Consider the following 57671-nt stretch of genomic DNA (forward strand, 5'->3'; position numbering starts at 1 on the left):
GACGGTGTCTACAACGCCGCCAGCAGTGTCGTCACCCCCCAGGACGAACAAGACCTGCCCCAACAGTGGCGCGCTTTCGTCAGCGATAACCAGCTCGATGGCGTGGTCTGCATCGCGGCGGCGTTGCGCCGTGGTGTGTTGAACGAAGAGGAAGCCCAGCGCTATCAGCGTTCGGCAGTCAGTGTCGAAGCGCCCTGGACCTTGTCCGGCCTGGGTCAGTTGCACGATGCGATCCAGGACGCCGACCGTCTGATCTGTTTTGGAGGCGCGTGAATGGCCAAGTCGTTATTGCTCATCAGCCGCCAGGCTCCGTGGTCTGGGCCCGGGGCCCGGGAAGCGCTGGACATCGTGCTGGCCGGGGGCGCGTTCGACCTGCCCATCGGCCTGCTGTTTCTCGATGACGGGGTGTTCCAGCTCATCGCCGGCCAGAACGCCAAGGCCGTCCAGCAAAAGGACCTGAGCGCAAACCTGCAGGCGCTGCCGATGTTCGGCGTCGAGGCGCTGTTCCTCTGCGCCGACAGCGCCGCCGAACGCGGCGTCGCCACGGATGCCCTGGCGCTGGGCGAGGTAAAAGTATTGACTGCGCCGGACATCGCCGCGCTCATAGACCGTTACGACCAGGTGATCACCCTCTGATGTCGACTTTGCATGTGTTGTCTCACTCCCCTTTTGGCGATAACCGCCTCGCCAGTTGCCTGCGGCTACTGGGCAATCAGGATGCGTTGTTGCTATGTGGCGACGCGACGTATGCGTTGCAGCCGGGCAGCCCACCGTTTGAAGCACTGCAGGGCGCTGGCGTGAACCTGTTCGTGCTCGCCGAAGACCTCCAGGCCCGCGCCCTGGACACGCCAGACTGGGCCGAAGCCATCAACTACTCAGGTTTCGTCGAGTTATCGATCGAACACGACAAGGTCAATACCTGGCTATGAAGGTGCTGAATGTGGGCGAGCGCGCCATCGCACTGGACAAGGACGGCTACCTGGCCGACCTTGACGACTGGTCGAGCGAAGTGGCCATTGCCCTGGCGGCCGCCGAAGACATCGAACTCGGCCCCGAACACTGGGAAATCCTCGAGCTGCTGCGCGGCTTCTACAACGAATTCCAACTCTCGCCCGCGACTCGGCCACTGATCAAGTACACCGCGCTGAAACTGGGCGCGGACAAAGGCAACAGCCTGCACCTGAACCGATTGTTCAAAGGCACTCCCGCCAAACTCGCCGCCAAGCTGGCGGGCCTGCCCAAACCGACGAACTGCTTATGACCGACTTCCCATCGCTGACCCTTGAGACCCCGGCCGAACACCCGTTCGCCCAGTTCGTGCGCATCCTTGGCAAAGGCAAGCGCGGCGCCCGCAACCTGACCCGCGAAGAAGCCCGTGAGGCCATGGGTCTGGTGCTCGACGAAAAGGTCGAAGACACCCAGCTCGGCGCCTTCCTGATGCTGTTGCGGCACAAGGAAGAAAGCGCCGAGGAAATGGCCGGCTTCACCGAAGCCCTGCGTGAACGCCTGGTGGTCCCGGCCTTGGCGGTGGACCTCGACTGGCCGACCTACGCCGGGAAGAAGCGTCATTTGCCGTGGTACTTGCTGGCGGCCAAGTGCCTTGGGCAGAACGGCGTGCGGATTTTCATGCACGGCGGCGGTGCTCACACAGCAGGCCGGCTCTACAGCGAACAATTGCTCGGCTTGCTGCAAATCCCACTGTGCCGCGACTGGCAGCAGGTCGCCAGCGCACTGGACAACGGCGGCCTGGCCTTCATGCCCCTGGTGGACTGGGCGCCGCAAATGCAGCGGATGATCGACCTGCGCAACACCTTGGGCCTACGCTCGCCGATCCACTCCCTGGCACGGATTCTCAACCCGCTGGCCGCCCGTTGCGGATTGCAAAGTATCTTCCATCCGGGCTATCAGGCGGTGCATCGCGATGCCAGCGGCTTGCTGGGCGACACCGCTATTGTGATCAAGGGCGACGGCGGCGAGATCGAGATCAACCCGGACGCGGACAGTCACCTGTATGGCACCCGCGGTGGCATCAGCTGGGACGAAGAATGGCCGCGACTGGCCGAACAGCGCCACGTCAAGCCGGAAAACCTCGACCCCGAGCACCTGAAGGCCATCTGGCGCGGCGACGTGGAGGACAGCTACCCGCAACTGGCCTTGATCGCCACCATGGCCCTGGCCTTGCGCGGCCTGGGCCTGGCGCGCGAAGAGGCTTTCGAACGCGCCCGGCAGTATTGGGATGCTCGGGATCGATCGATTTAGTCGATCATCAACGCCCAACCTTTACGCTTTTAGTTCGAACCCATCGGCATAGACTGCCCTCCAACGTTTATTGGCAGAGGAGATCGAGATGGGTTTGTTAGTCGAGGGCCGCTGGCAGGATCAGTGGTATGAAAGCAAGGACGGCACGTTCCAACGCGAACAGGCGCAACGCCGTCATTGGCTCACCGCCGACGGCAGCGCCGGCCGCAGCGGCGAGAGCGGGTTTTCCGCCGAGGCCGGGCGTTACCATTTATACGTGTCCCTGGCCTGCCCCTGGGCCCACCGCACACTGATCTTTCGCAAGCTCAAAGGCCTGGAAGACCTGATCGATGTCTCGGTGGTCAGCTACTTGATGCTGGAAAACGGCTGGACTTTCGACAAGGCCCACGGCTCCACCGGCGACAAACTGGACGATCTGAGCTTCCTGCACCAGCGCTACACCGCTGACACCACCGACTACACCGGCCGCGTCACCGTGCCGGTGCTGTGGGATAAACGGCAACAGCGCATCGTCAATAATGAATCAGCGGAAATCATCCGCATGTTCAACAGCGCCTTCGATGGGCTGACCGGCAACAACTTGGACCTTTACCCAGAACCACTACGCCGTGACATCGATGCGCTGAACGAACGCATCTACCCAGCGGTGAACAACGGCGTGTATCGCGCCGGGTTCGCGACTACCCAAGCGGCCTACGAAGAGGCGTTCGACGGTTTATTCGCCGAACTGGACCGGTTGGAAGCCTTGTTGGGAACCCAGCGCTACCTGGCCGGCGAATACCTGACAGAGGCCGATATCCGCCTGTTCACCACGATAATCCGCTTCGATGCCGTGTATTTCGGTCACTTCAAGTGCAACCTGCGGCGCATTGCCGATTATCCGAACCTGTCCAATTGGCTGCGGGAGTTGTACCAGTGGCCGGGTATTGCCGAGACCGTGGATTTCACCCACATCCAGGGCCATTACTATGGCAGCCACAAGACCATCAACCCCAATGGGATCGTGCCCAAGGGGCCCAAGCAGGACTTCATGGTTGGCCATGATCGGGAAAGGTTGAGTGGGAAAGGGATTTGGCGTGGGGCTGGGGACTGATCCGGGATTTTCGCTGTATTTGAGGGCCTCATCGCGAGCAAGCTCGCTCCCACAGTGGACTGTGTGCAACCGCAGATTCATGGTTGAACACGATCAATTGTGGGAGCGAGCTTGCTCGCGATTGGAGCGACGCGGTCTTCCTAGACCTGCCCCTGAGCCCCTTCAAACCACGCCAGTTTCTCGCGCAGTTGCACCACTTCCCCGACAATCACCAACGTCGGCGCATGGACTTCATGCTCGGCCACCAGCCGCGGCAAGTCCGCCAGGGTGCCGGTGAAGACCCGCTGATTGGACGTCGTGCCTTGCTGGATCAACGCCGCAGGCGTATCCGCCGCGCGACCGTGCTTGATCAGCTCGTCGCAGATCATCGGCAGCCCCACCAACCCCATGTAGAACACCAGGGTCTGGGCTGGCGAGACCAGGTCCGCCCACGGCAAGTCACTGGTGCCGTCCTTGAGATGGCCGGTGATGAACCGCACCGACTGGGCGTAGTCACGATGGGTCAGCGGAATCCCGGCATAGGCCGCGCAACCACTGGCTGCGGTGATGCCCGGGACGACCTGGAACGGGATGCCGTGGGCTGCCAGTTCTTCGATCTCTTCACCGCCGCGCCCGAAGATGAACGGGTCACCGCCCTTCAACCGCACCACACGCTTGCCTTGTCGGGCCAGGTTCACCAATTGCTGGTTGATCTGTTCCTGAGGCACGGCGTGTTCGGAGCGGCGCTTGCCAACGTAGATGCGCTCGGCGTCGCGCCGGCACAGCTCCAGGATCGCCGGAGCTACCAAACGGTCGTACAGCACCACATCCGCCTGCTGCATCAGGCGCAGCGCGCGGAACGTCAACAAGTCCGGATCACCCGGCCCTGCGCCCACCAGATAAACTTCGCCCGGCGCGTTCGGCGCTTGGCCGGCAATCTTATCCCGCAGCAGGCGCTCGGCCTCGGCGCCCTGCCCGGCCAATTGACGGTCGGCGATAGGGCCTTGGAACACGTCTTCCCAGAACGCCCGGCGTTGCTGCACATCCGGGAACAAACCTTTGACCTGGCTGCGAAAACGCGCCGCCAGCCCGGCCAGTTGCCCGTAGGTCGAAGGAATCCAGGTTTCCAGCTTGGCCCGGATCAGCCGCGCCAGCACCGGCGCGTCGCCGCCGCTGGACACCGCGATCACCAGCGGTGAGCGGTCGACGATCGCCGGGAAGATCACGCTGCACAGAGCTGGCGCGTCCACCACGTTGACCGGTACGCAACGCTTGTGGGCATCGGCCGAGACCTGGGCGTTGAGCGATTCGTCGTCGGTGGCAGCGATGACCAGACCGCAGCCGTCCAGGTCCGCTTCAAGGTAACCGCGCAGGACGCATTCGCCACCGCTGCCACTGACCAGCTCCCGCAACTGTGACTCGATTTCGGGTGCGACCACCCGCAGCAGCGCGCCGGCATCGGCCAGCAGGCGGGACTTGCGCAAGGCAATCTCGCCGCCGCCGACCACCAGCACACGGCTGCCGCGCAGGTTGTGGAACAGTGGCAAATAGTCCATTTAACCGATGACCTCGATGCCGCCCATGTAGGGTTTCAACACCTCGGGTACACGGATCGAGCCGTCGGCCTGCTGATAGTTTTCCAGCACCGCCACCAGAGTCCGGCCCACCGCCAGGCCGGAGCCATTGAGGGTGTGGACCAGTTCCGGCTTGCCGGTTTCCGGGTTGCGGAAACGCGCCTGCATGCGGCGGGCCTGGAAGTCGCCACAGTTGGAGCACGAGGAAATCTCGCGGTACTTGTCCTGGCTCGGGATCCAGACTTCCAGATCGTAAGTCTTGACCGCGCTGAAACCCATGTCGCCGGTGCACAACGCCAGGGTGCGATACGGCAGCTCCAGCAGTTGCAGGACTTTCTCGGCATTGGCCGTCAGGCTTTCCAGCGCTTCCATGGACTTCGAAGGCTCGACGACCTGGACCATCTCGACTTTGTCGAACTGGTGCTGGCGGATCATGCCACGGGTGTCACGACCCGACGCCCCGGCTTCACTGCGGAAGCACGGCGTGTGGGCGACGAACTTGATCGGCAGTTGCTTGGCGTCGACGATCTCGCCGGCAACGATGTTGGTCAGCGACACTTCGGCGGTCGGGATCAGATACAGGTCGGCCTCGCCTTCGCGGCTGATCTTGAACAGGTCTTCCTCGAACTTCGGCAACTGCCCGGTGCCCTGCAAGGCCGGCGCCTGCACCAGGTACGGCGTGTAGGCTTCTTCGTAGCCGTGTTCGGTGACGTGCAGGTTGATCATGAACTGCGCCAGGGCGCGATGCAGGCGGGCAATCGGCCCGCGCAACAGGGCAAAACGCGCACCGGAAAGCTTGGCGGCGGTTTCGAAGTCCAGCCAGCCGAACTTCTCGCCCAGGGCCACATGGTCCTGCACCGGGAAATCGAAGGCCTTTGGCGTGCCCCAGCGGCGCACTTCGACGTTGCCCTCTTCATCTTCGCCGACCGGCACCGATTCATGAGGCAGGTTCGGGATACCCAGCAGGATCGAGTCCAGCTCGGTCTGGATCGCGTCCAGTTCGACCTTGCCGGCACTCAACTCGCCCGCCATGCGCTCGACATCGGCCATCAGCGGCGCGATGTCTTCGCCACGCTGCTTGGCCTGGCCAATGGATTTGGAGCGCGCGTTACGTTCAGCCTGCAGGGCTTCGGTGCGAGTCTGGACGGTCTTGCGCTGTTCTTCCAGCGCTTCGATGCGCGCGACGTCCAGGGCAAAGCCACGGGAAGCCAGGCGGTCCGCTACGTCCTGAAGGTTGCTACGTAACAGTTTGGAATCGAGCATGTCGGTCTCTCGTTATCAAAGTTTGGTCAAGGACAGGCCGGCCCAGGTGGCGAGCAGCCCGCCGAATACGCTGATGGCCGCATAGCCCAGGGCCAGCGGCACTTGCCCGCTTTCCAGCAAGCGCACCGTATCCAGTGAAAAGGATGAAAAGGTCGTCAGGCCGCCAAGAAAGCCGACGATCAGGCCCGCACGCACCTCGATCGGCACTTCCGGGCGCATCAAAAACAGACCGTATAGAACACCGATCAGCAGACAGCCCACGATATTAACGGCCAGCGTCGCGGTATAGAAGTGCCGCGGCCAATTTGCGTTGATCCAGTTGCCAGTCGCGAAGCGCACCAATGTACCGGCAATGCCACCGGCGGAAACTGCAAGAATCAGGGGGATCAAGGTTTTCTCCGCTGCCGTGGACTCAAGCGGTCCAATTGCGCCAAGTGGTTGAGCTTCTCGCCGATCTTCAGCTCCAGGCCACGGGGCACCGGCTGATAGAAGCGCTGGGGTTCAAGTTCTTCGGGAAAATAGTCTTCGCCGGCGGCATAGGCGTCCGGTTCATCGTGAGCGTAACGGTACTCATCGCCATAGCCCAGTTGCTTCATGAGCTTGGTCGGCGCGTTGCGCAGGTGCAACGGCACTTCGAGGGAACCATGCTCGGTGGCGCTGCGCATCGCGGCCTTGAAGCCCATGTACACCGCATTGCTTTTCGGCGCGCAGGCCAGGTAGGTGATGGCCTGGGCCACAGCGAGCTCGCCTTCCGGGCTACCCAGGCGCTCCTGCACATCCCAGGCCGCCAGGCACAGGCTCAGGGCCCGTGGGTCGGCGTTGCCGATGTCTTCACTGGCCATGCGCACCACCCGCCGCGCCAGATACAACGGATCGCAACCACCGTCGATCATTCGCGCGAACCAATACAAGGCCGCGTCGGGGTTGGAACCGCGGATGGATTTGTGCAGCGCCGAAATCTGGTCGTAGAACGCCTCGCCGCCCTTATCGAAGCGCCGACGGGTGTCGCCCAACAGGCTTTGCAGCAGCTCGACGTCGATCTCGCTATTGTCTTCGGCCAGGTCCGAGGCGTTTTCCAGCAGGTTGAGCAAGCGCCGGCCATCGCCATCGGCGGCCGAAAACAGGATCTGGAAGCCTTCATCGCTGAGGCTCAGCTGGCGCTTGCCCAGGCCACGTTCTTCAGTCAGCGCCCGATGCACCAGCTTGCGCATCGCCGCTTCGTCGAGGCTCTTGAGCACATAGACCCGCGCCCGGGACAACAACGCGTTATTGAGTTCGAACGAGGGGTTTTCGGTGGTCGCGCCGATAAAGATCAGCGTGCCATCTTCAACGTAAGGCAGGAACGCATCCTGTTGCGATTTGTTGAAACGGTGCACTTCGTCGACGAACAGGATGGTGCGCTTGCCGTACTGGCCGGCCTGCTGCTTGGCCACTTCCACCGCCTGGCGGATTTCCTTGACCCCGGCCAGCACCGCCGAAACCGTTTCGAAATGGGCATCCGAGACTTCCGCCAACAACCGCGCCAGGGTCGTCTTGCCCACACCCGGCGGGCCCCAGAAAATCATCGAATGCAGCGCGCCCTGCTCCAGCGCTTCGCGCAGAGGCTTGCCGCGAGCGAGCACATGCTCCTGGCCGACGTACTCATCCAGGTTGGTCGCGCGCAGGCGGGCGGCCAATGGCTGGGCAATCGGGGCGCTTCGAAACAGGTCCATGATTACTTACAAAACCTCCGCTGGGTCCTGTTGCCGATCAGTTAAACAACGAACAACGCAGCCCCCTGTGGGAGCGAGCTTGCTCGCGATAGCGGCGTGTCAGTCAACATTAATACTGACTGATCCAACGCCATCGCGAGCAAGCTCGCTCCCACAAGGACTTTGGGTTTATTCCTGGATCACATCGGCACCCTTGGGGATGTCGAACTTGAACTTGGACGCGGCGATCGGCTCGTTGGCCTTGACCCCGGTGAACAGGATATTGGTGCGCTGGCCGACGCTGTCGATCAGTTGCATGTCGTTGACCAGGCCGTTGCGGAACGACAAGCGCAGGTTGTCGAACAGGCTGTCCTTGGTCTTGGGCTTGAGGGTGAAGTCAATCACGCCACCGGCTTCCTTGGCGCTGATGTCGAAGCTCTGGCTGATCTTGGAAATATCGCCGGAGAGCAGCAATGCCGGGGTCTGGGTCAGGCGCTGGTCGAGGGTCTTGATGGTGACCTGCTCCAGGTCCGGGTCCCACAGGGAGACTTTCTTGCCATCGGAGACCATCAATTGCTCGGCCGGTGCATCGGTGTGCCAGTAGAACAGGCCCGGACGCTGCAGGGCCATGTCGCCGGCGGTCTCCTGCAACTGGGTGCCGCTGCCGTCGAGGGTCAGTTGGGAGAAGCGTGCGGTCAGGGTCTGGGAACGCTCCAGTAACTGGGTCAGGCGGGCCACATCCTTTTCATCGGCGTGGGCCGACAAGGTGGTCAGGGCCAGTACGGGCAACAGCAACATGCGAATCAGGCGCATGGGAGTCCTCATGAAGTCGTGGGGGTCGAGCGGCCTGTACCAGGCCGCTCGGGTCGTTAGTCGCGCATCGGGCCCGGCGCCAGCACTTCGCGCGAACCGTTGGTGTTCATCGCCGTCACCACACCGGCCATCTCCATGGCTTCGATCATGCGTGCGGCGCGGTTGTAACCGATCTTGAGCTTGCGCTGAACGGCAGAAATCGAGGCCCGACGGCTTTCCAGGACGAACTGCACCGCTTCGTCATAGAGCGCATCGGTTTCAGCATCGTCGTCACCGCCGCCGCTGCTGCCTTCGAAGCCACTGCCGGCTTCTTCGACACCGTTGAGGATGTCGTCGTTGTACTCAGGGGCGCCACGCAGCTTCCAGGCCTCCACCACGCGGTGTACTTCGTCATCGGAGACAAAGGCGCCGTGGACACGGATCGGCAGGCTGGTACCCGGCGGCATGTAGAGCATGTCACCGTGACCGAGCAATTGCTCGGCGCCGCCCTGGTCGATGATGGTCCGCGAATCGATCTTGCTCGACACTTGGAACGCCATGCGGGTCGGGATGTTGGCCTTGATCAGGCCGGTGATCACGTCCACCGACGGCCGCTGGGTCGCAAGAATCAAGTGGATACCGGCGGCACGGGCCTTCTGGGCAATACGGGCGATCAGCTCTTCGACCTTCTTGCCGACGATCATCATCATGTCGGCGAATTCGTCCACCACTACCACGATGGTCGGCAGCTTGTGCAGGAACGGCGCTTCATCGTGGATGTTTTCGCGGTGATACAGCGGGTCGGTCAGTGGCGTACCGGCCTCTTCGGCTTCCCTGACCTTGGCGTTGAAGCCCGACAGGTTACGCACGCCCATCTTCGCCATCAGCTTGTAGCGGCGTTCCATCTCCGCGACGCTCCAGCGCAGGGCGTTGGCGGCGTCCTTCATGTCGGTGACCACCGGACACAGCAGGTGCGGAATACCTTCGTAGATCGACAGCTCGAGCATTTTCGGGTCGATCATGATCAGCTTGGCGTCTTCCGGGCCGGACTTGAACAGAATCGACAGGATCATCGCGTTCACACCCACCGACTTACCGGAACCGGTGGTACCGGCCACCAGCAAGTGGGGCATTTTCGCCAGGTCGGTGATCACCGGCTTACCGCCGATGTCGTGGCCCAGGGCCAAGGTGACCGGCGATTTGTGGTTGTCGTACTCGGGGGTCGACAGCACTTCGGAGAAGCGCACGATCTGCCGGTCTTCGTTGGGAATCTCGATGCCCACGGTGGTCTTGCCGGGAATCACTTCCACCACCCGTACGCTGGTCACGGCCAGGGAACGCGCCAGGTCCTTGGCCAGGTTGGCGATGCGACTGACCTTCACGCCGGCGGCCGGCTGGATTTCATAACGGGTGATGACCGGGCCCGGGTGGATCGAATCCACCGAAACCTCGACGCCGAACTCCTTGAGCTTGATCTCCAGCAAGTGGCCGACAGCCGCCAGGGATTCGGGGGAATAGTTGAGCTGTTTCTTTTCAGCCGGGTCCAGGATCGAGATCGGCGGCAAGGTGCCTTCCACCGCGCTGTCGACGAACAGCGGCGCCTGTTTCTCTTTCTGCACCCGCTTGCTCTGCTCCGGCGGCTTGGCCGGGGCCATGGTAATGACCGGCGGTACCTGCTTCTCACGCTCGGACATGTGCTTGCTCAACGCCTGCTCGCGCTCGATCAGGCGCTCCTTGACCTTGGCCTGCTCGCGTTTGTCCGGCGTCGTCGGGGCCACTACGTCGTGGACCCGGTCGTCGACTTCACGCAATTGCGCCACCAGTTGCTTGCGCTCGGTGCGTGCTGCCCACCAGCGGTTCATGGCGCCCTGGATCAGTTCGATCAGGTCGAGGGTGATCTTGCCGGTGACGTCCATGACCTTGAACCATGACAGGTCGGTGAACACCGTCAGACCGAACAGGAACAGGGCGATGAACAGCAACGTGCTGCCCTGGATGTTCAGGGCGTTCTTGGCCAGGTCGCCGAGGCTTTCCCCCAGCGCGCCACCCGCCCCGGCCGGCAGGCCGGTGGGCGCGTGGAAGTGGATATGGGCCAGCGCGGCCCCAGACAGCACCAGGAACACCAGGCCGATCAGGCGCCAGGAGAACAGCCAGCCGCTCCACTGCCATGGCTCGTGGCGCTGGCGGAAGATCTGATAAGCCTTGATCGCCAGCAGCAGCGGGAAAATATAGGCGAAATAGCCCAGCACCATGAACAGGATGTCGGCGCTGTAAGAGCCGGCCGGACCGCCGAAATTCTGCACATCGTCGATCTTGCTGTTATGGCTCCAGCCCGGATCGTCCTTGCCATAGGTCAGCAAGGCCATCATGAGGAACAGGCACAAGGCACCGATGGCGATCAATGCACCTTCCTTGAGCCGGTAGTGCAATTGCTGGCGCCAGAGCGGAACGACTGTTTTAGGTGCTGCGGTGGATTTCTTCAAAACGCTTCTTTTCCTGCGCCAACGGCGCGTCCATCTGTTGAATGACTATAAAAAACTGCCCATCACGAGCAGGTAAAAAAGTGAATGTGCACAACCGGTACTACTTTTACCACTGTGACATGCATCCAGAAAACCGCAGGTGTTGCCGAAGATTCCGATCTTTAGCCCATCCTGCGTGCAAAACTCAAGCATTGTACGGGTTTGTCAGCCCCAAGGCATTGCCCGTACGCCGAGTGACAGCATAGCCAGAAACATGCTGCACAAGGGCCAATTGGAGCATGCATTCTCTTTTGTGACAAAGGCTTATGAGGTGTTTTTTATGAGCGAAGTGAAGCATTCACGCCTGATCATTCTCGGTTCCGGTCCTGCTGGGTATAGCGCCGCTGTCTATGCCGCCCGCGCCAACCTCAAACCCGTTGTCATTACCGGCTTGCAGGCCGGTGGCCAGCTCACCACCACGGTGGAAGTCGATAATTGGCCCGGCGATGTCGAAGGCCTCACCGGCCCGGCACTGATGGAGCGCATGCAGCGGCACGCCGAGCGCTTCGACACTCAGATCGTCTACGACCATATCCACACCGCCAAGTTGCAACAACGCCCATTCGTGCTCATCGGCGACAGCGGCACCTACACCTGTGACGCGCTGATCATCGCCACCGGCGCTTCGGCCCAGTACCTGGGCCTGCCCTCGGAGGAAACCTTCGCCGGCAAAGGCGTTTCAGCCTGTGCAACCTGCGATGGTTTTTTCTATCGAAACCAGGTGGTGGCCGTGGTCGGCGGCGGTAACACCGCGGTCGAAGAAGCTTTGTACCTGTCGAACATCGCCAGGGAGGTGCACCTGATCCACCGCCGCGACAAGCTGCGCTGCGAGAAAATATTGCAGGATAAACTCTTCGAAAAAGCCACCAACGGCAACATCCAGCTGCACTGGAAGCAGAATCTGGATGAAGTCCTGGGCGACGCCAGCGGCGTGACCGGCGCACGCCTGCGGCACAGCGAGACTGGCGAAACCAGCACCTTGTCCCTGGCCGGGGTGTTCATCGCCATTGGTCACAAACCCAACACCGAGCTGTTCCAGGGCCAGTTGAACATGCGCGACGGCTACCTGCTCGTGCGCGGCGGCAGCGAGGGCAACGCCACCGCGACCGATATTGAAGGTGTATTCGCGGCTGGCGATGTAGCCGATCATGTCTACCGCCAAGCCATTACCTCTGCCGGCGCCGGCTGCATGGCTGCACTCGACGCGGAGAAGTATCTCGATGACATCCCTGCCGCTTGACGGTTAACCTTCAGGTGGGCTCCCGTCTATCGGGCAGGCCCACCGCCCTCCCCTTCTGCAAGCCGAATAACGATGCTGACCTGGTTACAACGCAATACTTTTGATTTCCCGCCATTGGCAAAAGCCATGCGCGAACCCAACGGGCTATTGGCCGCCGGTGGCGACCTGTCTGCCGACCGACTGATCCAGGCCTATCGCCATGGCTGCTTCCCCTGGTTTTCCGAGGGCCAACCGATTTTGTGGTGGTCCCCAGACCCACGCACCGTGCTGTTTCCCGACGAACTGCATGTGTCCCGCAGCCTGGGCAAGCTTTTACGCAAGCGGCGCTATGAAGTGACCTTCGACACCGACTTTGCGGCGGTCATCAAGGCCTGCGCCGAGCCGCGGGACTATGCCGATGGCACCTGGATCACCGAAGCCATGCAGACCGCTTATCTGGAGCTGCACCGGCGCGGCTTCGCCCATTCGGTAGAGGTCTGGGACCAGGGCCAACTGGTGGGCGGCCTGTACGGCCTGGCCATGGGGCAGCTGTTTTTTGGCGAGTCCATGTTCAGTCGAGCCGACAATGCGTCGAAATTCGGCTTCGCGACGCTGGTCCAACACCTCAAGGCGGCTGGTTTTGTGCTGATCGACTGCCAGATGCCCACCGAGCATCTGCACAGCCTGGGCGCCCGCTCGATTCCACGGACCGAGTTTGCTGGCTATCTCAAGGCCCATCTGGATCAACCCAACCACGCAACCTGGGTTTGCTGAGCGACATTCGCGCGCGTGGCTTACACTTAAATTTAAAAGCTTATCCGAGGGTTGATCATGACCGAGTTGGCGCGTTTGAAGTTCTATGCCACTCAGCCTCACTCTTGCAGTTACCTGCCCGAGGAGCAGGCCACCACGCTGTTCCTCGACCCCAGCCAGCCCATGGATGTGCATGTCTATGCAGACCTGTCGGAGATGGGCTTTCGTCGCAGCGGCGATCACCTCTACCGGCCCCATTGCCAACATTGCAATGCGTGCGTTCCGGCGCGCATTCCCGTGGCTCAATTTACCCCCAATCGCCAGCAGAAGCGCATCTTCAAGCGCAACGCCGACCTGCAGGTCCGGCCGGCCAAGCCGCAGTTCAGCGAAGAATATTTCGACCTGTACCAACGCTATATCGAGCAACGCCACGCCGATGGCGATATGTACCCGCCCAGTCGCGATCAGTTTTCGACCTTTCTGGTGCGTGACCTGCCGTTTTCCCGATTCTATGAGTTCCGCCTCGAAGGACGCTTGGTGGCCATCGCCGTCACGGACCTGCTGCCCAATGGCCTTTCAGCGGTGTATACCTTCTATGAACCAGACGAAGAACGGCGCAGCCTGGGGCGTTTTGCCATTCTCTGGCAAATCAACGAAGCCCGGCGCCTGGGGCTGGAAGCGGTATACCTGGGCTACTGGATCAAGAACTGCAAAAAAATGAATTACAAGACCCAATATCGCCCCATTGAACTGCTGATTAATCAGCGATGGGTTGTCCTCAGCTAGAACCCTTCGGCTTAAACGTTAGAACCCCTTGGCTTGCCCCCCCTTTTTCGGGCACAATGCACGCCGCTTTTGCCTGGCGCAGTTGCACCGGGCCATTCACTGGATACCGAGGGCTTTACTGCATGTCGAAAGAAGACAGCTTCGAAATGGAAGGCACTGTCGTCGACACCCTGCCCAACACCATGTTTCGTGTGGAGTTGGAAAATGGGCACGTCGTAACCGCGCATATCTCCGGCAAGATGCGCAAGAACTACATTCGTATTCTTACCGGTGACAAAGTGCGCGTCGAGCTGACGCCCTATGACTTGAGCAAAGGGCGCATCACTTACCGCGCTCGCTAACAAGTCAATACAAAACGCCCGGCTGATGCCGGGCGTTTTTGTTTGCCCGCGATTTGCCCCTCTCTCCATGAACACACAAAACCCTGTGGGAGCGAGCTTGCACGCGATAGCGGTGGATCAGCCCGCACCGATGCCGAATGTACCGTCACCATCGCGAGCAAGCTCGCTCCCACAGGGGATTGGCGGTGAAACACAATTTTGTGCCATGCACCCATAGGGTTTGGTGCGGGCTCGGAATAGCAAAAAGGCGCCTTTCGGCGCCTTTTGCTTTGTTGCTGGTATCGATCAGGCCATTTCGGCCGTGGTTTCGAAGTCGAAGGTCAGTTCGCCGTCCTTGATGTCGATGTGGACCACACCGCCATGTTCGGCCAATTCGCCAAAGAGGATTTCCTCGGCCAGCGGACGCTTGATCTTGTCCTGGATCAGGCGAGCCATTGGTCGTGCCCCCATCGTCACATCGTAACCACCTTCGGCCAGCCAGCTGCGAGCCGCGTCGGTGACCTCCAGCAGCACACGCTTGTCTTCGAGCTGCGCCTGAAGCTCGGTAAGGAACTTGTCCACCACGCTTTTGATGACCTCATGGCTGAGGCGACCAAACTGGATAATGGTGTCCAGGCGATTGCGGAACTCAGGCGTGAAGCTCTTCTTGATCACTTCCATCGCATCGGACGAATGGTCCTGATGGGTGAAACCGATCGAAGCGCGCGCGGCGGTTTCGGCACCGGCGTTTGTGGTCATGATGATGATCACGTTGCGGAAGTCCGCCTTGCGCCCGTTGTTATCGGTCAGCGTACCGTGGTCCATGACCTGCAGCAGCAGGTTGAAGACTTCCGGATGCGCCTTCTCGATCTCATCGAGCAACAGCACGCAGTGTGGCTGCTTGGTGATAGCTTCGGTCAGCAGGCCGCCCTGGTCGAAGCCGACATAGCCCGGAGGCGCACCGATCAGACGCGACACGGTGTGGCGCTCCATGTACTCGGACATGTCGAAGCGAACCAGCTCGATCCCCATCGCCTTGGCCAGTTGCCGCGCCGCCTCGGTCTTGCCGACCCCAGTAGGCCCAGCGAACAGGAAGGAACCCACCGGCTTGTCTGGCGATTTGAGACCGGCGCGAGACAGCTTGATAGCAGTCGACAGTGAATCGATGGCTGCATCCTGACCGAACACGGTCAGCTTCAGGTCACGCTCCAGGTTACGCAGCAGCTCCTTGTCGGAACTGGTGACGTGCTTAGGCGGAATCCGCGCGATTTTCGCCACGATGTCCTCGACTTGAGGCACTTCGATGCGTTTGACGCGTTTCTCCACCGGCTGCAGGCGCTGGTAGGCACCCGCCTCGTCGATGACGTCGATGGCCTTGTCCGGCATGTGCCGGTCATTGATGTAGCGCGAGGCCAGTTCCGCCGCTGCACGCAGGGCTTCATCACTGTATTCGATGTTGTGGTGCAGCTCGAACCGCCCTTTCAGGCCGCGCAGGATGCCAATGGTGTCTTCCACCGAAGGCTCCGACACATCGACCTTCTGGAAGCGTCGGGCCAGGGCACGGTCTTTCTCGAAGATCCCGCGAAATTCCTGGAACGTCGTCGAACCGATGCAACGGATATCACCCGATGACAGCAACGGCTTGAGCAGGTTGGAGGCATCCATGACACCACCGGAGGCAGCCCCGGCACCGATGATGGTGTGGATTTCATCGATGAACAGGATCGCTTGCGGACGTTTTTTCAGCTCGCCGAGCAACGCTTTGAAGCGCTTCTCGAAGTCGCCGCGGTACTTGGTGCCAGCCAGCAAGGCACCCAGGTCGAGGGAATAGACCACGCTGTTGGCCAGCAGGTCCGGCACCTGGTTGTCGACGATGCGTTTGGCCAGGCCTTCGGCAATCGCCGTCTTGCCCACGCCCGCCTCGCCCACCAGCAGGGGATTGTTCTTGCGACGCCGAGCCAGGATCTGCGCAACGCGCTCGACCTCGGCCTCGCGTCCTACCAGTGGATCGATGCGTCCCTGGCGTGCCAGCTCGTTCAGATTGCTGGCATAGGCGTCCAGTGGATTGCCCGAAGAAGAAGACTCACCGCCCTCGTCGTCCTGCATATCCTGCTCACCCTCGGAGTGATCGCCATGCCCGGGCACCTTGGAGATGCCATGGGCGATGTAGTTGACGACATCGATGCGCGCAACGCTCTGCTGCTTGAGCAGGAAAACCGCCTGGCTTTCCTGTTCGCTGAAGATAGCGACCAGCACATTGGCGCCGGTGACTTCACGCTTGCCCGAGCTCTGTACATGAAAGACAGCACGCTGCAGGACACGCTGGAAGCCCAGGGTTGGCTGGGTTTCCCGATCCTCGTCATGCACGGGGATCAGCGGCGTGGTGGAGTCAATGAACTCCTGCAGATCATGCTTGAGTTTATCGAGGTTCGCGCCGCAGGCACGCAAAACGGTGGCGGCAGCCTCGTTATCCAATAGGGCCAGCAAAAGGTGCTCGACGGTCATGAATTCATGACGCTTCGAACGAGCCTCCTTGAAGGCAAGATTGAGGGTGACTTCGAGCTCGCGGTTTAACATAGCTTCACCTCATACCCAAGTGGTCGGCGTTAACCGTCCTTCTCGATTTCACAGAGTAGCGGATGCTGGCTTTCCCGGGCGTACTGGTTGACCTGCATGGCCTTTGTCTCGGCGATGTCGCGGGTAAACACTCCACATACTGCCCGTCCCTCTGTATGGACGGCCAGCATGACCTTGGTCGCCAGCTCGCGATTCAGGTTAAAAAACACCTCGAGCACTTCGACGACGAAATCCATCGGTGTGTAGTCATCGTTGAACAAAACCACCTTGTACATCGGTGGCGCCTGTAATGCAGGCTTTGCCTCCTGAACAGCGATGCCTGCGGAATCGTCGTCGTGTAGATCCGGGCGATCCTGATTGAATGTTAGTCGAATCTGGCTGACTGCATGCATGGAAAGAAAGGTTCGTTTAGTTGGCGAATACAGTGATGGGGGCGCTTGCGGGCTATTTCAACCACGACAACCCGGTCACCTTGACTATCGGCAAAACGGTGTTACAACCAATAGAGCCCATCGTGGGTCAAAAAGGTCCGTGGAATCTATCCTGTCAACAGATTAGCCTGCGGATGAACTGGATGATACTCCAGTGATGGAGTGTGTTGCAGAGGGATATGGTTTATGTCGGTCGTCAAGATGAATGGCAAGGTGAAATGGTTCAACAATGCCAAGGGCTTCGGTTTCATTATCGCCGCCGGCATGGATGAAGACCTGTTCACCCATTACTCGGCAATCAACATGGATGGTTATAAAACCCTGAAGGCCGGACAGCCTGTGAAATTCGACGTCATCCAGGGACCCAAGGGCCTGCACGCGGTCAATATCGAGGCGCTCACCGCTGAAGAGGCACCCGTACCTGTCAAGACCAGAGTCACTGAGAACCATTGACCGGCTGTCGCCTCCCGGACAAAAAATGCCCGACTCGATCACTCGAGCCGGGCATTGTTGCTGAGCGTCGATACGCTTACATGTGCGAGATCAGCGCATCGCCGAAGCCCGAGGACGAAACCAGCTTGGCGCCCTCCATCAGACGTTCGAAGTCATAGGTCACGGTCTTGGCCGAAATCGCGCCGTTGGTGCCCTTGATGATCAGGTCGGCCGCTTCGATCCATCCCATGTGGCGCAGCATCATTTCAGCCGACAGGATCAGCGACCCCGGGTTGACCTGATCCTTGCCCGCGTACTTGGGCGCAGTGCCATGGGTGGCTTCGAACATTGCCACGGTGTCAGACAGGTTGGCACCCGGCGCAATGCCGATACCACCCACTTCCGCCGCCAGGGCGTCGGAGAGATAGTCGCCGTTGAGGTTCAGGGTCGCAATCACGTCATATTCGGCCGGACGCAGCAGGATCTGCTGGAGCATGGCGTCGGCAATGGCGTCCTTGACGATGACATTCTTGCCAGTCCTCGGGTTCTTGAACTGCATCCACGGCCCGCCGTCGAGCAGGGTCGCGCCAAACTCCTCGGCCGCCACTTCGTAGGCCCATTCCTTGAAGGCACCTTCGGTGAACTTCATGATGTTGCCTTTGTGCACGATGGTCAGCGAATCGCGATCATTGTCGACAACATATTGCAAGGCCTTGCGAGCCAGGCGCTTGGTGCCCTGCTTGGAAACCGGCTTGATGCCGATGCCGCAGTCCTGGTCGAAACGGATCTTGGTCACACCCATTTCTTCTTTCAGGAACTTGATGACCTTGGTGGCTTCAGGCGAACCGGCCTTCCACTCGATGCCAGCGTAGATGTCTTCGGAGTTCTCGCGAAAGATCGTCATGTCCACGTCGCCAGGCTTCTTGACCGGGCTGGGTACACCTTCGAACCAGCGCACCGGGCGCAGGCACACATACAGGTCAAGCTGCTGGCGCAGAGCCACGTTCAACGAACGGATACCACCACCGACCGGCGTGGTCAGCGGCCCCTTGATGGAAACCACGTAGTCCTTGACCGCGTCCAGGGTTTCCTGGGGGAGCCAGGTGTCCTGGTCGTAAACCTGAGTCGCTTTCTCACCGGCATAGACTTCCATCCAGGAAATCTTGCGCTTGCCGCCATAGGCCTTCTGAACCGCAGCGTCCACAACCTTGATCATGACCGGACTGATATCGACGCCAATGCCGTCGCCTTCGATGAAGGGGATGATCGGGTTGTCGGGAACATTAAGAGAATGGTCTGCATTGACGGTGATTTTGTCACCGACGGCTGGAACCTGAATCTTTTGATACCCCATGCTGAACTCCATTGCTTGGATTGAACATCTGGCTGCGTTCGAGCGTACCCCAGTTGAATCGGCGCGCAAACCCTACGTTCGGCTCATGCGGCATAAAGCGCCGCAGTTGGTGGTGTACAAGCCTGAAAAACAAGGGAAAAGCGCCAAACATGAGCATAGCCTGCCACCGTCGTCCTGCGACGTTTAGACCAATGGACGTGTACGGAAGTCTATGAACCATCGGCAGATTGCCAGCTACCTATGTATAATGCCGCCGCTGACCACAGGGTCACGACGGCCGACGGCTCTACGACAGGACTTTCGGCCCGTAAAAAGCCGGACCGTTACCGCGGCCCGACCGCTTGACGCTCGACTGATGCACCCAACATCACCGCGAAGAAACCTCGACATTCGGCTCATGGATGACTTTGAACGAACGCGCTTACCCGGCGCCCCTCGAGTTTCTGCGCATGCTTTAGCAAAGAAGAGAGTTAATCCGAATATGCCCACCCGCTCGAAGATCATCTATACCTTCACCGACGAAGCTCCCGCCCTCGCCACCTATTCGCTGCTGCCGATCGTCGAAGCCTTTACCGCTCCGGCCGATATCGCCGTGGAAACCCGCGATATCTCCCTCGCAGGGCGCATCCTGGCCAGCTTCCCCGAGCAACTGGGTGACAAAGCCGTAGCCGACCACCTCGCCGAACTGGGCGACCTGGCCGTTACGCCTGAAGCCAACATCATCAAGCTGCCGAACATCAGCGCCTCGGTGCCGCAACTGCAGGCCGCGATCAAGGAATTGCAGGCCCAGGGCTACGCGCTGCCGGACTACCCGGAAACCGTAACCAGCGACGCCGACAAAGAAGCCAAGGCCCGCTACGATAAAATCAAGGGCAGCGCCGTGAACCCGGTCCTGCGTGAAGGCAACTCCGACCGCCGCGCACCACTGTCGGTCAAGAACTACGCGCGCAAGCACCCGCACAAGATGGGCGCCTGGGCAGCCGACTCCAAGTCCCACGTGGCCCACATGAGCACTGGTGATTTCTACGGCAGCGAAAAAGCCGCCCTGATCGACGCCGCCGGCAGCGTGAAAATCGAGCTGATCGCCCAGGACGGCACCGCCACTGTCCTGAAGGAAAAAACCACCGTACAAGCCGGTGAGATCCTCGACTGCGCCGTGATGAGCAAAAACGCCCTGCGCGACTTCATCGCCGCTGAAATCGAAGACGCCAAGCAAAAAGGCGTCCTGCTGTCGGTTCACCTCAAGGCCACCATGATGAAGGTCTCCGACCCGATCATGTTCGGCCAGATCGTCGCCGAGTTCTATAAAGAAGCCCTGGCCAAGCACGCCCAAGTGCTGGAGCAGATCGGCTTCAACCTGAACAACGGCATCGGCGACCTGTACGCCCGCATCAAGGCCCTGCCGGCCGAGCAGCAGGCGCAGATCGAAGCCGACATCCAGGCGGTCTACGCGGCGCGCCCATCCCTGGCAATGGTCAACTCCGACAAAGGCATCACCAACCTGCACGTGCCGAGCGACGTCATCGTCGACGCCTCGATGCCGGCCATGATCCGTGACTCCGGCAAGATGTGGGGCACCGACGGCCAGTTGCACGACACCAAGGCTGTGATCCCGGATCGCTGCTACGCCACCATCTACCAGGCGGTGATCGAAGACTGCAAGCAACACGGCGCCTTCGACCCAACCACCATGGGCAGCGTGCCGAACGTCGGCCTGATGGCCAAGAAAGCCGAAGAGTACGGTTCCCACGACAAGACCTTCCAGGTCAAGGTCAACGGCGTGGTGCGCGTTTCCGACAGCAACGGTCGCACCCTGCTGGAGCAGAACGTCGAGGCTGGCGACATCTTCCGCATGTGCCAGACCAAGGACGCGCCAATCCAGGACTGGGTCAAACTGGCCGTCAACCGTGCCCGCGCCAGCAGCACCCCGGCGATTTTCTGGCTCGACCCAATGCGCGCCCATGACGGTGTGGTGATCGAAAAAGTCCAGACTTACCTGAAGGACTACGACACTGCCGGCCTGGACATCCGCATCATGTCGCCGGTCGACGCGATGAAGTTCACCCTGGCCCGCACCCGCGAAGGCAAGGACACCATTTCGGTGACCGGCAACGTGCTGCGCGACTACCTGACCGACCTGTTCCCGATCATGGAACTGGGCACCAGCGCCAAGATGCTGTCCATCGTGCCGCTGATGAACGGCGGTGGCCTGTTCGAAACCGGCGCCGGCGGTTCGGCACCCAAGCACGTTCAGCAACTGCTGGAAGAGAACTTCCTGCGTTGGGATTCCCTGGGTGAGTTCCTGGCCCTGGCCGCCTCCCTCGAGCATCTGGGCGTGACCTACAACAACCCTAAAGCCCTGGTGCTGGCCAAGACCCTGGACCAGGCTACCGGTGAGTTCCTGGACCGCAACAAGTCGCCTTCGCGCAAGGTCGGCGGTATCGACAACCGTGGCAGCCACTTCTACCTGACCCTGTTCTGGGCCCAGGCACTGGCCGCTCAAAACGACGATGCAGCCCTCAAGGCTCAGTTCACCGCCCTGGCCAAGACGCTGACCGACAACGAAGAGAAAATCGTTGCCGAACTCAACGCCGTTCAAGGCAAGCCCGTGGACATCGGCGGTTACTACTTCGCCAACCCTGAGCTGACCAGCAAGGCCATGCGCCCGAGCGCCACCTTCAACGCGGCGATTGCTGCGCTGGTGTAAGGTTGTAAGGGAACATCACAAACCCCGGCCTGGTGCCGGGGTTTGTGTTTCCGGACACACCATATTTCCCCTGACAACACAATATTCCCCTGCGGGAGCGAGCTTGCTCGCGATAGCGATATAACATTCAACATTGATATTGACTGACCCACCGCTATCGCGAGCAAGCTCGCTCCCACAGTGGCCCGCATTCCAATCTGAGAAATCTAGGAAACGCTATGGACTGGAAACCCCACATCACCGTCGCCACCATCGTCGAAAACAACGGCCGCTTCCTGATGGTGGAGGAGTCCAAAGGCGGACGCGCAGTGCTCAACCAGCCCGCCGGCCACCTGGACCCGGACGAAACCTTGATCGAAGCCGCCGTGCGTGAAACCCTGGAGGAAACCGGCTGGGACGTCGAACTCACCAACGTGGTGGGCATTTACCTGTACACCGCCCCCAGCAACGGCGTGACCTACCAGCGGGTCTGTTTCGCCGCCAAGGCCTTGAACCACCGCCCCGACTATCAATTGGACGACGGCATCCTCGGCGCCAAATGGCTGAGCCGTGACGAACTGCTCGAACAGCGCGACCACTGGCGCAGCGAGCTGATCATCCGCTGCATCGACGATTATCTGGCCGGTCATCGCCACAGCCTGACGCTGATCCGTCCTTCTCTTTAGCCTTGTGCGCCCGGGCCTGATAGAATCGCGTCCTTTTTCAAGACACTCATTGAACTCCTATGCGTGATCCAGCCCCTTCTGACACCCCCAAGAAGCGCGTCATTGTCGGCATGTCCGGCGGCGTGGACTCTTCCGTTTCCGCCCTACTGCTGATCGAGCAGGGTTATGAGGTGGAAGGCCTGTTCATGAAGAACTGGGAAGAAGACGACGGAACCGAATACTGCACCGCCATGGACGACCTCGCGGACGCCCAGGCCGTGTGCGACAAGATCGGCATCAAGCTGCACACCGCCAACTTCGCCGCCGAGTACTGGGACAACGTGTTCGAACACTTCCTGGCCGAATACAAGGCCGGCCGCACGCCGAACCCGGACATCCTGTGCAACCGTGAAATCAAGTTCAAGGCGTTCCTCGACTACGCCATGATGCTCGGCGCCGACCTGATCGCCACCGGCCACTACGTGCGCCGCCGCGACATCGACGGGCGTACCGAGCTGCTCAAGGGCCTGGACCCGAACAAGGACCAGAGCTACTTCCTGCACGCCGTCGGTGGCGAACAGATTGCCAAGACCCTGTTCCCGGTAGGCGAACTGGAAAAGCCCGAAGTGCGTGCGATCGCTGAAAAACACCAGCTCGCCACCGCCAAGAAGAAGGACTCCACCGGCATCTGCTTCATCGGCGAGCGCCGCTTCAGCGACTTCCTCAAGCAGTACCTGCCGGCCCAGCCAGGCGAGATCAAGACCACCGAAGGCGAGGTCATCGGCCGCCACCATGGCCTGATGTACCACACCATCGGCCAGCGCCAGGGCCTGGGCATCGGCGGCTTGAAGGATGCCGGCGAAGAGCCGTGGTACGTGTTGATCAAGGACCTGGAGCACAACGAGCTGATCGTCGGCCAGGGCAACGACCATCCGTGGCTGTTTTCCCGCGCCCTGCTCGCCTCCGACATCTACTGGGTCAACCCGGTCGACCTCAGCGAACCGCGCCGCCTGACGGCCAAGGTGCGCTACCGCCAGAGCGACCAACCCTGCACCTTGGAAAAAACCGCCACGGGCTACCGGGCCATTTTCGATGATCCCCAGCGCGCTGTCACACCCGGTCAGTCCGTGGTGTTCTACGACGGCGAAATTTGCCTGGGCGGTGGCGTGATCGAAGTCGCAGAGCCCTGGAGCAGCAAGGCATGACCCCGATTCAAGAGCAACTGACGGCATTGGGCGGCGTGTTTCTCGCCGCCGTGCTGGTGGACCGGATCGCCAAGACCGGCCAGGCCACCGAAGCGGGCCTGAGCTGCATGCTCGGCAGCTTGCTGGTTCGCGACCCCAAGGACACCCTGGAAGTCTACGGTGGCGACGACCTGAACCTGCGTGAAGGTTACCGTGCGCTGGTCGGCGCCCTGGAGCGCGACCCCAGCGCCCTGCAACGCGAGCCGCTGCGTTATGCCCTGTCGATGCTGGGTCTTGAACGTCAGTTGGCCAAGCGCGACGACTTGCTGGAGACCATCGGCAAACGCCTGCCGCAGATCCAATCCCAGGTCGAACACTTCGGCCCGTCCCACGAAAACGTCATCGCCGCCTGCGGCGCGCTGTACCAGGACACCCTGAGCACCCTGCGCCAGCGCATCCAGGTGCACGGCGACATGCGCAACCTGCAGCAACCGAGCAACGCCTCCAAGATCCGCGCCCTGTTGCTGGCCGGGATTCGCTCGGCACGGCTGTGGCGGCAATTGGGCGGCCATCGCTGGCAGTTGGTGATCAGCCGCCGCAAATTGCTGAAAGAGCTTTACCCGTTGATGCGCAACGAATAAGTCGCCTCAACCCACTTTTGTACATCGTTACGCGTAATACGCCGGTCAGTTGGCGACGGACCGGCGCTGGTTTTCATGTATGATACGCGCCCCATTTCGTTGCCCGACTGTCCGAGAACACCCCATGCAGCTCTCTTCGCTCACTGCGGTTTCCCCTGTTGACGGCCGCTACGCCGGCAAAACCCAGGCCCTGCGCCCGATTTTCAGCGAGTACGGCTTGATCCGTGCCCGTGTCCTGGTTGAAGTGCGCTGGCTCCAGCGCCTGGCCGCCCACCCTGCCATCAGCGAAGTCCCGGCGTTTTCCGCCGAAGCCAACGCGGTACTGAACACCCTGGCAGAGAACTTTGTGCTGGAGCACGCCGAGCGCGTCAAAGAGATCGAGCGCACCACCAACCACGACGTCAAGGCCATCGAATACCTGCTCAAGGAGCAGGCGGCCAAGCTGCCGGAGCTGGCCAACGTCAGCGAATTCATCCACTTCGCCTGCACCAGCGAGGACATCAACAACCTGTCCCACGCCCTGATGCTGCGCGAAGGCCGTGATGAGGTGATGTTGCCGCTGATGCGCCAGACCGCCCAGGCCATCCGCGAGCTGGCAATCCGCTTCGCCGACGTACCGATGCTGTCGCGCACCCACGGTCAACCGGCTTCGCCGACCACCTTGGGCAAGGAACTGGCGAACGTGGTGTATCGCCTGGAGCGCCAGATCGCCCAGGTCGCCGCCGTGCCGCTGCTGGGCAAGATCAACGGCGCCGTGGGCAACTACAACGCCCACCTGTCGGCCTACCCGGACATCGACTGGGAAGCCAACGCCCGCGCCTTCATCGAAGACGAGCTGGGCCTGAGCTTCAACCCGTACACCACCCAGATCGAACCGCACGACTACATCGCCGAGCTGTTCGACGCGATCGCCCGTTTCAACACCATCCTGATCGACTTCGACCGTGACATCTGGGGCTACATCTCCCTGGGGTATTTCAAGCAGCGCACCATTGCCGGTGAAATCGGTTCCTCGACCATGCCGCACAAGGTCAACCCGATCGACTTCGAAAACTCCGAAGGCAACCTGGGCATCGCCAACGCGCTGTTCCAGCACCTGGCGAGCAAACTGCCGATCTCCCGCTGGCAGCGCGACCTGACTGACTCCACCGTGCTGCGTAACTTGGGCGTGGGTTTTGCCCACAGCGTCATTGCCTACGAAGCCAGCCTCAAGGGCATCAGCAAGCTGGAATTGAACGAGCAGAAAATCGCCGCCGACCTGGACGCATGCTGGGAAGTCCTGGCCGAGCCGATCCAAACGGTGATGCGTCGCTACAACATCGAAAACCCGTATGAAAAGCTGAAAGAACTGACCCGTGGCAAGGGCATCAGCCCTGAAGCGTTGCAGACTTTCATCGATGGCCTGGACATGCCCGCCGACGCCAAGGCAGAGCTGAAAAAGCTGACCCCGGCCAGCTATATCGGCAACGCAGCGGCACAAGCCAAGCGCATCTGATACATCGCTTTACCTTTGAGACGCCCGGCCGCGCCGGGCGTTTTTATTCGCGGCTGAAAAGTAATTTTTTTCAATAGGTTACACATGAATCCTGATATTCCTCTGCAACTCCTGGGCGGCATCACGGCACGGGAGTTCCTGCGCGACTACTGGCAGAAAAAACCGCTGCTGATCCGTCAGGCGATTCCTGACTTCCAAAGCCCCCTGGATGCCGACGAACTGGCCGGTTTGGCGCTGGAAGAAGAAGTCGAATCGCGCCTGGTGATCGAGCACGGCGAACGTCCCTGGGAATTGCGCCGCGGCCCGTTCGCCGAAGATGAATTCAGCAAACTGCCGGAGCGCGAGTGGACCCTGCTGGTGCAGGCCGTCGACCAGTTCGTACCGGAGGTCAGCGAACTGCTGGAGCACTTCCGCTTCCTGCCGAGCTGGCGCATCGACGATGTGATGATCAGCTTCGCTGCCCCCGGCGGCAGTGTTGGCCCGCACTTCGATAACTACGACGTGTTCCTGCTGCAAGGCCATGGCCAGCGCAACTGGAAAATTGGCCAGATGTGCGACTCCGAAACCCCGCTGCTGCAGCACGCTGACCTGCGCATCCTCGCCGACTTCGAGGCCACCGACGAGTGGACCCTGGAACCGGGCGACATGCTCTATCTGCCGCCGCGCCTGGCCCATTGCGGCGTAGCCGTGGATGACTGCATGACCTACTCGGTGGGCTTCCGGGCGCCGAGCGCGGCCGAAGTGCTGACCCACTTCACCGATTTCCTCAGCCAGTTCCTGCCGGACGAAGAGCGCTACACCGACGCCGATGCGCGGCCCGTGGCCGACCCGCACCAGATCCAGCACGATGCCCTCGACCGCCTCAAGGGCCTGCTGGCCGAGCACATGAGCGACGAGCGCTTGCTACTGACCTGGTTCGGCCAGTTCATGACCGAGCCGCGCTACCCGGAACTGGTGGTGGGGCCGGAGCTGGAAGAAGACGACCTGCTGGCCGGCCTGGAACAAGGCGCAGTGATCATCCGCAACCCAAGCGCGCGCCTGGCCTGGTCGGAAGTCGATGATGACCTGCTGTTGTTCGCCAGCGGCCAAAGCCGTTATCTGCCAGGCAAGCTGCGCGAGCTGTTGAAAATGATCTGCGCCGCCGACGCCCTGCACAGCGAAAACCTTGGCCCGTGGCTGACCGATGAAGACGGCCGCGGCCTGATCTGCGAGCTGATCAAGCAAGGTAGCCTGGGGTTCGCCGATGAATAAAATTCACGTTCGTGTCGCAGACTGGCAAAAGGACAACGCCGAGATCCGGCGCATTCGTGAGACCGTGTTCATTGCCGAGCAATCCGTCCCGCCTGAGCTGGAATGGGATGCCGATGACCAGAGCGCGGTGCATTTTTTGGCGTTTGAAGGCGACTTCCCCATCGGCACAGCGCGCCTGTTGACCGACGGCCATATCGGCCGTGTTTCGGTCCTCAAGGACTGGCGCGGCCTGAAGGTGGGCGATGCACTGATGCACGCCGTGATCGCCGAAGCCGAGAAACGCGGGCTCAAGCAACAGATGCTCAGCGCCCAGGTGCATGCCACGCCGTTCTATGAGCGCCTGGGTTTTGCCGTGGTCAGTGAGGAGTTCCTGGAAGCCGGAATTCCTCATGTGGACATGGTTCGCCATTCGGCCTGAAACCGCAGCGCGGCCATCGCGAGCAAGCTCGCTCCCACAGGGACCTGCGGTGAACAGAGATTTCGTGTACATCACTATTCCAATGTGGGAGCGAGCTTGCTCGCGATGAGGCCCTGAAGAACACCACAAAACGCCCCGCCATCCACCGATGTCGGGGCGTTTTGCCGTCTACCATTCAACTTGCCCCACCCCAGGCCGACAAACTGGCAATATCAAGCCTTTGTCTCGCGGAGAAATGGACATGTCCCTACGCACCCTGCTCACCACCCTGCTGCTCGGCTGCAGCCTGTCGGTCATGGCGGACACGCAAATCGTGCCGCTGAATTACCGCACCAGCGCCGACCTGTTGCCGGTGGCGCAGAATTTCATTGGCAAGGATGGTCAGGTCAGCGCCTACGGCAATCAACTGATCGTCAATGCCGAGCCGGGCAAGATCGAAGAGCTCCGGCAATTGCTCGCCCAATTGGATACCGCTCCCAAGCGCCTGCTGATTACGGTCGATACCAATGAAAACAACCTGCAGGGCGACCAGGGTTACTCGATCAATGGCGCCGCCCCCAGCCAGACCCGCATCATCAACCGCAGCACCGCCAGCCGTGAAGGCGGCGTGCAGCAGATACAAGCCAGCGAAGGCCAGCCGGCGTTGATCCAGGTAGGCCAGAGCGTGCCGTTCACCAGCACCCAGAGCGACAACTACGGGCGCATGCAAAGCCAGACCGAATACCGCAACGTCACCCAGGGTTTTTATGTCACGGCCAGCGTCACCGGCGAGACCGTTCATCTGAGTATCAGCACCAACCGTGACCGCATGAGCCAGGAACGTCCCGATGTAGTGAACGTTCAGAGCACCGACACAACTGTCAGCGGACGTCTGGGAGAATGGATCACCCTGGCTGGGGTCAATCGCCAGAATCAGGCAGACAAACAGGGCCTGACCCGCAGCTACTCGACCCAGGGCCGCGATGACATGATTTTGCGGGTCAAGGTCGACACCCTGAACTGAAGCACCAAAAACTGACTGATGAGTCGTATTAGACCAAAGATGTAGTGCCACAAAAAAAGCACTACAAAACGTTTGACGAGCCCAAAAACCGAAGGCATGATGGCCTCGCTCCCGCTAATCAGGGGCCCTGGCAAGGGCCTTCGGGTCGACGCTTGCAACTACCCTGCGAGCCGATTCGTGTCTGTACCGCCCACAAGGTGTGTTTGACGAGGTTGCGACTGGAACGAAGTTGTCCCGAGGGACGGAAGCGTAACTAGGTAACCCGGCATCACTCTGAGTTCGTATAAAGGCCCACGACGCCCGAATGCGCCCGCAGTTCGCCTCTACCTGCTCACTTTCCCCTCGAGCCCATCGTTCATCCCGTCGCCTCCCCGCCTGAACCGACTTGACCGTCCAACCCCTGGTCGGCAGGAGCAGGAATTTTCCACCCCAGACCTATGCGACGAGGTTTATCTCCATGGCACTGACACGCGAACAGCAAATTGCAGCCCTTGAAAAAGACTGGGCTGAAAACCCGCGCTGGAAAGGCGTGAAGCGCAATTATTCCGCTGCTGACGTCGTCCGCCTGCGTGGCTCGGTTCAACCTGAGCACACCCTTGCGAAAATGGGCGCCGAGAAGCTGTGGAACCTGGTTACCCAGGGCGCCAAGCCAGCCTTCCGTCCCGAGAAAGATTTCGTCAACTGCATGGGCGCCCTGACCGGCGGCCAGGCTGTGCAGCAAGTCAAGGCCGGTATCCAGGCGATCTACCTGTCGGGCTGGCAAGTGGCTGCGGACAACAACTCCGCCGAGTCCATGTACCCCGACCAGTCGCTGTACCCGGTGGACTCGGTTCCAACCGTGGTCAAGCGCATCAACAACTCGTTCCGTCGCGCTGACCAGATCCAGTGGAAAGCCGGCAAGAACCCGGGCGACGAGGGCTACATCGACTACTTCGCGCCAATCGTGGCTGACGCTGAAGCCGGTTTCGGTGGCGTGCTGAACGCCTATGAGCTGATGAAGAGCATGATCGAAGCAGGCGCCGCCGGCGTTCACTTCGAAGACCAACTGGCTTCGGTGAAGAAATGCGGCCACATGGGCGGCAAAGTACTGGTACCGACCCAGGAAGCCGTGCAGAAGCTGACCGCTGCTCGCCTGGCTGCTGACGTTGCCGGTGTACCGACCATCATCCTGGCCCGTACCGACGCCAACGCTGCTGACCTGCTGACCTCCGACTGCGACCCGTACGACCAGCCGTTCGTGACCGGCACCCGCACCCAGGAAGGTTTCTACAAAGTGCGCGCCGGCCTCGACCAGGCCATCGCCCGCGGCCTGGCCTACGCGCCGTACGCCGACCTGATCTGGTGCGAAACCGCCAAGCCGGACCTGGACGAAGCCCGCCGCTTCGCCGAAGCGATCAAAAAGGAATACCCGGACCAGATCCTGTCGTACAACTGCTCGCCTTCCTTCAACTGGAAGAAAAACCTGGACGACGCGACCATCGCCAAGTTCCAGCGCGAACTGTCTGCCATGGGCTACAAGCACCAGTTCATCACCCTGGCCGGCATCCACAACATGTGGCACAGCATGTTCAACCTGGCGCACGACTACGCCCGCAACGACATGACCGCCTACGTGAAACTGCAAGAGCAAGAGTTCGCTGACGCCGCCAAGGGCTACACCTTCGTGGCGCACCAGCAGGAAGTGGGCACCGGCTACTTCGACGACATGACCACCGTGATCCAGGGCGGGACTTCGTCGGTGACCGCACTGACCGGCTCCACCGAAGAAGAACAGTTCCACTGATTCACACGCTTGCCTCGAGTAAGCGGCCCTTGCGGACCGGATAAAAACTAACCGCAAAGCCGACGATCTGACGCCCCGACTGGTTCGGGGCTTTTTTTTGCCGGTTTTCCCCAGCGTTCATCAACTGCTGATCGTCAAGGCCTTGCGGGGTTTGGGTAGGGATGGGACCGGAACGACCAGTGCTGCATCGCCAGTTGGAGCACGGCTGCCAGAATGCCCCTTTTTTACACCTTGAAGTGACTGACCAACTGCTGCAACTGGTTACCCAGGCGCGCCAGTTCGATGCTTGAGGCCGCGGTTTCTTCGCTGGCTGAGGCGGTCTGTTCGGATACATCGCGCACGCTCAGGATACTGCGGCTGATTTCCTCGGCCACCGAGCTTTGTTGCACCGCGGCGGCGGCAATCTGTTGGTTCATGGCTTGAATGCCAGAAACCGCCTGGGTGATGTTGCCCAGGGATGTGCCGGCTTTGGATGCCAACTCCACGCTGCTGTCGGTCAGCTCGCGGCTATTTCGCATGATGCTCGATACCTGACGGGTGCCATTCTGCAAGCCCGCTACCAGGCTTTCAATCTCTTCGGTGGAATGCTGGGTACGCTGGGCCAGCCCACGCACTTCGTCGGCGACCACGGCAAAACCGCGCCCGGCGTCACCCGCTCGAGCGGCCTCAATGGCGGCGTTAAGCGCCAGCAAGTTGGTCTGCTCAGCCACCGCCCTGATCACATCCATGATCTTGCCGATACGCCCGCTTTCTTGCTCCAGTTCGTTCATCGCTTCGACTGAACGTCCGACTTCGCCGGCCAAACGCTCGATCTGAACGATGGCTTGCGCGACCACTTGGTCGCCGATACGGGCTTGTGCATCGGCCTCCGATGCGGCTGCGCAAGCTTGTTCAGCATTACGTGCGACTTCATGCACGGTGACCGACATTTCGTGCATGGCGGTCGCCACCTGATCGGTCTCGGTCTTCTGACTATTGACCCCGGCACTGGTCTGCTCGGTGACAGCCGATAGCTCTTCGGCGGCACTGGCGATTTGGGTGACGCCATCGCGGATGCCACCGATCAGGTCGCGCAAGGTGGCGCCCATGCGCTGAATACCCTGCTGCAAGACACCCAGCTCATCACGACGAGTCACGATCATGTGTTGCGTGAGATCGCCTGCGGCAATGCGATCGACCACAGCCAATGTGTCCTGCAACGGCCGTGTAATCTGGCGGGTGATGATCAGGGCAGCCAAAACCCCCAGCAACATCGCCAAGGCAGTGCAGCTCAGCTGCAGTAGGCGAGCCTGGACGCTGTCTTCGTCACGGGAGACCAGTTGGCTGGCATACATTTCGTCAGTCAGACGAGTGATGGCTTCACCCAAATCGATGGTGTCCTGCACAGCCTTGCCAATGGCCTGATTACTGGCAGTGAAGTCCTGCACCGAGCGACGGTAAGCAATCAGCGCGGTTTCCAGTTGCTTGAGGGTGTCGGCATAGGTGGGGCCGAAAGCGCTCTTGAGGGTTTCGATGCTCTTGAACGCATTTTCGAGCTGGCGGGTGGCGGCCTGTTCGGTGGTGCTGTTGGGGTTGCCGGTATAGCCACGCACTTCATAACGCACCAGCGCCACGTCCTCTTTGGCCTTGAGGATAAGCTTATAAAGGTCAAAGCGGCGTTCATCCGAGGCGGGCATTGCTTCTACGTCAGTGATGACCTGAGCAATCAGTGCAGCCCCCTTGACCGCATTGACGCCCATTTCCTTGCGCATGGCTGCGTCATTGCGATAAGCCTCGCGCATCGTATTCAGTGCCGCTTGATACTGCGTGCTGGCCTGCTCGATCAGCGCAAGCTTTTTCAGGTTTTCAGGTTTCTTCAGCTCTTTTGAGAGGCTTTTCTGCTGGGCGACAAACTGCTCCAGCGACGCCTGGATCAATGCACCCTTTTGTTCATCGCCCCTGTCCACCTGGTATTGCAAGCGAGCCCTGCGCAGGTGATCAAGACGGTTGCCGAGCTCGGTAATGCTGGTCATTCGATCAGTACGCTCGATCATTTTCCCCAGGCTGAACCAGCCGGTCGCGGCGAGAATAGCGGTCAGAAGCAGCACAACAGCAAAGCCCAAAGCCAGCTTGAGCATAACGCTCATATTCGCGATCCGAGAGTTCATGACATTCCTTTGGTATCAGCCGCGAACGATGGAAACTGACGCGACTATCTAAGAAGGGGGTCGAAAATCCAACCAACATTGATATAGATGATTAGATGAATGAAGTACAAAGATAGCTATTTGATATCACTCCTTCAAGACCTTACGCCAGACCTCGCGCCGATTTCTGCGCGCAAAACTGAGTCGCTTGACGTGCACATCCCCCTGACCGCAGGTTCTGCGCGGGATCAACTGAGCGACATTGATCTGACGCAGCCGATTTTTTCATCCGTTTTTTTTGAAGCGACCTACTCTGTAAGAGCAAGCCTGCATCTGTGGGAGTCAGGCTTGCCCGCGATGAGCGATTGCGCAGTCTGCCTCGGGACAGCGTTGCCGGGATCGCGAGCAAGCATGGCTCCCACAGGGGCAGTCCCCATGCAGATCCGACTTTCACCGCCCCCCTCTCCGAGAAAACTTCGCTGCATCGGGTAGAAAAAAATTGATCGAACGCAGTATTGGGCAGTCAGAAAAGGAGTAAAACGTCCGACGCTGACAATTGCAGTAGCGGCGATGTAAGACAGCCCCTCGGGCACGACACTAAGAGCGTCGCAGAAAGACCGCCACAGATAATAATAATTATCATTTGGAAGCCGTTGTCATTGTTACATTCCGCACGAAATATTATTGATGAATAGCCGGCCAACGCCCACGGGGCCGGGGCCGCACGGTCCTGGGGGTGCGCTATGTCCTTATTCCAATAAATAATTTCGCTATAGGAATTTTACTTGCCCGGTGTTTAGCCATAAAATCACCGCGATTGATTGCTGCGACATATCGTCACTGCGTTATTTCTATTCAAGCTCAGAGACCTTTGCTCTCTGTTAAGGATTTCCAGCATGCCCGAAGCGACAGGACTCATGGCCCACAACTGGGGCTTTGCCATTTTCCTTCTGGGTGTCGTCGGCCTGTGTGCCTTCATGCTCGGCGTGTCGAGCCTGCTCGGGTCAAAAGCCTGGGGCCGCAGCAAAAATGAACCGTTCGAGTCCGGCATGCTACCTACCGGTGGCGCCCGCTTGCGGCTCTCAGCCAAATTCTATCTGGTCGCGATGCTGTTCGTGATCTTCGATATCGAAGCCCTCTTTCTCTTTGCATGGTCTGTGTCCGTCCGCGAAAGCGGCTGGACCGGATTCGTCGAAGCTCTCGTTTTCATAGCAATTCTGTTGGCAGGTCTTGTCTACCTTTACCGGGTGGGGGCACTTGATTGGGCTCCGGAAGCTCGGCGCAAGCGGCAAGCGAAGCTGAAACAATGAGGCTTTGGCAATGCAATACAATCTCACCAGGATCGACCCCGATGCTCCTAACGAGCAGTATCCGATTGGCGAGCGGGAAACCGTCGCTGATCCGTTAGAAGATCAAGTCCACAAAAACATCTTCATGGGCAAGCTCGAAGACGTGCTGAACAGTACGGTCAACTGGGGTCGCAAGAACTCCCTGTGGCCGTACAACTTCGGTCTTTCGTGCTGCTACGTGGAAATGACCACCGCCTTCACGGCGCCCCACGACATCGCGCGCTTTGGCGCCGAGGTGATCCGGGCATCGCCACGCCAGGCGGATTTCATGGTTATCGCCGGAACCTGCTTCATCAAGATGGCGCCGATCATCCAGCGTCTCTACGAGCAAATGCTCGAACCGAAGTGGGTTATCTCCATGGGTTCGTGCGCCAACTCCGGTGGCATGTACGACATCTACTCCGTCGTTCAAGGGGTGGACAAGTTCCTGCCCGTGGACGTCTACGTGCCTGGCTGCCCCCCTCGCCCTGAAGCTTTCCTGCAAGGCTTGATGCTGTTGCAGGAGTCGATTGGCCAGGAGCGTCGCCCGCTGTCCTGGGTCGTTGGTGATCAAGGCGTCTATCGCGCCGAGATGCCATCGCAAAAGGAACAGCGCCGCGAACAGCGTATCGCAGTCACCAACCTGCGCAGCCCCGACGAAGTCTGATCCAGCTCTGCTCTGCATAAGAAACGAGAACCTGGCTTCATTCTTTACGTTGACCGAAAGCGATAAATAACCATGACTACAGGCAGTGCTCTGTACATCCCGCCTTACAAGGCAGACGACCAGGATGTGGTCGTCGAACTGAACAACCGTTTTGGCCCCGAGGCGTTCACCGCCCAGCCGACCCGTACCGGCATGCCGGTGCTTTGGGTTGCCCGCGCCAAACTCGTCGAAGTCCTGACCTTCCTGCGCAACCTGCCCAAGCCGTACGTCATGCTCTATGACCTGCACGGCGTGGACGAGCGTCTGCGCACCAAGCGTCAAGGGCTGCCCGACGGTGTCGATTTCACCGTGTTCTATCACCTGCTGTCGATCGAACGTAATAGTGACGTCATGATCAAGGTCGCCTTGTCTGAGAGCGACCTCAGCGTGCCCACCGTGACCGGTATCTGGCCGAACGCCAACTGGTACGAACGCGAAGTGTGGGACATGTTCGGGATCGATTTCCCCGGCCACCCGCACCTGACGCGCATCATGATGCCGCCGACCTGGGAAGGTCACCCGCTGCGCAAGGACTTCCCGGCCCGCGCCACCGAATTCGATCCGTTCAGCCTGTCCCTGGCCAAGCAACAGCTCGAGGAAGAAGCCGCGCGCTTCAAGCCCGAAGACTGGGGCATGAAGCGCTCCGGGGCGAACGAGGACTACATGTTCCTCAACCTCGGCCCGAACCACCCTTCGGCCCACGGTGCCTTCCGCATCATCCTGCAGTTGGACGGTGAAGAAATCGTCGATTGCGTCCCGGACATCGGTTACCACCACCGTGGCGCCGAGAAGATGGGCGAGCGCCAGTCCTGGCACAGCTACATTCCCTACACTGACCGCATCGATTACCTCGGTGGGGTGATGAACAACCTGCCGTACGTGCTTTCGGTCGAGAAACTGGCCGGGATCAAGGTGCCGGAGAAGGTCGATGTCATCCGCATCATGATGGCCGAGTTCTTCCGGATCACCAGCCACCTGCTGTTCCTGGGTACCTACATCCAGGACGTTGGCGCAATGACCCCGGTGTTCTTCACCTTCACCGACCGCCAGAAGGCCTACACGGTGATCGAAGCCATCACCGGTTTCCGCCTGCACCCGGCCTGGTACCGCATCGGTGGTGTTGCCCACGACCTGCCGCGGGGCTGGGAGAAGCTGGTCAAGGACTTCGTCGAGTGGATGCCCAAGCGCCTGGACGAATACACCAAGGCCGCCTTGCAGAACAGCATCCTCAAGGGTCGTACCATCGGGGTCGCCGCCTACAACACCAAAGAGGCCCTGGAATGGGGCGTCACCGGTGCCGGCCTGCGCTCCACCGGTTGCGACTTCGACCTGCGCAAGGCGCGTCCTTACTCCGGCTATGAAAACTTCGAATTCGAAGTCCCGCTGGCCGCCAACGGTGACGCCTACGACCGCTGCATGGTTCGCGTCGAGGAAATGCGCCAGAGCATCAAGATCATCGACCAGTGCATGCGCAACATGCCGGAAGGCCCGTACAAGGCGGATCACCCGCTGACCACGCCGCCGCCCAAAGAGCGCACGCTGCAACACATCGAGACCCTGATCACGCACTTCCTGCAGGTTTCGTGGGGCCCGGTCATGCCGGCCAACGAATCCTTCCAGATGATCGAAGCGACCAAGGGCATCAACAGTTATTACCTGACGAGCGACGGCGGCACCATGAGCTACCGCACCCGGATTCGCACCCCAAGCTACCCGCACCTGCAGCAGATCCCTTCAGTGATCAAAGGCAGCATGGTCGCGGACTTGATCGCGTACCTGGGTAGTATCGATTTCGTTATGGCCGACGTGGACCGCTAAGCATGAACAGCACGCTTATCCAGACAGACCGTTTCGCCCTCAGCGAAACCGAGCGCTCGGCCATCGAGCACGAGCTGCATCACTACGAAGACCCGCGCGCGGCGTCGATCGAAGCCCTGAAAATCGTCCAGAAGGAACGTGGCTGGGTACCCGATGGCGCGCTCTACGCCATTGGCGAGATCCTCGGCATTCCGGCCAGCGACGTCGAAGGCGTGGCCACTTTCTATAGCCAGATCTTCCGCCAGCCAGTGGGCCGTCACATCATTCGCGTCTGCGACAGCATGGTCTGCTACATCGGCGGCCACGAGTCCGTAGTCGGCGAGCTCCAGAGCAAGCTGGGCATCGGCCTGGGCCAAACCACCGCCGACGGTCGCTTCACCCTGCTGCCGGTGTGCTGCCTGGGCAACTGCGACAAGGCACCGGCGCTGATGATCGACGACGACACCTTCGGTGACGTCCAGCCTGACGGCGTCGCCAAACTGCTGGAGGGCTACGTATGACCCTGACTTCCTTCGGGCCCGCCAACCGCATCCAGCGCTCGGCCGAAACCCATCCCCTGACCTGGCGTCTGCGTGACGACGGCGAAGCGGTGTGGCTTGACGAGTACCAGGCCAAGAACGGCTACGCTGCTGCGCGCAAGGCATTCACCGACATGGCCCAGGACGATATCGTCCAGACCGTGAAAGACTCCGGCCTCAAGGGCCGTGGCGGCGCAGGCTTCCCCACTGGCGTGAAGTGGGGCCTGATGCCAAAGGACGAATCCATCAACATCCGCTACCTGCTGTGCAACGCGGATGAAATGGAGCCCAACACCTGGAAAGACCGCATGCTGATGGAGCAACTGCCCCATCTGCTGATCGAAGGCATGCTGATCAGCGCCCGTGCGCTGAAGACCTACCGCGGCTATATCTTCCTGCGCGGCGAATACACTACCGCCGCCAAGCACCTGAACCGTGCCGTGGAAGAAGCCAAGGCCGCAGGGCTGTTGGGCAAGAACATCCTGGGCTCAGGTTTTGATTTCGAGCTGTTCGTCCACACCGGCGCCGGGCGCTATATCTGTGGTGAAGAAACCGCGCTGATCAACTCCCTGGAAGGCCGCCGCGCCAACCCACGCTCCAAGCCGCCCTTCCCTGCCGCCGTCGGCGTGTGGGGCAAGCCGACCTGCGTGAACAACGTCGAGACCCTGTGCAACGTGCCAGCGATCATCGCCGACGGCGTGGACTGGTACAAATCCCTGGCCCGTGACGGCAGCGAAGACATGGGCACCAAGCTCATGGGCTTCTCTGGCAAGGTCAAGAACCCTGGTTTGTGGGAACTGCCATTCGGCATCACCGGTCGCGAGTTGTTCGAGGACTACGCCGGCGGCATGCGCGACGGCTACAAGCTCAAGTGCTGGCAGCCCGGCGGCGCCGGCACCGGCTTCCTGTTGCCAGAACACCTGGACGCACAAATGTACGCCGGCGGCATCGCCAAGGTCGGCACCCGGATGGGTACCGGCCTGGCCATGGCGGTGGACGACAGCGTCAACATGGTGTCCCTGCTGCGCAACATGGAAGAGTTCTTCTCCCGTGAGTCGTGTGGTTTCTGCACTCCTTGCCGCGATGGCCTGCCCTGGAGCGTCAAGCTGCTGCGCGCCATTGAAAACGGCGAAGGCCAGGCCGGCGACATCGAGACCCTGCTGGGTCTGGTAGGTTTCCTCGGCCCAGGCAAGACCTTCTGTGCTCACGCACCGGGTGCCGTGGAGCCGTTGGGCAGCGCGATCAAATACTTCCGCCCTGAATTCGAGGCCGGCATCGCGCCAACGCGCGCCGGGGATCTCCATCAGGTGGTCACGCCGACCATGGTCGGCGCGTAACGACGCTTTAAAAGGCGAAGGGTCCGTGCCCTTCGCCTTTCGTCCGATGACGCCTTTTACCCAGGCTGTTTGGATTCGGACGAATAACAAGATTCCATTAGCCACGCCCGCTGACACCGGGCCAACGAAGAACTTTGAACCATGGCCACTATCCACGTAGACGGCAAAGAGCTCGAAGTCGATGGCGCAGACAACCTGTTACAGGCATGTCTGTCCCTGGGCCTCGACATCCCTTATTTCTGCTGGCACCCCGCCCTTGGCAGCGTTGGCGCCTGTCGCCAGTGTGCGGTCAAGCAGTACACCGACGAGAACGACAAGCGTGGTCGGATCGTCATGTCCTGCATGACCCCCGCCACCGACGGCAGCTGGATCTCCATCGACGACGAAGAAGCGAAAGTGTTTCGCGCCAGCGTCGTCGAATGGCTGATGACCAACCACCCTCACGACTGCCCGGTCTGCGAGGAAGGCGGTCACTGCCACCTGCAAGACATGACGGTGATGACCGGCCACAACGAGCGCCGTTATCGCTTCACCAAGCGCACCCACCAGAACCAGGACCTCGGCCCGTTCATCTCCCACGAGATGAACCGCTGCATCGCCTGCTACCGCTGCGTGCGCTTCTACAAGGACTACGCCGGCGGCACCGACCTGGGCGTGTTCGGTGCCCACGACAACGTGTACTTCGGTCGCGTTGAAGACGGCACCCTGGAAAGCGAATTCTCCGGCAACCTCACCGAGGTCTGCCCGACCGGTGTGTTCACCGACAAGACCCACTCCGAGCGCTACAACCGCAAGTGGGACATGCAATTCTCGCCGAGCATCTGCCATGGCTGCTCCAGCGGTTGCAACATTTCTCCGGGCGAACGCTACGGCGAACTGCGTCGCATCGAAAACCGCTTCAACGGTTCGGTGAACCAGTACTTCCTGTGTGACCGTGGCCGTTTCGGCTACGGCTACGTCAACCGCAAGGATCGTCCACGCCAGCCATTGCTGGCCAACGGCGCCAAGCTGGGCCTGGACGAAGCGCTGGACAAGGCCGCCGAGCTGCTGCGCGGTCGCAACATCGTCGGCATCGGTTCGCCACGGGCCAGCCTGGAAAGCAACTACGCGCTGCGTGAACTGGTCGGTGCCGAGCACTTCTACAGTGGCATCGAAGCCGGTGAGCTGGAACGCATCCGCCTGGTGCTGCAAGTGCTCAAGGACAGCCCGCTGCCGGTGCCGACGATGCGCGACATCGAAGACCACGACGCGGTGTTCGTCCTTGGCGAAGACCTGACCCAGACCGCCGCCCGCATGGCCCTGGCCCTGCGCCAGTCGGTCAAGGGCAAGGCCGAGGACATGGCCGACGCCATGCGCGTGCAGCCATGGCTCGACGCCGCCGTGAAGAACATCGGCCAGCACGCGCTGAACCCGCTGTTCATCGCCAGCCTCGCCGAAACCAAGCTCGACGACGTGGCCGAAGAATGCGTCCACGCCGCCCCTGATGACCTGGCGCGCATCGGTTTTGCCGTTGCCCATGCCCTGGACGCCAGCGCCCCGGCCGTCGACGGTCTGGACAGCGAAGCGGCTGCCCTGGCCCAACGCATCGCCGATGCCCTGCTGGCAGCCAAGCGCCCACTGATCATCGCCGGCACCTCGTTGGGTTCCAAGGCGCTGATCGAAGCCGCCGCCAACATCGCCAAGGCCTTGAAGCTGCGGGAGAAGAACGGTTCCATCAGCCTGATCGTGCCGGAAGCCAACAGCCTCGGCCTGGCCATGCTCGGTGGCGAATCGGTGGACACAGCGCTGCAAGCGGTGATCGACGGTAGCGCCGACGCCATCGTAGTGCTGGAAAACGACCTGTACACCCGCACCGACAAGGCTCTGGTGGACGCCGCCCTGAACGCCACGAAAGTGCTGATCGTCGCCGACCACCAGAAAACCGCCACCACCGACCGCGCCCATCTGGTGCTGCCGGCGGCGAGCTTCGCCGAAGGCGACGGCACGCTGGTCAGCCAGGAAGGCCGCGCCCAGCGCTTCTTCCAGGTGTTCGACCCGCAATACCTGGACGCCAGCATCCTGGTTCATGAAGGCTGGCGCTGGCTGCATGCCCTGCGCTCGACCCTGCTGAACCAGCCGGTGGACTGGACGCAACTGGACCACGCCACCGCTGCCTGCGCCGAAAGCAACCCGCAACTGGCCCGTATCGTCGATGCCGCACCGTCGGCCTCGTTCCGCATCAAAGGCCTGAAGCTGGCGCGCGAACCGCTGCGCTATAGCGGTCGCACCGCCATGCGCGCGAACATCAGCGTCCATGAACCGCGTACTTCCCAGGACACGGACACTGCGTTCTCGTTCTCCATGGAAGGTTATTCGGGTTCGACCGAACCGCGTTCCCAGGTGCCTTTCGCCTGGTCGCCGGGCTGGAACTCGCCGCAAGCCTGGAACAAGTTCCAGGACGAAGTCGGCGGTCACCTGCGTGCCGGCGACCCGGGCACCCGCCTGATCGAAAGCCAGGGCGATGGCCTGAGCTGGTTCGCCAGCGTGCCGCGCGCCTTCAACCCGGCACCAGGTACCTGGCAGGTCGTGCCGTTCCATCATCTGTTCGGCAGCGAAGAGAACTCTTCCAAGGCCGCACCGGTGCAGGAACGCATCCCTGCCGCCTACGTGGCGCTGGCCAAGTCCGAAGCCGATCGCCTGGGTGTCAACGATGGCGCCCTGCTGAGCCTGAACGTGGCCGGCCAGACCCTGCGTCTGCCGCTGCGCATCAATGAAGAACTGGGCGCCGGCCTGGTGGCCCTGCCGGCTGGCCTGGCGGGTATCCCACCGGCGATATTCGGCAAAACCGTCGACGGTCTGCAGGAGGCAGCGCAATGAGCTGGTTCACCCCTGAAGTGATCGCTGTGATCCTGACGGTCCTCAAGGCCATCGTGATCCTGCTGGCCGTGGTGGTCTGCGGCGCGCTGCTGAGCTTCGTCGAACGTCGCCTGCTGGGCTGGTGGCAGGACCGCTACGGTCCGAACCGCGTCGGCCCGTTCGGCATGTTCCAGATCGCCGCCGACATGATCAAGATGTTCTTCAAGGAAGACTGGACACCGCCGTTTGCCGACAAGGTGATCTTCACCCTGGCACCGGTCGTGGCCATGAGCGCCTTGCTGATCGCCTTCGCGATCATCCCGATCACCCCGACCTGGGGCGTGGCGGACCTGAACATCGGCCTGCTGTTCTTCTTCGCCATGGCCGGCCTGTCGGTGTATGCGGTGCTGTTCGCCGGTTGGTCGAGCAACAACAAGTTCGCCCTGCTGGGCAGCCTGCGGGCCTCGGCCCAGACCGTGTCCTACGAAGTGTTCATGGGCCTGGCGCTCATGGGCATCGTGATCCAGGCCGGCTCGTTCAACATGCGCGACATCGTCGAGTACCAGGCCCAGAACCTGTGGTTCATCATTCCGCAGTTCTTCGGCTTCTGTACCTTCTTCATTGCTGGCGTGGCCGTGACTCACCGTCACCCCTTCGACCAGCCGGAAGCGGAACAGGAACTGGCCGATGGTTACCACATTGAATATGCCGGCATGAAATGGGGCATGTTCTTCGTTGGCGAGTACATCGGCATCATCCTGATCTCGGCACTGCTGGTGACGTTGTTCTTCGGTGGCTGGCACGGTCCGTTCGGCATCCTGCCACAACTGTCCTTCGTCTGGTTCGCCCTGAAGACCGCGTTCTTCATCATGCTGTTCGTCCTGCTGCGCGCCTCGATCCCGCGTCCACGCTACGACCAGGTGATGGACTTCAGCTGGAAATTCTGCCTGCCGCTGACCCTGATCAACATGCTGGTGACCGCTGCGATCGTTTTGATGAACGCGCCTGCGGCCGCGGTTCAGTGAGGATTTGACCCATGTTCAAATATATTGGCGACATCGTTAAGGGTACCGGTACCCAACTGCGAAGCCTGGTCATGATCTTCGGCCATGGCTTTCGCAAGCGCGACACCCTGCAATATCCCGAGGAGCCGGTCTATCTGGCGCCGCGCTATCGCGGCCGCATTGTCCTGACCCGCGACCCCGACGGCGAAGAGCGCTGCGTGGCCTGCAACCTGTGCGCCGTGGCGTGCCCGGTGGGCTGCATCTCGCTGCAGAAAGCTGAAACCGAAGACGGTCGCTGGTACCCGGACTTCTTCCGCATCAACTTCTCGCGCTGCATTTTCTGCGGCCTCTGCGAGGAAGCGTGCCCGACCACCGCGATCCAGCTCACGCCGGATTTCGAAATGGCCGAGTTCAAACGTCAGGACCTGGTGTACGAGAAAGAAGATCTGCTGATTTCCGGTCCCGGTAAAAACCCTGATTACAACTTCTATCGTGTTGCAGGTATGGCCATTGCCGGTAAGCCTAAAGGCGCCGCGCAGAATGAAGCCGAACCGATCAACGTGAAGAGCTTGCTGCCTTAAGGAAGAAAGATGGAATTCGCTTTCTATTTCGCATCGGGTATTGCAGTGGTGTCCACGCTTCGCGTGGTCACCAACACCAACCCCGTGCACGCCCTGCTCTACCTGATCATTTCGCTGATCGCCGTGGCCATGACCTTCTTCGCTCTCGGTGCGCCGTTTGCCGGCGCCCTGGAAGTGATCGCCTACGCCGGCGCCATCATGGTGCTGTTCGTGTTCGTGGTGATGATGCTGAACCTGGGCCCGGCCTCGGTCCAGCAGGAACGCTCCTGGCTGAAACCCGGCATCTGGGCAGGACCGGTGATCCTCGCCGCCCTGCTGCTGGGTGAACTGCTGTATGTGCTGTTCGCTCACCAGAGCGGCCAGGCCATCGGCCACACCACCGTAGGTGCCAAGGCCGTGGGCATCAGCCTGTTCGGCCCGTACCTGCTGGCGGTCGAACTCGCCTCGATGCTGCTGCTTGCCGCAGCCGTCACGGCGTTCCATTTGGGCCGTAACGAGGCGAAGGAGTAATTACATGCCTGCTATCCCTCTCGAGCATGGTCTGGCGGTTGCCGGCATCCTGTTCTGTCTCGGTCTGGTCGGCCTGATGGTCCGCCGTAACATTCTGTTCGTGCTGATGAGCCTGGAGGTCATGATGAATGCCTCCGCCCTGGCCTTCATCGTCGCGGGCGCTCGCTGGGCGCAGCCGGATGGACAGATCATGTTCATCCTGGTGATCAGCCTGGCAGCCGCCGAGGCCAGTATCGGCCTGGCGATTCTGTTGCAGCTGTACCGCCGCTTCCACACTCTCGATATTGACGCTGCCAGCGAGATGCGCGGATGAACCTGATCTTTCTGACTTTCGTATTTCCCCTCATCGGTTTCCTGCTGCTGTCGTTCTCCCGTGGACGCTGGTCGGAAAACCTCTCGGCGCTGATTGGCGTGGGTTCCATTGGCCTGTCTGCCATCGTCGCGGCCTACGTGATCTGGCAATTCAACGTCGCCCCGCCCGAAGGTGGTGTGTACGTACAGGTGCTGTGGCGCTGGATGGCGGTGGAAGGCTTCACGCCGAACTTCGCCCTGTACCTGGACGGCCTGTCCATCACCATGCTCGGCGTGGTGGTCGGCGTGGGTTTCCTGATCCACCTGTTCGCCTCCTGGTACATGCGCGGTGAAGCCGGCTACTCGCGCTTCTTCGCCTACACCAACCTGTTCATCGCCAGCATGCTGTTCCTGGTGCTCGGCGATAACCTGTTGTTCCTGTACTTCGGTTGGGAAGGCGTGGGCCTGTGCTCGTACCTGTTGATCGGTTTCTACTACAGCAACCGCAACAACGGTAACGCCGCGCTCAAGGCGTTTATCGTGACCCGGATCGGCGACGTGTTCATGGCCATCGGCCTGTTCATCCTGTTCCAGCAACTGGGCACGCTGAATATCCAGGAACTGCTGGTCAAGGCACCGGAACACTTCAAGGTCGGTGACTTCTGGATTGTCCTGGCGACCCTGATGCTGCTCGGTGGCGCTGTCGGTAAATCCGCGCAACTGCCACTGCAGACCTGGCTGGCTGACGCGATGGCCGGTCCTACCCCGGTCTCGGCACTGATCCACGCCGCAACCATGGTGACCGCGGGCGTCTACCTGATCGCCCGTACCCACGGCCTGTTCGCCCTGGCGCCGGACATCCTGCACCTGGTCGGCATCGTCGGCGGCGTGACCCTGGTCCTGGCCGGTTTCGCCGCGCTGGTACAGACCGACATCAAGCGCATCCTCGCCTACTCGACCATGAGCCAGATCGGCTACATGTTCCTGGCCCTGGGCGTCGGTGCCTGGGAAGGCGCGATCTTCCACCTGATGACCCACGCCTTCTTCAAGGCGCTGCTGTTCCTTGCTTCCGGTGCGGTGATCGTTGCCTGCCACCACGAGCAGAACATCTTCAAGATGGGCGGCCTGTGGAAGAAACTGCCGCTGGCCTACGCCAGCTTCATCGTCGGCGGCGCGGCCCTGGCGGCCCTGCCACTGGTCACCGCCGGTTTCTACTCCAAGGACGAAATCCTCTGGGAAGCGTTCGCCAGCGGTAACCAAGGCCTGCTTTATGCCGGCCTGGTGGGTGCGTTCATGACCTCGCTGTACACCTTCCGCCTGATCTTCATCGCGTTCCACGGTGAAGCCAAGACCGAAGCCCACGCTGGCCACGGCATTGCCCACTGGCTGCCGCTGTCGGTGCTGATCGTGCTGTCGACCTTCGTCGGCGCCATGATCACCCCACCGCTGGCCGATGTGCTGCCGCAAAGCGTCGGCCATGCCGGCGGCGAAGCCAAGCACAGCCTGGAGATCGCTTCGGGCGCCATCGCCCTGGCCGGTATCCTGCTGGCCGCCCTGCTGTTCCTGGGCAAGCGCCGTTTCGTCACGGCAATCGCCAACAGCGGCATTGGGCGTTTCCTTTCGGCCTGGTGGTTCGCCGCCTGGGGCTTCGACTGGATCTACGACAAACTGTTCGTCAAGCCATACCTTGCGATCAGCCACATTCTGCGCAAAGACCCGCTCGACCAGACCATTGGCCTGATCCCGCGCATGGCCAAGGGCGGCCACACCGCCCTGAGCCGTACCGAGACTGGTCAACTGCGTTGGTATGCGGCTTCCATGGCGGCTGGCGCCGTGCTGGTTATCGGCGCCATCGTGCTGGTAGCGGTCTGATATGAACCTTGCGAACTTGCGAAAGGAAACGAGCCCGTCATGATTCTGCCCTGGCTAATCCTGATCCCCTTCATCGGCGGCCTGCTGTGCTGGATCGCGGAGCGCTCCAGCTCCACGCTCCCGCGCTGGATTGCGCTGCTGACCATGTCCCTGGAACTCGCGCTCGGCCTCTGGCTGTGGGCGACCGGCGACTATTCATTCGCTCCGGCCCCTGGCGCCGATCCGACCTGGGCGCTTGAATTCAAGCACGCCTGGATCGCGCGCTTCGGCATCAGCGTGCACCTGGCCCTCGACGGCCTGTCGCTGCTGATGATCCTGCTGACCGGCCTGCTGGGTATCCTCTCGGTCCTGTGCTCCTGGAAAGAGATTCAGCGTCACGTCGGCTTCTTCCACCTGAACCTGATGTGGATCCTGGGCGGCGTGATCGGCGTGTTCCTGGCGCTGGACCTGTTCATGTTCTTCTTCTTCTGGGAAATGATGCTGGTGCCGATGTACTTCCTCATCGCGCTCTGGGGTCACAGTTCTTCGGACGGCAAGAAAACCCGGATCTACGCGGCGACCAAGTTCTTCATCTTCACCCAGGCTTCCGGCCTGATCATGTTGGTGGCGATCCTTGGCCTGGTGCTGGTCAACTTCAACAACACCGGTGTGATTACCTTCAACTACGCCGACCTGTTGAAAGTGCAGATGTCCAAGACCACCGAGTACGTGCTGATGCTGGGCTTCTTCATCGCCTTCGCGGTGAAGCTGCCAGTGGTGCCATTCCACTCCTGGCTGCCGGATGCCCACGCCCAGGCACCGACCGCAGGTTCCGTGGACCTGGCGGGTATCTTGCTCAAGACCGCGGCCTACGGCCTGCTGCGCTTTGCCCTGCCGCTGTTCCCCAATGCCTCGGCAGAGTTCGCGCCAATTGCGATGACCCTGGGCCTGATCGGGATTTTCTACGGTGCGTTCCTGGCGTTCGCCCAGACCGACATCAAGCGCCTGATCGCGTTCTCCAGCGTCTCGCACATGGGCTTCGTGCTGATCGGTATCTACTCCGGCAGCCAGCTCGCCCTGCAAGGCGCGGTGATCCAGATGCTCGCCCACGGCCTGTCGGCGGCGGCACTGTTTATCCTCAGCGGCCAGTTGTACGAGCGCCTGCACACCCGGGACATGCGTGAGATGGGCGGCATCTGGTCGCGTATCGCTTACCTGCCGGCCATCAGCCTGTTCTTCGCGGCCGCGTCCCTGGGCCTGCCGGGCACCGGCAACTTCGTCGGCGAGTTCCTGATCCTGATCGGCACCTTCGTCAGTGCGCCATGGATCACCGCCATCGCGACGTCTGGCCTGGTGTTCGGTTCGGTCTACTCGTTGATCATGATCCACCGCGCCTACTTCGGCCCGTCCAAGTCGGACGAAGTGCTGCGCGGCATGGACGGTCGCGAACTGATCATGGTGCTCGGCCTTGCGGTACTGCTGGTTTACCTCGGCGTTTCCCCGCAGCCGTTCCTCGACACCTCTGCCGCCACGATGCATGGCGTGCAGCAGTGGCTCGGCACCGCCTTCTCTCAACTCGCTTCGGCCCGGTAAGAGCGCTATGGAATTCACGATTCAACACTTTATCGCGCTTGCGCCGCTGTTGATCACCAGCGCCACGATCATCGTGGTGATGCTGGCAATCGCCTGGCGCCGCAATCACTCACAGACCTTCCTGCTGTCGGTGGCGGGGCTGAACCTGGCCCTGCTATCGATCCTGCCGGCCCTGAAAGTCGCACCACTGGCGGTCACGCCGCTGTTGCAGATCGACAGCTTCGCCTGCCTGTACATGGCGCTGATCCTGGTCGCCACCCTGGCCTGTGTCACCCTCGCCCACGCCTACCTCGGCGATGGCGGCTCGGGTTACCCAGGCAACCGCGAAGAACTGTACCTGCTGATCCTGATGGCCGCCGCCGGTGGCCTGGTTCTGGTCAGCGCGCAGCACCTGGCCAGCCTGTTCATCGGCCTGGAACTGCTGTCGGTGCCGGTCTACGGCCTGGTGGCCTACGCCTTCTTCAACAAGCGCTCCCTGGAAGCCGGCATCAAGTACATGGTGCTGTCGGCCGCCGGTTCGGCGTTCCTGTTGTTCGGTATGGCCCTGCTCTACGCCGAAGCCGGCACCTTGAGCTTCGTCGGCATCGGCCAGGCCCTGGCGGCCACCGGCCTGCCTAGCCCGATTGCGCAATTGGGCCTGGGCATGATGTTGATCGGCCTGGCGTTCAAGCTGTCGCTGGTGCCTTTCCACCTCTGGACCCCGGACGTCTACGAAGGCGCCCCGGCGCCGGTGGCGGCGTTCCTGGCCACCGCGTCGAAAGTGGCGGTGTTCGCGGTGATGGTGCGTCTGTTCCAGATCTCGCCAGTGGCCAGCAGCGGTGTGCTGAGCAATGTACTGACCATCATCGCCATCGCGTCGATCCTGTTCGGTAACCTGCTGGCTCTGACCCAGAGCAACCTCAAGCGTCTGCTGGGTTACTCGTCCATCGCCCACTTCGGTTACCTGCTGATCGCCCTGATCGCCAGCAAGGGCCTGGCCGTGGAAGCCATCGGCGTGTACCTGGTCACCTACGTGATCACCAGCCTCGGCGCGTTCGGCGTGATCACCCTGATGTCCTCGCCATACAACGGCCGCGACGCCGACGCGCTGTACGAATACCGCGGCCTGTTCTGGCGCCGGCCGTACCTGACCGCCGTGCTGACCGTGATGATGCTGTCCCTGGCCGGCATCCCGCTGACCGCGGGCTTCATCGGCAAGTTCTACATCATCGCCACCGGCGTCGAGGCCCACCAATGGTGGCTGGTCGGTTCCCTGGTGCTGGGCAGTGCCATCGGCGTGTTCTACTACCTGCGCGTCATGGTCACTCTCTACCTGATGGAACCGAACCTGCGTCGCCACGATGCTGAGTTGCACTGGGAACAAAAGGCAGGCGGCGTGATGCTTCTGGCCATCGCCGTGTTGGCGTTCTTCCTCGGTGTGTACCCGCAGCCGTTGCTGACTCTGGTTCAGCAGGCAGGCCTGACAGGCTGATCGCCTCAACGCTGTAGCCATCGGAAAAGCCCGTATCGCCAGATACGGGCTTTTTTTATGCCTGCCGGTTTCTCAGGCAGTGGCAGGAACATCACACCCACGCTACACCCACTTCCCAAGCGCGGGCTATCCTGAACCCGCCAACTGCAGCCCTGAAGGAGGAACAACGTTGAGTGTCGATATCGAGTGCGTCGTCGTAGGCGCTGGGGTCGTCGGGCTCGCCATAGCCCGGGAAATGGCGCAGGCCGGACACGAAGTGCTGCTGATCGAAGCCGGTGAAGCCATCGGCATCGGCACCAGTTCGCGCAATTCCGAGGTCATCCATGCCGGCATCTATTACCCACCGGGCAGCCTCAAGGCGCAGCTATGCGTCGAAGGCCGGCACAAGCTGTACGACTATTGCCAGAGCCATGGGGTCGAGACTCAACGGCTCGGCAAGTTGATCGTCGCCAAGGATCGGGCGCAAATGGCCGGGCTTGAGGCATTGCTCGAACGGGGCTTGATGAACGGCGTGGACGACCTGCGCCTGCTCGATCAACGACAGGCGTTGGACCTGGAGCCGGCCCTGGCGTGTGTCGGTGCGCTGTATTCGCCTTCCACCGGTATCGTCGACTCCCACGCACTGATGCTGGCCTTGCAGGGCGATGCCGAAGCGGCCGGTGCGAGCGTCGCGTTCCACACACCGCTGCTAAAGGCCCGCGTTACCGTCGATGGCTTCGTGCTGGAGCTGGGTGGCACGGCACAGATGAGTTTGTCCTGCCAACGACTGATCAACGCCGCCGGCCTCCACGCCCCGGCCCTCGCCCGCCGCATCGAAGGCCTGGCGCCGCAGTCGGTGCCGCGCGAGTATTTGTGCAAGGGCAGCTACTTCAGCTTGACTGGCCGCGCGCCCTTCCGGCACCTGGTCTACCCCGCGCCGCAAGCGGCTGGCCTGGGTATCCACATGACCCTGGACCTGGGGGGCCAGGCGCGCTTCGGTCCTGACGTCGAATGGGTCGAGCACGAAGACTACCGAGTCGACCCGGCGCGGGCCGAGATCTTCTACCCGGCGATCCGCAATTACTGGCCGGGCCTGCCGGACCAGAGCCTGCAACCGGGCTACAGCGGCTTGCGCCCGAAAATCTCCGGCCCCGGCGAACCTGCCCGTGACTTTCTCATCAGTAGCCCAGCCGAACATCAGGTTCCCGGGTTGATCAACCTGTTCGGGATTGAATCGCCGGGGCTGACCTCTTGCCTGGCGATAGCCGCGCGGGTCCGGCAACTGATCACAAGCGTTTAGCCATAGCGCAAAGTGCAAGGCGTTTTCCCCACCCTCTTGCAGCTTGCACGACCCCAAAAACAGCGACAAACACAACCCTCTGTTTTTAAACAGCTTTTTAATATGAGCTGGCTGGCACGGCTGATGCAATTTACCTCTTACGCGGCGTCGGCGCTTGAAGCTGGCCCGCATCCGTGAATTGCCAGGAGCTACTTATGAACGCCATCGACCTGTTGAAAGCCGACCATGAACGCGTCAAAGCCATTCTCACCCAACTGAGCGAGTCCACTGATCGCGCCGTCAAGAAGCGCACCGATCTGTTGGCCAAACTGGAAATGGAAATTTCCATCCACACCCGTCTGGAAGAAGAGATTCTGTACCCGGCGTTCAAGCAAGCAGGCGGCAAGGACGAGGCCGAAATGTATTACGAGGCCAAGGAAGAACACCGCACCGTCGACTCGCTGGTGCTACCCGACTTGAAAACCACCGATCCGACCCAACCGGAATTTGCCGGTCGCGTGAAAGTGGTCAAGGAACTGCTTGAGCATCACATCGAAGAAGAAGAGAAGGAGATGTTCCCCCAAGCGAAAAAACTGCTGGGCAAAGCCAAGCTCGACGCTTTGGGTGAAGAGATGGAAACCATGAAAGCGCAGTACAAAAAAGAACTGGGAAGCGCCAACCTCGCGGCCTGATCCAGCGCCACGGATGCTTCAGCCGTCATGTGACGGCTGAATGCGTTGCGGGTCTTATTGCATCTGTTCGCGCAAGAACTCCACCAACGCCTGCACCGGGCGTGCACTTTGCCGATGCTGGGGATACACCGCCGACAGCGTCAACGGCTCGGTCTCGAAGCCCGCCAACACCTTGACCAGTCGCCCATCCTTCAGGGCATCGCCCAAAATGAAAGTCGGCAGATAAGTAATGCCCATGCCGGCAATGGCCGCATCCCTGAGCAAGTCACCGTTATTGGCGCGCATGCGTCCGGCGACCTCCAAGGTCAACGGTTTGCCCACCCCACCGAATCGCCACTGTACTTGCCGACTATGCCCATAGGGCAGGCAGTCATGAGTGCGCAGGTCCTCAGGTCGCACAGGTGTGCCTTTTTGCGCCAGGTAAACGGGGCTGGCGCAGTACACCCGCTCGATGGTCGCGATGCGTCGGGCAATCAGCGTCGAATCCTCCAGCACGCCGATGCGCAGTGCCAAGTCGTAGCCCTCCCCCAGCAGATCCACCGAGCGGTCGCTCAGGTCCACCTCGACGCTGACACCTTGATAGCGCTGCAGAAACAGCGGCAACAAGCTACCCAAGTGCGCCACGGCGAAGGACAGTGGCGCGCTGAGGCGAATGGTGCCGCGGGGCTCGTTGGTCTGGCCGCTGATGCCCTGTTCCACCTGCTCGACTTCGCTGAGCAGCCGCAGCGCCGCTTCGTAATAGCGCTGGCCCAGGGGCGTGACATCCAACCGCCGCGTCGAGCGATTGAGCAGGCGCACGCCCAGGCGCTGCTCCAGCTCCATGAGCTTGCGGCTGACGAACTGCTTGGACAGCCCCAGCTTATCCGCTGCGGCGGTGAAACTGCCCGACTCCATGACCTGGGCAAAAATGCGCATTTCTTCGAAGGGGTTCATTGTCATTCCAGGGTGGACAGTCAGGATGTTCTGTTGGCCATTGTGGTCGGGGCGAGATTGATTGGGAAGGTGTCGCATGTGCTGCCATCATTGCAAGCAGGCTCGCGATGACAGCGGATCAGCTTTGCCGAAAAATTGCTGCCAGGCACAAAAACGCCCGCACAAGGCGGGCGCCATCCAGCAGCAACCTTCAAGCTTACTTGGCCGTCAGCGCCGAGTAGCTGTTCATCAGGTTGCGGTAGTTCGGAATGCGTTGGGACAACAGGTTGCCCAGGCCTTCGATGTCGTTGCGCCAGTCGCGGTGCAGTTCACAGGCCACCGAGAACCAGTTCATCATCTGTGCGCCGGCAGCGGTCATGCGTACCCAGGCGGCCTGTTGCACGGTTTCGTTGAACGTCCCCGAGGCGTCGGTGACGACGAATACGTCGAAACCTTCAGCCAGTGCCGACAGGGTCGGGAATGCCACGCAGACATCGGTGACCACGCCGGCAATGATCAGTTGCTTGCGGCCGGTGGCCTTGATTGCCTTGACGAAGTCTTCGTTATCCCAGGCATTGATCTGGCCTGGACGTGGGATGTACGGCGCGTCTGGAAACATTTCCTTGAGCTCCGGCACGATCGGACCGTTAGGGCCTTTTTCGAAGCTGGTGGTCAGGATGGTCGGCAGGTCGAAGAACTTCGCCAGGTCAGCCAGGGCCAGCACGTTGTTCTTGAACTCGTTCGGCGAGAAGTCCTGGACCAGGGAAATCAGGCCAGTCTGGTGATCGACCAGCAGGACGACCGCGTCGTCTTTGTTCAGGCGGTTGTAGGCGGGAACGTTGCTCATGGGATGACTCCTTTGGGGATGGATCGTGTGGAACCTGTGGGAGCGAGCTTGCTCGCGATGGCGGCGAACCATTCAACATCGTCGTCGCCTGACACTCCGCTATCGCGAGTAAGCTCACTCCCACAAGGGATAGGTGTTTGTGCTCAGTCAGAAGGCAAAGCAGGAGCAGCCAAACGCGCCCCAGAAGCCTTGGAAATCGCTGACCGGCACGTTCGACAGCCGCGCCCGTTCATGGCTGTGGGAGTGAACCGTGCACGGACCACTGCACTGGTGAACCTGCGCCTGCAACGGTGAAGTCGGGCGCCAATGGCCCGGAACCTTGACCACCGGCGACCAGTCCGGCAGCACCGGTACGCTGGCCGGGCCAAGCTTTTCGAAGTCGCCGGCGGCGTACACCACCTTGCCGTCGACCACCGTCAACACTGACTCGATCCACTTGATGGCTTCTTCCTCGACGCTGAAGAAGTCCGCGCTCAGGGCTGCCAGGTCCGCCAGTTGGCCGACCTTGATCTGGCCTTTCTTGCCCTGCTCCGAAGAGAACCAGGCGCTGCCATGGGTGAACAGTTCCAGCGCGGTCAGGCGCGGCAGGCCCTCTTCGTGCAACGAGAGGCCGCCGACGGTGCGGCCGCTGACCATCCAGTACAGTGAGGTCCAGGGGTTATAGCTCGACACCCGGGTAGCGTCGGTACCAGCGCCCACCGGCACGCCTTCGGCCAGCATGCGCTTGATCGGCGGCGTGGCTTCGGCGGCCTTGGCGCCGTAGCGGTCGACGAAGTATTCACCCTGGAAGGCCATGCGATCCTGGATCGCGATACCGCCGCCCAGCGCCCGCACGCGCTCGATGTTCTTCGGCGTGATGGTCTCGGCGTGGTCGAAGAACCACGGCAGGCCGTTGAACGGGATGTCGCGGTTGACCTTCTCGAACACATCGAGCATGCGACTAATGGACTCGTCATAAGTGGCATGCAGGCGGAATGGCCAGCGCTGCTCCACCAGGTGCCGGACCACCGGCTCCAGATCCTGCTCCATGCCCGGCGGCAGGTCCGGACGCGGTTCGAGGAAATCCTCGAAATCCGCCGCCGAGAACACCAGCATCTCACCGGCGCCGTTATGCCGCAGGAAATCATCACCCTGGTGCAACTTGACGCTGCCGGTCCAATTCTTGAAGTCGCTGAGCTCTTCCTTGGGCTTCTGGGTGAACAGGTTGTAGGCGATGCGCACCGTCAATTGCTGTTCGCGCGCCAACTGCTCGATCACCGCGTAATCGTCCGGGTAGTTCTGGAAACCGCCGCCGGCATCGATGGCACTGGTCAGGCCCAGGCGATTGAGTTCACGCATGAACTGGCGCGTGGAGTTGACCTGGTATTCCAACGGCAACTTCGGCCCCTTGGCCAACGTCGAGTAAAGGATCATCGCGTTAGGCCGCGCCACCAGCATGCCGGTGGGTTCGCCTTTGCTGTCGCGCACAATCTCGCCGCCCGGCGGGTTCGGCGTGTCACGGGTGTAGCCGGCCACCCGCAGCGCGGCGCGGTTGAGCAAGGCGCGGTCATACAGGTGCAAGACGAACACAGGGGTGTCGGGAGCGGCCTGGTTGAGTTCTTCCAGGGTCGGCATACGTTTTTCGGCAAACTGGAATTCGTTCCAACCGCCCACCACGCGCACCCATTGTGGCGTTGGTGTGCGATCGGCCTGGTCCTTGAGCATGCGCAAGGCATCGGCCAGGGACGGTACACCTTCCCAACGCAGTTCCAGGTTGTAATTCAGGCCACCACGGATCAGGTGCAAGTGCGAGTCGTTGAGCCCAGGGATGACGGTGCGGCCCTTGAGGTCGATGACTTGGGTGCCGCTGCCGCGCAGGGCCATGGCCTCGGCGTCGGTGCCCACGGCGACGAAGCGTCCCTGGCTGATGGCTACCGCGCTGGCACGGGGTTTTTCACGGTCGACGGTATGGAACTGGCCATTGAACAGAATCAGATCGGCGTTCATCGGATTTCCTTCTGGATGAGTAGAGGCAAGGGACAGCCGCGGCCAGAAAGCCGCCGCAGCGCTGAGCAAGGACCCGGCGGCGAGCAATTGGCGACGCAGCGGATCGGTTGGGTCGTCCTTATTGGCCATGGCCGGGTTCCAAATGTTCGTGGGCTTTGGAGGCCTCAAGCCATGGAGCGAACAAACGGGTCGCCAGCGGCATGCACACGTACACCACCGAGAGCACGATGGTCAGGGTGATCAGGAACGTCGCCACCACATAGTTGGACAGAAAGGCGTTGAGTTGCAGCAATGGCCCCCAGATCAGCGGTACCAGCAAGGTATGGGGCAGGATCACCAGCAACGTCACCACAGCCTGCTTCCAGCGCGGCGGCGGTGTGGCCGCATCGGCCAACGGAGCGAACCAGAACTCCTTGTGCTGCGCGACTTCGGTCTGATCGCCGTCGGCCAGCAAGGGCGTGGCTTCCTCCACCAGTTCGCGACGTTCGGGCGAATCCAGCCAGCGCTGCATGGCCTCGGTGGAGCAGAACCGCAGCACGCAGGTAAACAGCGACAACCCGCCCTGCTTGCCCCGCACCACATCCACCCCCAGGTGGCCCGGCCATTGGCCGGCCACGCTGACGATACGGCGCAACCAGGCTTCATAAGCCGCATCCTGGCCGGCCTTGATCCGGTGCTTGACCACCAGGGTGACGATTTCGTCAAAGCCAGGCTTGGCCGGGCTCGCGGTTGATTCGATGGCTTGAGATTCAGACATGACGTAACACTCCAGCAAAACGCGTGCTCATCGCCAGGCGTCCAGGCCCGGCAATGAATACGCTGGTAAATACAATCAGCAGCAACCAGCCGAACTGCCCTTCTTCCAGGCTCCACTGCGGGTGCACCACCAGTAGCGCAACCGTCAACAGAAACAGGATAGGCAAGCAGGCCAGGCGTACCAGGACACCAGCCATGATCAGCAGCGGGCACAGCACCTCAGCGAAAATCGCCAGGATCAAGGTCGGTGCCGCGCCCAAGTGAAACGGGTCTTCGATACGGGTCAGCTCAACGCTGTAATGCAACAGCTTCGGCAGCCCATGGACCCAGAGCAAAAACAGCGCGCCACTCAGGCGCAGGAACAGCAAGCCCAGATCCTGCAGGGAACGTTCGTCAGAGATATTCATCGGTGAACTCCGACCGGGTCCGCCGAGGCGGCGGCCGGCAACGGTTGGGACATGTGGGTGGCAATACGCGAGCGCAGCCAGCGCTCGGCCGGGTCGTTGTCATGCACGCCGCTCCAGACCATCGACAACTCGGCCGCGTTGATCTCGAACGGCGGATCCTCGGCCCGCAGCGCGCAGCCTTCCACTAACGCGCAGGCGGCGTAGTCGGGGACGGTGGCGATCAGCTCGGTGCCGGCCAGCAAGGCTCGCAGCCCACTGAATTGCGGCACCGCCAGTACCACTTTGCGGGCCCGACCGATGCGGGCCAGGTCCAAGTCGATGTTGCCGCTCAGGTCGCCCGAGAACGAGACCATGGCATGGGGCCGCGCGCAGTATTCGTCCAGGGTCAGTGGCCCCGGACGCTTGTCGCCACGCAGGACCTTGCAGGGGATGTCTCGCAGTTTCTTGCGCTTGGCATTGGCCGGCAGGTCGGTGGTGTAACTGACCCCGACGCTGATTTCACCGCTGGCCAGCAGCGAAGACATCAGCAGGAAATTGGCCCGGCGCACCACGACGATAATGCCCGGCGCTTCTTCACGCAGTTGGCTCAGCAATGGTGGAAACAAGCCGAACTCGGCATCGTCGGACAGACCGATGCGGAACACGTCGCAGCTGGTCGACGGATCAAACGCCTTGGCTCGGCTGACCGCGCTGGAAATCGTGTCCATGGCCGGTTGCAGCTCCTGCAGGATCGCCAGCGCTCGCGGAGTCGGTTCCATGCCGCGACCATGACGGATCAGCAGCGGATCATCGAACAGATCCCGCAACCGCCCTAGCGCCGCGCTCACCGCCGGCTGGCCCATGAACAGCTTTTCGGCGACGCGGGTCAGGTTTTTCTCGAACATCAATGCCTCGAAGATCACCAGCAGGTTCATGTCGAGACGGCGTAAGTCGTTGCGGTTCATGGGGGTGAGTCCTATCGATCCTGTGGGAGCGAACCTGCTCCGGGCGGTGTTCCGACGAATACGGTGGCTCAGCTTGCATTTGATGTTTGCTGTACCGGCCTCTTCGCGAGCAAGCTCGCTCCCACAGGTTAGTGCTTGGTCAACCCTGGATGAACGCCAGCAGGTCCGCGTTCAAGCGATCCTTGTGGGTGTCGGTCAGGCCGTGGGGCGCGCCCGGGTAGACCAGCAATTGCGCGTTCTTCAGCAATTTGGCGGCGGCGATGCCGGCGGTTTCGATGGGGACCACCTGGTCGTCATCGCCATGCACCACCAGGGTCGGCACGTCGATGTTGCGCAGGTCTTCGGAAAGATCAGTCTCCGAGAACGCCTTGATGCAGTCGTAAGTGTTCTTGTGGCCGGCGAGCATGCCCTGCATCCAGAACCAGTCGATCATGCCTTGGGAGACCTTGGCCCCCGGCCGATTGGCGCCGAAAAACGCGCTGGCCACATCTTTGTATAGCTGAGAACGGTCGGCCAGGGAGGCTTGGCGGAAACCGTCGAACACCTCGATAGGCAAGCCGCCAGGGTTGGCCGGGGTCTTGAGCATCAGCGGCGTGACCGCCGAGATCAGGCCGAGCTTGGCGACACGTGCGGAGCCATGACGACCGATGTAGCGCGCCACTTCACCGCCGCCGGTGGAGAAGCCGAGCAGCACCGCATTCTTGAGTTCCAGGCGTTCGATCAGCTCGGCCAGGTCATCGGCGTAAGTGTCCATGTCGTTGCCGTCCCAGGGCTGGCTGGAACGCCCGTGCCCACGGCGGTCATGAGCGATCACCCGGTAGCCGTTGGACGCCAGGAACATCATCTGCGCCTCCCAACTGTCCGAGTTCAACGGCCAGCCGTGGCTGAAGACCACCGGTTGACCACTGCCCCAATCCTTGTAGTAAATCTCGGTGCCGTCGCGGGTGATGAAGGTGCTCATGACATGACTCCTTGAGGTGGGTGAATGGCTTCATGGTCCAGCCACGGGGAGCGTCTGCGTGAGTTAAACGTTGTTAATTTTTTCGGGACGGGCGTGTTAATCCCCCGGATGAAGACTGCTTTTGTGGCGCGGGGATTTATCCCCGCCGGACGGCGAAGCAGTCCCAGGACGGACCTCTTGGTGTGTCAGTCCATTAGGCTTTTGGGCCGCTGCGCAGCCCAACGGGGATAGATCCCCTCGCCACAGATTAATCCCCCTCGCCACAGAAGCGCGGTGTCTGCCAGAGAGGCGTGAGGGCTCCTCACCGTTGCGTTTGACGCAAAACCTGAGGAATATGCTCGGGTAAAACTCTGCACCGGGACCCGGACATTGAGAGCGACATGAGCCATTACCTCAACCTGCCCGTCGAACAGACCGTGCATTTCGGCCCTTACCGGGTCCATCCTCGCCAGCGCCTGGTGCTGGAGGGTGGGCAACCGTTGCGCCTGGGACGGCGGGCGGTGGAAATCCTGCTCGTGTTGCTCGAACACGCCGGGCAGGTGGTGAGCAAACAGCAACTGATCGCCCGCGTCTGGCCCACGAGCGTCGTGGAAGACACCAACCTACGAGTGCACGTCGCAGCGTTGCGCAAGGCCCTCGGCGATGGTCAGGCGGGCCAGCGCTACATCGTCACCGTGGCCCAGCGCGGCTACAGCTTTGTCGCACCGCTGTCGCTCGAACCCCTCGAGCAACTGGCGCGCATCCCCCATCCGTCATTGGCCCGCAACC

General features: G+C 61.2%; 53 protein-coding genes (2 of these 53 cut by a window edge). 36 read left to right on the forward strand and 17 right to left on the reverse strand.

The window, feature by feature from the left end; all coding sequences use genetic code 11:
* The 6 genes from tusD to SGN16_RS18400 all read left to right on the forward strand — a co-directional run.
* Nucleotides 1-273 carry the 3' portion of a sulfurtransferase complex subunit TusD gene (gene tusD, locus SGN16_RS18375; protein WP_335944531.1) on the forward strand. It extends 120 nt beyond the left edge of the window, so 273 of the gene's 393 nt are visible here — the last part of the coding sequence; its start codon lies beyond the left edge, outside the window; the stop codon is at nucleotides 271-273.
* Complete coding sequence (gene tusC / locus SGN16_RS18380) at nucleotides 274-636, forward strand: sulfurtransferase complex subunit TusC (RefSeq protein WP_210639413.1); 363 nt, start codon at nucleotides 274-276, stop codon at nucleotides 634-636.
* Nucleotides 636-929, forward strand: coding sequence for a sulfurtransferase complex subunit TusB (gene tusB, locus SGN16_RS18385; RefSeq protein WP_335944328.1), 294 nt, complete (start codon nucleotides 636-638; stop codon nucleotides 927-929). The genes tusC and tusB overlap by 1 nt, the downstream gene beginning before the upstream one ends.
* On the forward strand, nucleotides 926-1261 hold the full coding sequence (locus SGN16_RS18390) for a TusE/DsrC/DsvC family sulfur relay protein (protein WP_210639415.1): 336 nt from the start codon (nucleotides 926-928) through the stop codon (nucleotides 1259-1261). Before tusB ends, SGN16_RS18390 begins: the two co-directional genes overlap by 4 nt.
* Nucleotides 1258-2259 (forward strand): glycosyl transferase family protein, encoded by a 1002-nt coding sequence (locus SGN16_RS18395; protein WP_210639416.1) that lies wholly within the window; start codon nucleotides 1258-1260, stop codon nucleotides 2257-2259. The genes SGN16_RS18390 and SGN16_RS18395 overlap by 4 nt, the downstream gene beginning before the upstream one ends.
* Before the next feature lie 88 nt (nucleotides 2260-2347).
* Nucleotides 2348-3352 carry a glutathione S-transferase family protein gene (locus SGN16_RS18400; RefSeq protein WP_335944329.1) on the forward strand — a complete coding sequence of 335 codons (1005 nt, stop codon included), beginning with the start codon at nucleotides 2348-2350 and terminating at the stop codon, nucleotides 3350-3352.
* Between the two features lie 140 nt (nucleotides 3353-3492).
* On the opposite strand, the gene cysG is transcribed toward SGN16_RS18400, so the two are convergent.
* The 6 genes from cysG to SGN16_RS18430 form a co-directional block, all read right to left on the reverse strand.
* Nucleotides 3493-4887: a siroheme synthase CysG gene (gene cysG / locus SGN16_RS18405; RefSeq protein WP_210639418.1), complete on the reverse strand. Its 1395-nt coding sequence runs from the start codon at nucleotides 4885-4887 to the stop codon at nucleotides 3493-3495.
* Nucleotides 4888-6168 carry a serine--tRNA ligase gene (gene serS, locus SGN16_RS18410; RefSeq protein ID WP_058545310.1) on the reverse strand — a complete coding sequence of 427 codons (1281 nt, stop codon included), beginning with the start codon at nucleotides 6166-6168 and terminating at the stop codon, nucleotides 4888-4890. It abuts the gene before it with no gap.
* A 15-nt stretch (nucleotides 6169-6183) separates the two neighbouring features.
* On the reverse strand, nucleotides 6184-6558 hold the full coding sequence (crcB, locus tag SGN16_RS18415) for a fluoride efflux transporter CrcB (RefSeq protein WP_134924965.1): 375 nt from the start codon (nucleotides 6556-6558) through the stop codon (nucleotides 6184-6186).
* On the reverse strand, nucleotides 6555-7880 hold the full coding sequence (locus tag SGN16_RS18420; RefSeq protein ID WP_335944330.1) for a replication-associated recombination protein A: 1326 nt from the start codon (nucleotides 7878-7880) through the stop codon (nucleotides 6555-6557). The genes crcB and SGN16_RS18420 overlap by 4 nt, the downstream gene beginning before the upstream one ends.
* Nucleotides 7881-8048: 168 nt before the next feature.
* Nucleotides 8049-8672 (reverse strand): outer membrane lipoprotein chaperone LolA, encoded by a 624-nt coding sequence (lolA, locus tag SGN16_RS18425; protein ID WP_003180104.1) that lies wholly within the window; start codon nucleotides 8670-8672, stop codon nucleotides 8049-8051.
* A 56-nt stretch (nucleotides 8673-8728) separates the two neighbouring features.
* Nucleotides 8729-11134 (reverse strand): DNA translocase FtsK, encoded by a 2406-nt coding sequence (locus tag SGN16_RS18430; RefSeq protein WP_210639420.1) that lies wholly within the window; start codon nucleotides 11132-11134, stop codon nucleotides 8729-8731.
* 319 nt (nucleotides 11135-11453) lie between these two features.
* On the opposite strand from SGN16_RS18430, the gene trxB reads away from it, so the two are divergent.
* The 4 genes from trxB to infA all read left to right on the forward strand — a co-directional run bounded on the left by trxB (nucleotide 11454) and on the right by infA (nucleotide 14272).
* Complete coding sequence (gene trxB, locus SGN16_RS18435) at nucleotides 11454-12413, forward strand: thioredoxin-disulfide reductase (RefSeq protein WP_210639421.1); 960 nt, start codon at nucleotides 11454-11456, stop codon at nucleotides 12411-12413.
* A gap of 72 nt (nucleotides 12414-12485) precedes the next feature.
* The gene (aat, locus tag SGN16_RS18440) at nucleotides 12486-13166 is read left to right on the forward strand and encodes a leucyl/phenylalanyl-tRNA--protein transferase (RefSeq protein WP_335944331.1); all 681 of its coding nucleotides are present in this window, start codon (nucleotides 12486-12488) and stop codon (nucleotides 13164-13166) included.
* Nucleotides 13167-13223: 57 nt separating this feature from the next.
* A complete protein-coding gene (locus SGN16_RS18445; protein WP_210639423.1) occupies nucleotides 13224-13931 on the forward strand; it encodes an arginyltransferase in 708 nt (235 codons plus the stop codon).
* A gap of 122 nt (nucleotides 13932-14053) precedes the next feature.
* Nucleotides 14054-14272, forward strand: coding sequence for a translation initiation factor IF-1 (gene infA / locus SGN16_RS18450; protein WP_002553999.1), 219 nt, complete (start codon nucleotides 14054-14056; stop codon nucleotides 14270-14272).
* 285 nt (nucleotides 14273-14557) lie between these two features.
* Here the strand turns inward: infA and clpA are convergent, their stop codons facing one another.
* Nucleotides 14558-16828, reverse strand: coding sequence for an ATP-dependent Clp protease ATP-binding subunit ClpA (gene clpA / locus SGN16_RS18455; protein WP_003203340.1), 2271 nt, complete (start codon nucleotides 16826-16828; stop codon nucleotides 14558-14560).
* A gap of 29 nt (nucleotides 16829-16857) precedes the next feature.
* A complete protein-coding gene (clpS, locus tag SGN16_RS18460; protein WP_003180089.1) occupies nucleotides 16858-17220 on the reverse strand; it encodes an ATP-dependent Clp protease adapter ClpS in 363 nt (120 codons plus the stop codon).
* A 240-nt stretch (nucleotides 17221-17460) separates the two neighbouring features.
* On the opposite strand from clpS, the gene cspD reads away from it, so the two are divergent.
* A complete protein-coding gene (gene cspD / locus SGN16_RS18465) occupies nucleotides 17461-17712 on the forward strand; it encodes a cold shock domain-containing protein CspD (protein ID WP_335944532.1) in 252 nt (83 codons plus the stop codon).
* A 76-nt stretch (nucleotides 17713-17788) separates the two neighbouring features.
* Here cspD and icd read toward each other — a convergent pair whose 3' ends face one another.
* On the reverse strand, nucleotides 17789-19045 hold the full coding sequence (gene icd / locus SGN16_RS18470) for an NADP-dependent isocitrate dehydrogenase (protein ID WP_210639424.1): 1257 nt from the start codon (nucleotides 19043-19045) through the stop codon (nucleotides 17789-17791).
* Between the two features lie 481 nt (nucleotides 19046-19526).
* Here icd and SGN16_RS18475 point away from each other — a divergent pair, with 481 nt between their 5' ends.
* From SGN16_RS18475 to aceA, 9 genes are all read left to right on the forward strand, one after another.
* Entirely contained in the window at nucleotides 19527-21752 is a 2226-nt protein-coding gene (locus SGN16_RS18475) for an NADP-dependent isocitrate dehydrogenase (protein ID WP_335944332.1), read from the forward strand.
* A gap of 218 nt (nucleotides 21753-21970) precedes the next feature.
* On the forward strand, nucleotides 21971-22417 hold the full coding sequence (locus SGN16_RS18480; RefSeq protein WP_210639426.1) for an NUDIX hydrolase: 447 nt from the start codon (nucleotides 21971-21973) through the stop codon (nucleotides 22415-22417).
* Between the two features lie 59 nt (nucleotides 22418-22476).
* Nucleotides 22477-23601: a tRNA 2-thiouridine(34) synthase MnmA gene (gene mnmA, locus SGN16_RS18485; RefSeq protein ID WP_210639427.1), complete on the forward strand. Its 1125-nt coding sequence runs from the start codon at nucleotides 22477-22479 to the stop codon at nucleotides 23599-23601.
* Nucleotides 23598-24221 carry a high frequency lysogenization protein HflD gene (gene hflD, locus SGN16_RS18490; protein ID WP_210639428.1) on the forward strand — a complete coding sequence of 208 codons (624 nt, stop codon included), beginning with the start codon at nucleotides 23598-23600 and terminating at the stop codon, nucleotides 24219-24221. Before mnmA ends, hflD begins: the two co-directional genes overlap by 4 nt.
* A 124-nt stretch (nucleotides 24222-24345) precedes the next feature.
* On the forward strand, nucleotides 24346-25716 hold the full coding sequence (gene purB, locus SGN16_RS18495; protein ID WP_210639429.1) for an adenylosuccinate lyase: 1371 nt from the start codon (nucleotides 24346-24348) through the stop codon (nucleotides 25714-25716).
* An 84-nt stretch (nucleotides 25717-25800) separates the two neighbouring features.
* Complete coding sequence (locus SGN16_RS18500; protein ID WP_335944333.1) at nucleotides 25801-26967, forward strand: cupin domain-containing protein; 1167 nt, start codon at nucleotides 25801-25803, stop codon at nucleotides 26965-26967.
* Nucleotides 26960-27385: a GNAT family N-acetyltransferase gene (locus SGN16_RS18505; protein ID WP_072339633.1), complete on the forward strand. Its 426-nt coding sequence runs from the start codon at nucleotides 26960-26962 to the stop codon at nucleotides 27383-27385. The genes SGN16_RS18500 and SGN16_RS18505 overlap by 8 nt, the downstream gene beginning before the upstream one ends.
* 241 nt (nucleotides 27386-27626) lie before the next feature.
* Nucleotides 27627-28388 (forward strand): secretin N-terminal domain-containing protein, encoded by a 762-nt coding sequence (locus SGN16_RS18510; protein ID WP_210639431.1) that lies wholly within the window; start codon nucleotides 27627-27629, stop codon nucleotides 28386-28388.
* Between the two features lie 457 nt (nucleotides 28389-28845).
* Nucleotides 28846-30171 (forward strand): isocitrate lyase, encoded by a 1326-nt coding sequence (gene aceA, locus SGN16_RS18515; protein ID WP_063320477.1) that lies wholly within the window; start codon nucleotides 28846-28848, stop codon nucleotides 30169-30171.
* Nucleotides 30172-30395: 224 nt separating this feature from the next.
* Here aceA and SGN16_RS18520 read toward each other — a convergent pair whose 3' ends face one another.
* A complete protein-coding gene (locus tag SGN16_RS18520; RefSeq protein WP_335944334.1) occupies nucleotides 30396-32318 on the reverse strand; it encodes a methyl-accepting chemotaxis protein in 1923 nt (640 codons plus the stop codon).
* Nucleotides 32319-33193: 875 nt separating this feature from the next.
* Here SGN16_RS18520 and SGN16_RS18525 point away from each other — a divergent pair.
* From SGN16_RS18525 to SGN16_RS18595, 15 genes are all read left to right on the forward strand, one after another.
* Nucleotides 33194-33607 carry an NADH-quinone oxidoreductase subunit A gene (locus SGN16_RS18525; RefSeq protein ID WP_030141323.1) on the forward strand — a complete coding sequence of 138 codons (414 nt, stop codon included), beginning with the start codon at nucleotides 33194-33196 and terminating at the stop codon, nucleotides 33605-33607.
* 10 nt (nucleotides 33608-33617) lie between these two features.
* Complete coding sequence (locus tag SGN16_RS18530; protein ID WP_003180065.1) at nucleotides 33618-34292, forward strand: NADH-quinone oxidoreductase subunit B; 675 nt, start codon at nucleotides 33618-33620, stop codon at nucleotides 34290-34292.
* Nucleotides 34293-34364: 72 nt separating this feature from the next.
* Entirely contained in the window at nucleotides 34365-36149 is a 1785-nt protein-coding gene (gene nuoC / locus SGN16_RS18535; RefSeq protein WP_210639433.1) for an NADH-quinone oxidoreductase subunit C/D, read from the forward strand.
* Between the two features lie 2 nt (nucleotides 36150-36151).
* Nucleotides 36152-36649, forward strand: a complete 498-nt coding sequence (gene nuoE, locus SGN16_RS18540; protein WP_053123206.1) for an NADH-quinone oxidoreductase subunit NuoE — start codon at nucleotides 36152-36154, stop codon at nucleotides 36647-36649.
* A complete protein-coding gene (nuoF, locus tag SGN16_RS18545) occupies nucleotides 36646-38004 on the forward strand; it encodes an NADH-quinone oxidoreductase subunit NuoF (RefSeq protein ID WP_335944335.1) in 1359 nt (452 codons plus the stop codon). The genes nuoE and nuoF overlap by 4 nt, the downstream gene beginning before the upstream one ends.
* A 141-nt stretch (nucleotides 38005-38145) precedes the next feature.
* A complete protein-coding gene (nuoG, locus tag SGN16_RS18550; RefSeq protein WP_335944336.1) occupies nucleotides 38146-40860 on the forward strand; it encodes an NADH-quinone oxidoreductase subunit NuoG in 2715 nt (904 codons plus the stop codon).
* Complete coding sequence (gene nuoH, locus SGN16_RS18555) at nucleotides 40857-41864, forward strand: NADH-quinone oxidoreductase subunit NuoH (protein WP_025212983.1); 1008 nt, start codon at nucleotides 40857-40859, stop codon at nucleotides 41862-41864. The genes nuoG and nuoH overlap by 4 nt, the downstream gene beginning before the upstream one ends.
* 11 nt (nucleotides 41865-41875) lie before the next feature.
* Nucleotides 41876-42424: an NADH-quinone oxidoreductase subunit NuoI gene (nuoI, locus tag SGN16_RS18560; RefSeq protein WP_003180051.1), complete on the forward strand. Its 549-nt coding sequence runs from the start codon at nucleotides 41876-41878 to the stop codon at nucleotides 42422-42424.
* Nucleotides 42425-42433: 9 nt separating this feature from the next.
* Complete coding sequence (nuoJ, locus tag SGN16_RS18565) at nucleotides 42434-42934, forward strand: NADH-quinone oxidoreductase subunit J (RefSeq protein WP_335944337.1); 501 nt, start codon at nucleotides 42434-42436, stop codon at nucleotides 42932-42934.
* A gap of 4 nt (nucleotides 42935-42938) precedes the next feature.
* Nucleotides 42939-43247: an NADH-quinone oxidoreductase subunit NuoK gene (gene nuoK / locus SGN16_RS18570; RefSeq protein ID WP_003180046.1), complete on the forward strand. Its 309-nt coding sequence runs from the start codon at nucleotides 42939-42941 to the stop codon at nucleotides 43245-43247.
* Nucleotides 43244-45097 (forward strand): NADH-quinone oxidoreductase subunit L, encoded by a 1854-nt coding sequence (gene nuoL, locus SGN16_RS18575; protein WP_210639436.1) that lies wholly within the window; start codon nucleotides 43244-43246, stop codon nucleotides 45095-45097. The genes nuoK and nuoL overlap by 4 nt, the downstream gene beginning before the upstream one ends.
* Nucleotides 45098-45136: 39 nt before the next feature.
* Nucleotides 45137-46669 (forward strand): NADH-quinone oxidoreductase subunit M, encoded by a 1533-nt coding sequence (nuoM, locus tag SGN16_RS18580; protein ID WP_210639437.1) that lies wholly within the window; start codon nucleotides 45137-45139, stop codon nucleotides 46667-46669.
* A gap of 7 nt (nucleotides 46670-46676) precedes the next feature.
* A complete protein-coding gene (nuoN, locus tag SGN16_RS18585; RefSeq protein ID WP_025212979.1) occupies nucleotides 46677-48140 on the forward strand; it encodes an NADH-quinone oxidoreductase subunit NuoN in 1464 nt (487 codons plus the stop codon).
* 169 nt (nucleotides 48141-48309) lie between these two features.
* Nucleotides 48310-49419: an NAD(P)/FAD-dependent oxidoreductase gene (locus SGN16_RS18590; protein WP_210639438.1), complete on the forward strand. Its 1110-nt coding sequence runs from the start codon at nucleotides 48310-48312 to the stop codon at nucleotides 49417-49419.
* Between the two features lie 194 nt (nucleotides 49420-49613).
* A complete protein-coding gene (locus SGN16_RS18595; protein WP_210639439.1) occupies nucleotides 49614-50090 on the forward strand; it encodes a hemerythrin domain-containing protein in 477 nt (158 codons plus the stop codon).
* 54 nt (nucleotides 50091-50144) lie between these two features.
* Here SGN16_RS18595 and SGN16_RS18600 read toward each other — a convergent pair whose 3' ends face one another.
* The 7 genes from SGN16_RS18600 to SGN16_RS18630 form a co-directional block, all read right to left on the reverse strand.
* Complete coding sequence (locus tag SGN16_RS18600; RefSeq protein WP_210639440.1) at nucleotides 50145-51023, reverse strand: LysR family transcriptional regulator; 879 nt, start codon at nucleotides 51021-51023, stop codon at nucleotides 50145-50147.
* Between the two features lie 196 nt (nucleotides 51024-51219).
* Nucleotides 51220-51849 (reverse strand): isochorismate family cysteine hydrolase YcaC, encoded by a 630-nt coding sequence (gene ycaC / locus SGN16_RS18605; RefSeq protein ID WP_335944338.1) that lies wholly within the window; start codon nucleotides 51847-51849, stop codon nucleotides 51220-51222.
* 147 nt (nucleotides 51850-51996) lie between these two features.
* Nucleotides 51997-53835 carry an amidohydrolase gene (locus SGN16_RS18610; RefSeq protein ID WP_003203401.1) on the reverse strand — a complete coding sequence of 613 codons (1839 nt, stop codon included), beginning with the start codon at nucleotides 53833-53835 and terminating at the stop codon, nucleotides 51997-51999.
* 118 nt (nucleotides 53836-53953) lie between these two features.
* The gene (locus SGN16_RS18615; protein WP_210639442.1) at nucleotides 53954-54592 is read right to left on the reverse strand and encodes an antibiotic biosynthesis monooxygenase; all 639 of its coding nucleotides are present in this window, start codon (nucleotides 54590-54592) and stop codon (nucleotides 53954-53956) included.
* The gene (locus tag SGN16_RS18620) at nucleotides 54585-54998 is read right to left on the reverse strand and encodes a DoxX family protein (RefSeq protein ID WP_335944339.1); all 414 of its coding nucleotides are present in this window, start codon (nucleotides 54996-54998) and stop codon (nucleotides 54585-54587) included. Before SGN16_RS18620 ends, SGN16_RS18615 begins: the two co-directional genes overlap by 8 nt.
* On the reverse strand, nucleotides 54995-55942 hold the full coding sequence (locus tag SGN16_RS18625) for a LysR family transcriptional regulator (protein WP_210639444.1): 948 nt from the start codon (nucleotides 55940-55942) through the stop codon (nucleotides 54995-54997). The genes SGN16_RS18620 and SGN16_RS18625 overlap by 4 nt, the downstream gene beginning before the upstream one ends.
* Nucleotides 55943-56081: 139 nt before the next feature.
* A complete protein-coding gene (locus tag SGN16_RS18630) occupies nucleotides 56082-56903 on the reverse strand; it encodes an alpha/beta hydrolase (RefSeq protein ID WP_210639445.1) in 822 nt (273 codons plus the stop codon).
* Nucleotides 56904-57283: 380 nt separating this feature from the next.
* On the opposite strand from SGN16_RS18630, the gene SGN16_RS18635 reads away from it, so the two are divergent.
* Nucleotides 57284-57671 carry the start of a winged helix-turn-helix domain-containing protein gene (locus SGN16_RS18635; protein WP_335944340.1) on the forward strand. 2420 nt of this gene lie beyond the right edge of the window, so the window shows 388 of its 2808 coding nt (coding positions 1-388); the start codon lies at nucleotides 57284-57286; its stop codon lies beyond the right edge, outside the window.

Source organism: Pseudomonas sp. G166 (genome assembly GCF_037027455.2).
Classification (GTDB): domain Bacteria; phylum Pseudomonadota; class Gammaproteobacteria; order Pseudomonadales; family Pseudomonadaceae; genus Aquipseudomonas.

Coding starts and splice junctions, on each gene's coding strand:
- SGN16_RS18390 (WP_210639415.1), top strand. CDS start 926: ATGAAGGTGCTGAATGTGGGCGAGCGCGCCATCGCACTGGACAAGGAC.
- lolA (WP_003180104.1), bottom strand. CDS start 8,672: ATGCGCCTGATTCGCATGTTGCTGTTGCCCGTACTGGCCCTGACCACC.
- ycaC (WP_335944338.1), bottom strand. CDS start 51,849: ATGAGCAACGTTCCCGCCTACAACCGCCTGAACAAAGACGACGCGGTC.
- tusC (WP_210639413.1), top strand. CDS start 274: ATGGCCAAGTCGTTATTGCTCATCAGCCGCCAGGCTCCGTGGTCTGGG.
- SGN16_RS18610 (WP_003203401.1), bottom strand. CDS start 53,835: ATGAACGCCGATCTGATTCTGTTCAATGGCCAGTTCCATACCGTCGAC.
- nuoC (WP_210639433.1), top strand. CDS start 34,365: ATGACTACAGGCAGTGCTCTGTACATCCCGCCTTACAAGGCAGACGAC.
- cysG (WP_210639418.1), bottom strand. CDS start 4,887: ATGGACTATTTGCCACTGTTCCACAACCTGCGCGGCAGCCGTGTGCTG.
- clpS (WP_003180089.1), bottom strand. CDS start 17,220: ATGCATGCAGTCAGCCAGATTCGACTAACATTCAATCAGGATCGCCCG.
- SGN16_RS18620 (WP_335944339.1), bottom strand. CDS start 54,998: ATGAATATCTCTGACGAACGTTCCCTGCAGGATCTGGGCTTGCTGTTC.
- icd (WP_210639424.1), bottom strand. CDS start 19,045: ATGGGGTATCAAAAGATTCAGGTTCCAGCCGTCGGTGACAAAATCACC.
- serS (WP_058545310.1), bottom strand. CDS start 6,168: ATGCTCGATTCCAAACTGTTACGTAGCAACCTTCAGGACGTAGCGGAC.
- SGN16_RS18525 (WP_030141323.1), top strand. CDS start 33,194: ATGCCCGAAGCGACAGGACTCATGGCCCACAACTGGGGCTTTGCCATT.
- hflD (WP_210639428.1), top strand. CDS start 23,598: ATGACCCCGATTCAAGAGCAACTGACGGCATTGGGCGGCGTGTTTCTC.
- nuoF (WP_335944335.1), top strand. CDS start 36,646: ATGACCCTGACTTCCTTCGGGCCCGCCAACCGCATCCAGCGCTCGGCC.
- SGN16_RS18400 (WP_335944329.1), top strand. CDS start 2,348: ATGGGTTTGTTAGTCGAGGGCCGCTGGCAGGATCAGTGGTATGAAAGC.
- SGN16_RS18520 (WP_335944334.1), bottom strand. CDS start 32,318: ATGAACTCTCGGATCGCGAATATGAGCGTTATGCTCAAGCTGGCTTTG.
- SGN16_RS18600 (WP_210639440.1), bottom strand. CDS start 51,023: ATGAACCCCTTCGAAGAAATGCGCATTTTTGCCCAGGTCATGGAGTCG.
- SGN16_RS18630 (WP_210639445.1), bottom strand. CDS start 56,903: ATGAGCACCTTCATCACCCGCGACGGCACCGAGATTTACTACAAGGAT.
- SGN16_RS18595 (WP_210639439.1), top strand. CDS start 49,614: ATGAACGCCATCGACCTGTTGAAAGCCGACCATGAACGCGTCAAAGCC.
- purB (WP_210639429.1), top strand. CDS start 24,346: ATGCAGCTCTCTTCGCTCACTGCGGTTTCCCCTGTTGACGGCCGCTAC.
- nuoN (WP_025212979.1), top strand. CDS start 46,677: ATGGAATTCACGATTCAACACTTTATCGCGCTTGCGCCGCTGTTGATC.
- SGN16_RS18615 (WP_210639442.1), bottom strand. CDS start 54,592: ATGTCTGAATCTCAAGCCATCGAATCAACCGCGAGCCCGGCCAAGCCT.
- nuoE (WP_053123206.1), top strand. CDS start 36,152: ATGAACAGCACGCTTATCCAGACAGACCGTTTCGCCCTCAGCGAAACC.
- SGN16_RS18395 (WP_210639416.1), top strand. CDS start 1,258: ATGACCGACTTCCCATCGCTGACCCTTGAGACCCCGGCCGAACACCCG.
- SGN16_RS18475 (WP_335944332.1), top strand. CDS start 19,527: ATGCCCACCCGCTCGAAGATCATCTATACCTTCACCGACGAAGCTCCC.
- nuoM (WP_210639437.1), top strand. CDS start 45,137: ATGATTCTGCCCTGGCTAATCCTGATCCCCTTCATCGGCGGCCTGCTG.
- cspD (WP_335944532.1), top strand. CDS start 17,461: ATGAATGGCAAGGTGAAATGGTTCAACAATGCCAAGGGCTTCGGTTTC.
- infA (WP_002553999.1), top strand. CDS start 14,054: ATGTCGAAAGAAGACAGCTTCGAAATGGAAGGCACTGTCGTCGACACC.
- SGN16_RS18420 (WP_335944330.1), bottom strand. CDS start 7,880: ATGGACCTGTTTCGAAGCGCCCCGATTGCCCAGCCATTGGCCGCCCGC.
- SGN16_RS18480 (WP_210639426.1), top strand. CDS start 21,971: ATGGACTGGAAACCCCACATCACCGTCGCCACCATCGTCGAAAACAAC.
- aceA (WP_063320477.1), top strand. CDS start 28,846: ATGGCACTGACACGCGAACAGCAAATTGCAGCCCTTGAAAAAGACTGG.
- SGN16_RS18625 (WP_210639444.1), bottom strand. CDS start 55,942: ATGAACCGCAACGACTTACGCCGTCTCGACATGAACCTGCTGGTGATC.
- aat (WP_335944331.1), top strand. CDS start 12,486: ATGCTGACCTGGTTACAACGCAATACTTTTGATTTCCCGCCATTGGCA.
- SGN16_RS18505 (WP_072339633.1), top strand. CDS start 26,960: ATGAATAAAATTCACGTTCGTGTCGCAGACTGGCAAAAGGACAACGCC.
- clpA (WP_003203340.1), bottom strand. CDS start 16,828: ATGTTAAACCGCGAGCTCGAAGTCACCCTCAATCTTGCCTTCAAGGAG.
- nuoJ (WP_335944337.1), top strand. CDS start 42,434: ATGGAATTCGCTTTCTATTTCGCATCGGGTATTGCAGTGGTGTCCACG.
- SGN16_RS18445 (WP_210639423.1), top strand. CDS start 13,224: ATGACCGAGTTGGCGCGTTTGAAGTTCTATGCCACTCAGCCTCACTCT.
- nuoH (WP_025212983.1), top strand. CDS start 40,857: ATGAGCTGGTTCACCCCTGAAGTGATCGCTGTGATCCTGACGGTCCTC.
- SGN16_RS18510 (WP_210639431.1), top strand. CDS start 27,627: ATGTCCCTACGCACCCTGCTCACCACCCTGCTGCTCGGCTGCAGCCTG.
- mnmA (WP_210639427.1), top strand. CDS start 22,477: ATGCGTGATCCAGCCCCTTCTGACACCCCCAAGAAGCGCGTCATTGTC.
- nuoK (WP_003180046.1), top strand. CDS start 42,939: ATGCCTGCTATCCCTCTCGAGCATGGTCTGGCGGTTGCCGGCATCCTG.
- SGN16_RS18500 (WP_335944333.1), top strand. CDS start 25,801: ATGAATCCTGATATTCCTCTGCAACTCCTGGGCGGCATCACGGCACGG.
- nuoL (WP_210639436.1), top strand. CDS start 43,244: ATGAACCTGATCTTTCTGACTTTCGTATTTCCCCTCATCGGTTTCCTG.
- nuoG (WP_335944336.1), top strand. CDS start 38,146: ATGGCCACTATCCACGTAGACGGCAAAGAGCTCGAAGTCGATGGCGCA.
- SGN16_RS18530 (WP_003180065.1), top strand. CDS start 33,618: ATGCAATACAATCTCACCAGGATCGACCCCGATGCTCCTAACGAGCAG.
- nuoI (WP_003180051.1), top strand. CDS start 41,876: ATGTTCAAATATATTGGCGACATCGTTAAGGGTACCGGTACCCAACTG.
- trxB (WP_210639421.1), top strand. CDS start 11,454: ATGAGCGAAGTGAAGCATTCACGCCTGATCATTCTCGGTTCCGGTCCT.
- tusB (WP_335944328.1), top strand. CDS start 636: ATGTCGACTTTGCATGTGTTGTCTCACTCCCCTTTTGGCGATAACCGC.